This is a genomic window from Geobacter sp. OR-1, assembly GCF_000813145.1.
GTDB lineage: Bacteria > Desulfobacterota > Desulfuromonadia > Geobacterales > DSM-12255 > Geoanaerobacter.
The window spans coordinates 115,344-173,014 of the sequence record NZ_BAZF01000006.1 but is presented as its reverse complement, the minus strand read 5'-3'; the positions used below and the strand labels follow the sequence as shown (position 1 = coordinate 173,014).

Genomic DNA, 57,671 nt, shown 5'->3' with positions numbered 1-57,671 from the left:
GACGGTTATGAAACGGCAGAACTGATGAGGGCCAACCCGCGTACCAGGCAGGTGCCGATAATATTCGTAACCGCTGGAATGGATGACCTGAATGCGCAGTTCAAGGGTTATGAGTCCGGTGCGGTCGACTTCCTGGTAAAACCGATTGAACCGATGTTCCTGCGCAGCAAGGTGAAAATCTTTACTGAGCTCTACCTGCAGAAAATAGAGTTGGAAAATTACGGGCGTTTGCTCGAAGCGCGTGTGGAAGAACGGACTGCGTCGCTCAAACAGGCATATGACCAACTCCGCCAGTCCCAGAAGATGGAGGCGATCGGCACCCTCGCCGGAGGCATTGCCCATGATTTCAACAATATCCTGACCGTTATCAGCGGGTTCGGAAATCTGACCCTGCTCGATCTTCCGCCTGATTCGCCGCTTAGAGTTAATGTGCAGCATATTTTGCGGGCTTCGGAACGCGGCGAGGTGTTGTCGCGCAGCATGCTCTCCTTCAGCCGCAAGCAGAACATGATGCTCACAGGGCTTGATCTCAACAATATCGTGCATAATGTCGAAGAGATGCTGCGGCGCACCATCGGCGAGGAAATTGATCTGACAACCAGATGTAGCGATCAGGAACTGATGATTCTGGCCGACTGCGGCCAGATTGAACAGGTGCTCCTCAACCTTGCAACCAATGCCAGGGATGCCATGCCCAGGGGGGGGAGCCTGCTGATCGAAACCTGCGCACATGTTGCCGATGCCAATTTTGCCGGAATGTATGATGTTTCCCCATCCGACCGGTTTGCCTGCCTGCGTATTACCGACAGTGGCTGTGGCATGGATGCCGCGGTAAAAGACAAGATCTTCGAACCGTTTTTTACTACCAAGCCCAAAGAACGTGGGACCGGGCTCGGCATGTCGGTCGTTTACGGGATCATAAGGCAGCATAACTCCTATATCCAGGTTGACAGTGAACCTGGCAAGGGCACCAGCTTCAGTATCTATATGCCGTTACAACTCAACACGGTGGTAAGACCTGCCGTTGAGCGGGTCGACGAAGATCGGGTTCGGAGAGGTAAAGGCGAAACGATACTGGTTGCCGAAGATGACCCTGCTGTCCGGCAGATGGTGGAAACGATGCTCACCACGTTCGGCTACAATATTATCCTGGCAACTGACGGCCAGGAAGCGGTGGACCGGTTCAGGGAAAACTCTGACCGGATCAGGCTGGTCCTGATGGATGTGATAATGCCTCGCAAAACCGGGAAGGATGCCTATGACGAGATCCGGCAAACCGGCAGCGACGTGAAAATACTGTTCATAAGTGGTTATACCGAGGATTTCATAAAGGAGCGTACCGATATCGATGGCCGCGCCGATCTTATCATGAAGCCCGTAAATCCCAGCCGACTTCTTGTCAAGGTTCGGGAAATGATCGACTCTTCAAATCAAAGCGCATCTGAGGTAAGCGGGCAGATTGCCTATGCCTGGGAGATAACCGGCGAATCTGATTGTGACCCGCAGATATTCAACAGGCAGGAAGGCACTAAAGGGCGGACAAATCTGGACAGATTCAATGCCATGAACTCTTTGACCGATATCTCCGCGAGTTAGACCAGCCGTATTCTCTTCCAATCTTCTCCATTCCGGTAGTTCCGATAATTCCTCATGCTCCATGCTGCAATGAATTCAGGCTTGATATCCGGGGCGGTTACCTCGTATCCTTCCGGTTCAATTGATTGGTGCTGATCTATGGAGGAACGAGAATGAAGATGCCGTACGATGGGGATAATGCCAGGCAGGGAAAGGGCGGGAATCGGGAGGCGATCAGGCCTAAGATCTGGATTGATGCCGATGCGTGCCCGCGGGTAATCAAGGAGATAGTGTTCCGCGCTTCCGAACGGCTCAATCTGGGCGTTCTGCTCGTGGCGAACACGACCCTGGCCAAACACCATTCCGGCTTGATTGAATCCATTGTCGTGGCCGAAGGCTTTGATGCGGCCGATGATTATATCGCCGGGCATGCCTCCCCAAATGACCTGGTGATTACCGCGGACATACCTTTGGCCGCCAGGATCGTTGCTAATGGCGGTGTTGCCCTTGATCCCCGGGGGGACCTCTACACCGAGGAGAACGTCGGCGAACGGCTCTCCGTACGGGACCTGATGATGGAACTACGGCAGGGGGGATTGATTCAGGGTGGGCCATCCGCATTCAATCTTGCCGATCGACAACGGTTCGCGTCATCTCTGGACCGTCTGCTTACCCGGATGATCAGGGGAGATCGGCCGGTACCCTTTCTCTAATTGGGGTGGCCGAATTTTAGGCCTCAGAATGGTCAGACTAAAGAGCTGTTATTAAATAACCCTTAAGTAAGTCACTCAAGTAGTGTAATAAAAATGCATTCGTAAGTTGAATTGACAGTAATGATATATTCGTAATAATAGCTTATAACATATTGTTAATTCTATGTTGTCCTGATAAAAAAATGTTCTATCTGTAGCGGGCATATTATAAACTGTATGTTGCTTAATATGCATCAAATTGTCGGGTCAGGTGCAGTAAAGTGCATCATAAGATTCTGCCGCCGAAGGAACGATATCATGGATGTCGTGATTCCAGGTGTCCAGCGGCGAAGAATTTACGGGTCCCCTTATGAAGTTACAGCCTGCTATAGTTGCCGAGCTCGTACATATTCATGGTCCCATGAAAGGGAGTATCCTTGAGTGCTCCGACGAGCGCATATCTATCGGCCGTCATCCTTCCTGCACTATCCAGTTCCCTCCTGAATTGACATCCATTTCCCGAAAGCACGCCGAAATAATACGTGAAGGCAACCGGTTCAAGTTGGTGGATTACAGCACCAATGGCACATTCGTCAACGGCCGGAAGGTAACGGAGGCGTTCCTCAAGGATGGGGACGTTTTGGAGTTTTCCGCCGGCGGACCCAAAGTGAGTTTTCTTTCCCGGGAGACGGACCAGCCGGCTGTGCCAACATCAGGCCGGCAATCTCCGGCCGGTGTAGCTGTTATTCAGGTAGACCCTCAAGCGCCCGACGCCGAACCGGTTCCGGCCATACCCAATAGTGAGCCGTTTCCGGAGAAACGCCCGCTTGTAGATGCAGAACCCGCACCCCGGGTACCCTCGCCCATTGCTCCCGCGGTTGCCGCGGAAAAGGTTTCCGCCCCCTTGGTCATTCAATTCGGCCCATCGATCCGATCGTTCAGTGTATTGCCGATTGTCATCGGCAGCGGACCCGGTGCAGATTTCGTCATTCCGGACCATGCCCTGTTGCCGCAGCATGTCCAGATACGTTTTTTCCCAGGGTGAGTACTGGATCAGGGATCTTTCCGGTCAACAGCTGTTATGCATCAACGATAACCCGATCAGTCTTCAGTATTTACTACGGGTAAACGACCTGGTCAGGTTGTCCCCTCAGGGGCCGCTCCTTGCCTATATTGGGGAGGGTCGATTTGCCGAGGCCGCTGAAAATTCCGCAACCGAGGCCGGTCCCCCACCCAGCACCAACGAAAGAGAACGGCTGGCCCCGGAAATGTCAAATGATGATGCCGGAGGTTTCTGGTCGCGCTTACGCAGGAGATTCTGACTATGGCATCCACACAGAGTGTGGAAATTTCACAGCAGAAAACACTGCTCCCTTATCTGCAAAAGGAACAGGGGGTCAGGCTTTCTCTGGTATCCGCCAGCACGGAGCAGCCGGGAAATGCCTATCCTTTTGCCGTGGTCCAGGACTCGCACCCGTTTGCCCGGTTGCTGGATGCCAATTTTGTCACCGATGCCGGAAGCTTTGTCCGCAGGGTATTCATGCTCGTCGAAAGGGATGCCTATCGCTACACCGAGGATGAACTCCTCCAGCTTGCCAACCCCGACCTTGATCGATGCTGGCAGGAGACCTCGAACCTTATTTCCGGAAGCGGCATCTTTCTGGCCGGACAACAGGGAGAGGGGGGGAAACTGCAGGCATTTTCGTCGCTTTTCTACTGCCGGGCCCGTAAGAGATTCTTTCACCCCCCTTGCCCGGAGTGTGGCGAGCCTTTGCAGCTCTGCCGTGACGACGACCTGCTCAGAAAACGGGGACTCGGTTCGTGGAGCAGATCCCTGAGACGGTACCTGAACTGTCCGGCCTGCGTCCGGAACGAGGATGCCGTGTTCTATACCCATGAACTGGAGCCCAATGATCCGCCGATTCTCATGGACCGGTGGACCCTGATCAGGGAGTTCGGCCGGCTCCATGAAAACCGGAATCCTGATACGCACTTTCCCTGCGTCAACTGTTCGCAATGGGCCAGCTGTTACGGCCAGGGACAGGTTTCCCAGTCCCGCATCGTCCCCTTTTCCTTTTACCCCTTTCACATGCTCCTCTCTGAAGCCGCGTCTCTACATGCCATGGATTTTCTGGCGCTGCTCTCCGGAATATCTCCGGACGAGCTGACCGCAGAGCTCGAAGCGTGCGGCGAGGCCGGGAGAATATCATGTCTGGCGAATTGGGGTGGGGATGGCAAGAGTTCGGGGTTCCTCTATCCGGTCGAAGAAGAGGCCCATTTTCTGGAGGTTCTCTATCTGAAGCTTTCTCTGTTGCTGGATGCCTTTCGCCAGACGGTTCCGGATGATCCGGAGCAGACCCGGCTCTCTGCCTCCCCCCGTATTGTCGGCCTCTGGGTAGACCTCCCCGGTTCGATAGGCAATCTGCCATGGCTCTGGAGTTTCAGGACCAGGTATATCGATCTGCTGAAGCCTGAACCGGATCTCCCGTCAATCGGCGATCTGCAGGGCGGCGCCTCAAACTACTACCTGGGGCTCTTCTGGTTTCAGGCTCTGGTAAGAAACCGGGAGCGGAGCGGGCGCGAGATCGTCGCTCTCCTGAAAAAACTGGGAATGCCCATGGCCGATCGCAGTGCGGTCGCCGCTGACGAGTTGTTCCGGCTGTTTCCTCCGGAGAACATCTTCTGGAACCCCGGCGAGAGCCGGGTGCCGGCGAAATTCCACGGCCACTGGAAGAATCTCCTCCGGCTCGGCGCCGAGCTGATTGCCGGCGGGACCGCCGGCAGGGAAGATGCGACGGCGGCCGGATTCTGCCAGCGTGGTGAAGCGGTGCGTGAAGAGATTCGCCGGGATCTTGTCAGCCATGGGAGTGTCAAGGCCGGTGGCTTGCCCAGAGGTGAGTTGCGGCAGATAGTGCTGGCGATCCGTGGAAAATGGGCCGGTAACGATTCATCCCGGGAATCCGGGCTCACGGACGGGCAGATAAGCGGCGCTGCCGCTATACCTTCTGATGAACCGGAACTGACCGAGACCGTGCTGCTTTCACCCGCTGCTGCCCGGGCCGCTGTTTCTGCCCCACCAGCAGCGGACGACGAGGTTTCTCAAACCGTGATCCTTTCTCCTGACGCCTTGGCGGGGTCTCCGGTGAATAAGGCGGGCAAGAGCACGGACCCGGGCCAGAGCTGCCCTGAAGAAACCGGTCCGGACAGCGGCGATGATCTCGAAGCGACCGTCCTGCTGGTAAAGGAGGATGGGGCATTTCGCCAGAGAAGGGGCAGGCGCCTTAATGAATAACGATATGGACAGGCTATATGACGAGGTTCTGAGGGTTGCCGATGCCGGAACCGGAGATCTTGCGGCAGCAATCGAGGCGCTGCTGCTGCGGGAACTCGGAGCTATGGCTCCGGATGACAAGATCCGTCATCTTGATCTGCTGGTAAACCGATTGTCCGGCGATGTTTCTCCGGATTCGGGCGGAACCGCTGCAGAATCGGCGCAGATGTCGCGGCTGTTCTACATGCTCCTCGGGAAAGAGCTGTCGGCTGAGAGCCTTTCCAGCGGGGAGATGACGGAACAGTTCGTTGCTGCCATGAATATGATTTTCGATTCCCTGAACCGGATCGTGCGGGTCATGCAGACGACCCTTGTCGGTGAGAGCAACGAGCTTGAAACCATACGGCAGCTGATTGGGTCTCAGATGGAGCGGTATGATGGGACCATGTCCGTCCGGGATTACCTTGACCAGATCCAGCAGGCCTTTCTGCTTTCTCACAACTCGTTCCAGCAGGCGGCCAGAAATGTTGCCGCTGAAATCATCGCTGAACTGGACCCTGACCGGATCAGCTCGGCAGTCGGGTCGGGTCTCAAGTTCGGTCCGCTGCGCAAGGCAGAGCAGTTTGATATCTATGAGGAAAAACACCGGATACTGGCTGACTGGCTCCGGTCGGAGCAGTTCACCGAAAGGCTGCTCCGGGAGTTTGAAGGGATCTGTAGAAAATCATATCAGGGGTGAACTGCAGGACGGTATTTCAAAACCGGTTATTAGGGAGGCGTTATGCGCCAGATAATCAGAGTGATTCCATTGCTGGCGGTCCTGTTCATCTGCACCTCGTGCGGGATGATGCCCTGGTCGAAGAAAGGGTCGGATGGTGCGGCCGGGTACGAAAAAAACGCCCTCACCATCAACTTCCGGAGTGACCGGCAGTTGAACCTTTACCAGGGGAGATCCCATTCTCTGGTGGTCTGTGTCTATCAGTTGAAAGAACCGAACAGCTTCAACCAGCTTGCCGACGAAAAGGACGGCATTTACAAGCTGATGGAATGCGGTCGTTTTGACGGGAGCGTGGCCTATGTCAAACGGCAGATCGTACAGCCGGGAGAGGATACCGGCGGGTTTGTGGATATGGCCGAGGGGTCCAAGTATCTCGGCGTGGCTGCCGGGTATTTCGATCTGAACCGGAAAGGTTCGGTGCGGCTCTTTACCCTGGAAAAGAAATGGTTCGGTGACCCGGTCGTGGACCTGATTCTCGGCCCTCAAGAGATAACGGATATAAAGGTACACTAATGAACAGTGAAAAGCCGATCTTCTGGCATCAGGGGCTGTTTATTCAGCCCCAGCATTTCCAGCTCTCCGACCGCTATACCGCCTCTCTGCTGGGGCCGGTATACGAGTATCTCCTCCCTCATTTCTGGGGGGTCGGAGAGCTGTCAATCCAGCAGTCGGCGCTCGGGACCGGGACGTTCGGTGTCGGTTCCGGTGTCTTCGTCTTTCCCGACGGCAGCATGGCGAGTGTTCCCGGCAATGCGGTTGTCGAGTCGCGGCAGTTTGACAACGCCTGGGTCGAGGGTGGAAAGCCGTTCACTATTTTCCTCGGGATCAGAAAATGGAACGATGGCGCTGAAAACGTGACCGTGCTCAAAAAAGGGGAATCTCCCTCGACCGTGACCACCCGGTATTTCACCTCAGCGGATTTCGAGGAGGTCCCCGATCTGCACGAGGGCGGGGCCAAGGGTGAAGTAAACAGGCTGACCGCATTACTCAGGATATTCTGGCAGACCGAGATCGACAAGATCGGCGATTACCTGCTGATTCCGGTTGCCCAGCTGGAACGCTCCGGCGACGAGGTAACGCTTTCGCGGCGGTTTGTCCCGCCCTGTATGACCATATCCAGTTCGGAATCGTTGCTGGCAATTGTCAGGGAAACGCGGGACCTCATTGCCGCTCGCGGCCGGCAACTGGAGGAATACAAGAAGCAACGGGGGATCCAGACTGCCGAGTTCGGTTCAAGGGACATGGTCTACCTGCTGGCCCTGCGGTCCCTGAACCGGTATATCCCCCTCCTGTCGCACCTGATCGAGACCCGCCAGACCCACCCATGGTCCATTTACGGAGTTCTGCGGCAGCTGGCCGGAGAATTCTCCTCCTTTTCCGAGAACATCACGGTCATGGGGGAACAGGCCGGGACCGGCGAAAGGCTGCTCCCTTCCTACGACCATCAGGCGCTCGGCGACTGTTTCCAAGCGGCTTTTCTTCTCATTGCGAGGCTCCTCGACGAGATCACTGCCGGCCCAGAGTACGTGATCGAGCTTGAGTACGACGGCACCTATTTCTCATCCGAGTTGAAACCGGCTGTCTTTGAGGCCAGGAACCGGTTCTACCTCGTCATGAGGACGGACGAGGATCCCAAGCAGGTGGTCGATTATGTGGCCAACGTGGCGAAGCTCAGCTCCCGCGAGCGGCTGCCGATCCTGATTGCCCGCGCTCTGCCGGGAATAGCGCTGGAAAACCTGCCGGTCCCTCCCCAGGAACTCCCCCGCCGGGCCGGTACGCTCTACTTTGCCGTCGACACCCATAACGACCAGTGGGCCCTGGTCGAAAAGGGGCGGAATATGGCTCTTTACTGGGACAATGCGCCCGATGACCTGGAGATTGAGCTGATGGTGGTGGGAAGGTCGTAAGGTTCTAACAGGAGGTACAATGCGCCTCACAGACTGTTTTATCCAGCTGATCGTCTATATCTGCTGCTTTCGGAAGAATGCCGAACGCAGCCAGCCATCCTACGACCAGGTGCGCACCGACGTTATGCGGCTCCTTGCGGACAGCTCCGCGATCATGAAACAGGGCGGGTTCTCTCCCGATGATTACGACCTGGCCCGGTTCATGGTCTGCGCCTGGGTGGACGAGGTCATTCTCAGTTCCAACTGGAGCCAGAAAAACCTCTGGCAGCGGGAACAGCTCCAACGGGTCCACTATAACACGGTCGCGGCCGGTGAGGAGGCGTTCGACAAGCTCAACTCCCTGGGGTTCCATCAGACCCTGGTGCGGGAAGTGTACTACCTTTGCCTCGCTCTCGGTTTTAAGGGGCGGTTCATCCATCCTGGCGACGAATACCTGCTGGAGCAGCTCAAGGTCTCCAATCTAAAGCTCCTCATGGGGAGTGCCGCCGGCTCTCTTTCACTGGAACGGGTGGAACTGTTCCCGGACGGCTACCCGTCCGGAGCGGTGGAGCTTCCCGCCGCAAAACGGAAATTCAGCTTCTCGGTCCCGGTCGTCATCTCCCTTGCCGCCCCGGTGGCGCTTCTTGCTATCCTGTACGTCATTTACCGCTTCGCCCTCTCCGGCATAGCGGACAACTTCCTGAGAACGGTGGCTTGATATGAAGAAGCTGCTGAAGATAGTTCTATGCGTCACGGCCCTGATCCTGGTTCTCCTTCTGGTGGTCGGTCTTGTGCTGGTCCTTGACTGGCCATGGTGGGTGTCGTTTTTCATCCTCCTCTGCATTGCCGGACTCTGTTTCGGCGCGCTGTTCCTGAAAAAACTCCTGCTCCGGAGAAAGGAGCAGAAATTCGTCCAGCAGGTGATTGAGGAGGATGAGTCCCATATCAAAAAACTGCTCGGCAAGGAGCGCGACGAGTATGTCGATCTCCAGAACCGCTGGAAAGAGGCGGTGGAGACACTGCGGCGCTCGCATCTCAGGAAGCGGGGGAATCCGCTTTATGTCCTCCCCTGGTATCTGGTCATGGGCGAGAGCGGTTCCGGCAAGACGACCGCCATCAGCAGCGCCAAGCTTTCATCCCCGTTTGTGGAGGTAACCAGGACATCGGGAGTTTCCGGAACCAGGAACTGCGACTGGTGGTTTTTCGAACAGGCAATCATTATCGATACTGCCGGGCGGTTTGCGATCCCGGTCGATGAAGGGAAAGACAAGGAGGAGTGGCAGAAATTTCTTTCGCTGCTGGTCAAATACCGGAAACGCGAACCGATCCACGGGCTGATCGTGACCGTTTCCGCGGACAAGCTGGCAACCGGGACGCCAGAGGCACTCGAAGAGGACGGCCGCACCATCAGGCGCCGGATCGACGAACTGATGCGGGTATTGGGGATCAAGTTCCCGGTATACCTGCTCGTGACCAAGTGCGACCTGGTCCAGGGGATGACGACCTTCAGCGAGATGCTGCCGGAAAAGAGCCTCGATCAGCCGATGGGGGTCGTAAACCAGGATCTGAAGGAGGATATTGCCGGGTTCCCGGATCGCGTCGTGTCGCTCATCGGCGAGCGGCTCAGACAGATCCGGCTCCTGTTGCTGAACCAGTCCAAGGGCGATCCGAATGCCGGGCTCCTGATCTTTCCCGAGGAGTTCGAAAATCTGAGGAAGGGGTTGATCCCGTTTGTCCGTTACGCCTTCCAGGAGAATCCGTTCCAGGAAACCCCCATCCTCAGGGGGGTCTACTTCAGCAGCGGCCGTCAGGAAGGGACGCCGTACTCGCATTTCCTCGGCGCTCTCGGCCTGATCGGGGAGCGCGAGGTGCTTCCTGGAACCAGCAAAGGGCTGTTCCTGCACGATTTCTTCTCCCAGATACTCCCCGGCGACCGGGGGATATTCGCGCCGACCCGGCGGGCGATCGAGTGGCAGGCAATCACCCGGAATCTCGGGGTTGCAGCCTGGATTTTCCTCTGGATCGCCGCCTCAGGGGTAATGAGTTTCTCCTTTGTCAAGAACCTGGCTGCCATCCGTACCGCATCCCGTGAATTTGCCGTGCCGCCGCGGCTGACCGGGGAGATGAGATCGGACCTGGTTACCATGGACCGCTACCGGCAGATGATCCTGAGGGTGGAGGCGCGGAATGCCGGCTGGTGGGTCCCAAGGTTCGGACTCAAGGAGAGCCGCACGGTCGAAGAGGGGCTGAAGGAGAGGTACTGCCGCCTCTTCCGGGATCGATTCATCGTCAACCTGGACAAGAGGATGAACGATTCGCTGGCCGGTTTCTCGGCAGCCACCCCGGACGACAGCGTGGCGCCATACATCGTGCATCTGGCCCGGCGGATAAATCTTCTCAAGGTGAGGCTGGAAAAAGGGGTGGATGGAGCGATCCGCTCGAAGCCGCTGCCTTCATACGTTGCGCTCTCCGGTGAACAGGGGATGGATGCCGAGATGACGAAGAAGTTCGGGGAGCTTTACATTTGTTCGCTGCTCTGGAGGACGGATTCGGAGGAGATGACCAAGGAACTGGCCCTGTTGCAGAGCTGGTACAAGCATCTCCTGGCGCTCCGGCCGGGCAACTTCCAGTGGATTGCGGCCTGGGCAAGCCGTCAGGGCGGAGTGGCGCCGGTCACCCTGGGCTCTTTCTGGGGAGGGAGTATTCCGCTTCGCGACGAGATCGCGGTGGCGCCGGCATTTACCCGGAAAGGGAAGGAGATGGTCAACGGGATCTGGGACGAGATAACGTCCGCGCATCCCGAACCGCAAAACGTGCAGCGGAACCGGAGCACGTTCGAGGCGTGGTACCGGGTGAGCTCTCTTGCCGCCTGGCAGGGGCTTGCATCCCAGTTACCCAGAGGGTGGGAGCGGCTGAAGGGTGCCAAGGAATGGCAGGAGGCCGAGGCAAAGATCTCTACGGAGCAGGACCCTTATCTGGCGTTCATCGCCAGGGTAACTTCCGAGCTTGAACCTGGCGCGGGAAAGGATGAGACCCCTCTCTGGCTGCAGCAGGCATACCGGTTCCAGGTCATGAAATCAAAGGGCGCTGCCGGAGCCGTAGTCGCCAAGACCGCCGATGAGGGGAAAAAGGCCCTGGGCATGCTTGAACAGGCGCTCGGGAAAAAGAGCGAGAGCCAGTCCGCTCTGGAATCGGAATCGGCCCTGTTGAAGGCGATCCAGGACTACCAGACCGCGGTTAACGCTGTGGCACATGGGGCGCGGGGGAGAAACCAGGCGTTCCAGACGGCTCTGCAGCAGTTCGGCGAGGATTCGGCCAAGTCTCCCCTCACTGCTGCATTCGAGGCTGCCGGCCGGATACGGGCCATCTCCGGCGGCAGGGGGGATGATATCTTCGGCCGGCTCATCCAGGGGCGGTGCGAGTTCCTCTGGGCCTTTGTCAGGAGGGAGGCGGCCTGCTCCCTCCAGTCCCAGTGGGAGGAAAAGGTTCTGCAGGAGGCCCAGGGTGCGAACGACCCACAGGTGATGCAGTACCTGGTCGGCCAGGACGGGCCGGTATGGAAGTTTGTCAATGGCGTGGCCAGGCCTTTTCTCGGCTGGGGCGCCGGCAGGGGGTATTACCCGAAAACTGCGCTCGGCGGTGGGGTGGAGTTTGATCCGGCGCTCTACGCGTTCCTCAGCAAAGGGGCCAAGGCCAGGGCTGTAGCAGCTCCGCGGCAGAACTACCTCGTCACGATCAGAGGTCTGCCGACCGACGCCAATCCCGAGGCCAGGGTGAAGCCGCATATGACGCGGCTGGAAATGCATTGCGCCGGCGGGTCGCAGGTGCTGGAGAACATGAATTATCCGGTGCAGAAAGGGTTCAACTGGATGCCGGACTCCTGTCTGGAGGTCGTGTTCCAGGTCGAGGCCGGGGATGCGATCCTGAGCAAGAGGTATTCGGGGCCGCAGTCATTCCCTTCCTTTCTCCAGGATTTCCCCGGCGGCAGGCGCACGTTCTATCCGCAGGATTTCCCGGCGCAGAGGCAGGCCCTGGAACGGATGGGGATACGGTTCATCAAGGTCAACTACAATATGACCGGTCATCAGGGGGTAGTGGGTCAGGCGAATGCCCTGCCGGGGCAGATTCCGCGGAGGATTGCCCGGTGCTGGGACTGACGGCGCCAGTGCAGAAATGGGTCTGGAGCGCCAGCGGCAAGCACCCGGTGGCAAAGGATTTCCTCCGGATCGGTCCCGCAACCGCCATCGGTATCGGGCTTTCAGAATGGGTTGCCAAGGGGGTTGCCGGGCTGAGGATGGATTTGAAAACCGGACGATTGCCGAGGTTCTGGCGGTTCTGGGCACGGGGTGGTGGAAAGAACGAACTGGTGTGCGGCGTTTTGCGAGACAGCTGCGACAGCGTGGGGCGGGCCTTTCCGTTCCTGGTGCTCGGAACGGGCGGGCTGCCCGGTTGCGAGGAGCACTGGGATCTTCTGCCATACGGCTGCGAGATCAGCTGGAAAAGGATCGAGTATCTCTGTACGAGGAACTATGCCGATGTCGCTGGTATCGACCGTGAAGTCGCCAACCTGAGGCCCCCCCAAGGGGACTGGCGCCAGATCAAGGCCACCTGCGAGGCCGGAGCCAATGATTGCCCGGCACTGGGCGGTATGGAATTCAATGGCAAAGCAGGCAACGGCGATTGTCTGACTGTGAAACTCGACATGGCGGCGCCCGACACCCTGCTGCTGGTCGGGCTTCTGCTGAAACGGATCAGGGAGCGGCACCGGGTTGCGCCAAACATCGCCTTTATCGGGGGGACATCGGATGCGGCATATCTTTCGATCTACTGGCGGCCGTTGCTTGCCGGAGATTTTGCAACCCTGTGGGGGTGAGAGATGAAAAGGGAAATTGATCTTGATGCGATACTGACCCCGCTTCCGGGGGAAAACGCTTCCGGTGAGGATCTCCGCTACACGCAGCTTTACGAGGAGATCAAGGATGCCCGCAAATCGGAAGACAATATCCCGATGGGGGACTGGCAGCGCGAGACCAGGTCGGCAGATTGGGAACGGGTGGTCGCAACTGCGACCGATGCCCTGACCTCCAGGACCAAAGACCTCCAGGTTGCGGCCTGGCTCACCGAGGCGCTTGTGATTATCGAGGGGTTCGAGGGGCTCTCCGTCGGGCTGGCCTGTATGGAAGGGCTGCTCGGGAACTTCTGGGACACGGTCTACCCGGTGATCGAGGATGGGGACATCGAGTACCGACTGGCTCCATTTGAATTCCTGAACGACCGGTTGTCGATCTGTATCCGGCAGGTCCCGCTGGCCTCTTCGGGCTATTCGCTGCTGAAATGGCAGGAATCGCGGGAGGTCGGTTACGAGGCAGACACCAGAAACAAGTTCGGCGATATCGACGAGACGAAGAAGCAACGCCGGGACGAGCTGATCGCCGAAGGAAGGATTACGGCAGAGCAGTTCGATGCCGCAGCAAACCAGACACCCGAGCAGCTTCGGACAGAGCTTGGCGAACAGATCGGCCGCTGCCGGGAGGCCTTTGCCAGCCTGGACCGGAAAGTGGATGAGATGTTCGGCCGGGACGCACCGCGTATCTCCGAGATCGGCCAGGCCCTGGATGAATGTTCCCAGCTGGTGGCCCGGATCTACGGGGCAAAGAAGGGGACGGTCGCGGCCGGGAAAGAACCGCCCCAAGAGGAGGTGCAGCAGGATGCGGTCAAGAGTCCCGCACCCCAGAAGCATAAAGTTGAAAAGCCGGCGGCAGCTGTTCCAGCCGCCATGGCTCCGGTCCCTATTCCGGAAGGAGGTTTCCGTGAGGATGCTGATTGGGACGAGGCGGTCAGGATGCTTGATTCCGGAAGCATCCGGGAAGGGCTGGACCGGCTGCTCAAAGCCGTTTACAGCATGCCGTCCGAACGGGAGCGGAACCGTTACCGGCTTCTGATTGCGAAACTCTGCATCAGGGCCGAAAGGCACGATCTGGCGCGCCCCATCGTGGAGGGGCTGCAGGCAGTCATCGACGAACTGCACCTGGAGCGGTGGGAGTCGCCCATCTGGATAGCCGAGGTGCTGGAGACGCTTTACCAGTGCCTCACGAGTGGCGAACCGTCGGATGACGACCTCGGGAGGTCCCAGGAGCTGTTCCGGAGGCTTTGCGCCATTGATGTAACAAAGGCAATCATGTACGGCAGATAAAATTTCAGAAGGGTATTCAGGGGAAAGGGGGAGTTATGGCGAAGAAAGAGAGTCAGCAGCATAAATTGGACCGGGTGAGGGCGCCGAGGGTTCAGATCACCTACGATGTCGAGATCGGAGACGCCATCGAGATGAAGGAGATCCCCTTTGTTACGGGGGTTCTCGCCGATCTGTCCGGCAAACCCGAAGAACCGCTCCCCAAGGTCAAGGACAGGAAGTTCGTGGAGATAGACCGGGACAACTTCAACAATGTGCTGGATGCGATGAAGCCGCGGGTTGCGTTCAAGGTGGACAACAAGCTGACCCAGGACGATACCAAGCTGGCGGTCGAGCTAAGGTTCAGGTCGCTGGACGACTTTCACCCCGAGCAGATTGCCCAGCAGATCGAGCCGATCCGCAAGCTGGTGCAGGCACGGCAGCGACTTTCGGACCTGCTGGGGAAACTGGATGGCAATGACCGGCTGGAGGAGCTTCTCCAGGAGGTGATCGCCAGCACCGACACCCTGCAGAAGCTGGGTAAAGAGGCAGGGGTTTCAAGCGGCGATGAGCCGTCAAAATCATAAAGGAAAGGGGGTGAACGATTATGGGAGTACAGGAAAAGGAACAGGTTGGAACAACAGCGGCAGCCGGTGCAACTGAGGAAAAAGGGCTTCTGGACCAGATCATCCAGGAAGGTCGGATGGCAAGGGACGAGAGCCAGACCGGTTATGCGCGCGACATCATCGGCGAATTCGTCAGCCAGATCATGGAAGGGGCGATCGTTGTCTCCAAGGATACGGAGCTGATGATAAATTCGCGAATCGCCCAGATCGACCGGCTGATCTCGCTCCAGCTCAACGAGGTAATGCACCATTCCGATTTCCAGAAACTGGAGTCATCATGGCGCGGCCTCAACTTCCTGGTGGACCAGACCGAAACCGGCGAGCGGCAGAAGATCAGGGTGCTGAACATCAGCAAGAACGAGCTGCTCAAGGATATGGAAAAGGCGGCTGAATTCGACCAGTCGGGTCTGTTCAAGAAGATCTACGAGGAGGAGTTCGGCACCTTTGGCGGGGCGTCGTACGGGTGCCTCATCGGCGATTATGAGTTCAGCAGCCATCCGCAGGACATGGTGCTGTTGGAAAAGATGTCCCAGGTTGCGGCAGCTGCACATGCGCCGTTCATTTCCGCGGCAGCGCCGACCATATTCAATCTTGAAAGCTTTACCGAGCTGGGGAACCCGCGGGACATGGCAAAGATCTTCCAGAGCGTGGAATACGCCAAATGGAAATCGTTTCGCGACTCCGAGGACTCCCGGTACGTGGCGCTCTGTCTCCCCCATATCCTTATGAGGCTTCCCTATGGGCAGGCGACCCTCCCGGTGGAGAGCTTCGATTTCGAGGAAGAGGTGGACGGCAGCAGCCACAACCGATACCTGTGGGGGAATGCGGCCTATGCGCTCGGAGTGCGGGTTACCGACGCCTTTGCCAAGTACGGCTGGACCGCGGCGATACGCGGGGTCGAAGGGGGCGGCCTGGTGCAGGGGCTGCCGGTGCACACCTTCAAGACCGATGAGGGCGAGGTGGCGCTCAAATGCCCCACCGAGATCGCCATTACCGACCGGCGCGAGAAGGAACTGGCCGACCTCGGGTTCATCCCGCTGGTTCATTGCAAGAATACCGATTATGCAGCCTTCTTCAGCACCCAGACCTGCAATAAGCCGGCAGTGTACGATTCCGAGGCAGCCAATGCCAATGCGCGGCTCTCGGCACAGCTTCAGTATATCCTGGCAGTGTCCCGTTTCGCCCATTACCTGAAATCGATCATGCGGGACAAGATCGGCAGTTTCATGACCAGGAAGAACGTGGAGGATTACCTGAGCCGCTGGATAGCCAACTATGTGCTTCTGGACGACGACGCCGGTCAGGAGATGAAGGCCCGCTATCCGCTCCGCGAGGCGCAGGTGGAGGTGGTGGATATACCGGGCAAGCCGGGTGCTTACCGGGCGGTCGCTTTCCTGAGGCCTCATTTCCAGCTCGATGAATTGACGGTGTCGCTGCGGCTCGTGGCCAATCTACCGCAGCCGGCCAATAAGTAATCTAATCAGAACGGAAGGAGGAATACAGCCATGGCATTTGACGCATTTCTAAAGATCGATGGTATTGACGGGGAAAGCACCGACGACAAGCACAAGGACTGGATCGAGATCCTCTCCTTCAACCACGGCTTGACTCAGACGGCATCCGGTTCTGCCAGCACCGCCGGAGGGGCAAGTGCTGAGCGGGCGAGTTTCATGGACTTCAGCATCGTGAAGGCACTGGACAAGGGGTCTCCCAAGATCTTCGAGGCCTGCGCGACCGGAAAGCATATAAAGACGGTGACCGTGGAACTCTGCCGCGCCGGCGGCGACAAGGTCAAGTACATGGAATACAAGCTTTCCGAGTGCATCGTCAGCTCCTACCGGCCGGGCGGATCCGCCCAGGGTGGCGAGACCTTGCCGCTTGAGGAGGTATCATTCAATTACGGTAAGATCGAGCTCTCCTACACCGTGCAGAAGCGGGCCAATGGCAGTGGCGGCGGCAAGGTCGCGGCAGGATGGGATCTGACCAAGAACACAAAAGTATAACGGACAGATTGTATGGCGGAAAAGGTTACGGTACGAAGGTCGCTTCTGGACCGGCTCATCGAGCGTGAAACCGACGCTGCGGATGGGCCGGCCCAGAGCCCCTACGCAGCGGTCAACGAGATCAGGGGGGCGGTCATCAGGGACCTGGAGAACCTGCTGAACACCAGGCGGAACATCCTGGATCTCCCGGAATCTTTTACCCAGGTGCACGGGTCGCTCTTTACCTACGGCCTTAAGGATTTTATGTCGTACAACTCCGGGAGCGCCTCGGTACGTCTCCAGATCAGGCAGGAGATCGAACGCACCATCGCCCTGTTCGAGCCGCGGCTAAGAAATGTGACGATCCGCCTGGACGGCACGGACCGGAACGAACGGACGCTCAGATTCAGGATCAGTGCGCTGCTGGTAGCCGATCCGGTGACCGAGCCGATAGCCTTCGACACCTATCTGGACATCAACCGGGGTGAATTTCAGATTTCGGGGTAAGCAGGACCGGAACGTGGGGATACCTGGATGGACGATGATTTCCTCGGATATTACGAACGGGAACTGACCTTTGTCCGCGAAATGGGGAAAGAGTTTGCCCGGAGCTATCCCAAAATCGCGGGGCGGCTGCTTCTTGAGCCGGACAAGTGTGAAGATCCGCATACCGAGCGGCTGATAGAGGGGTTTGCCTTTCTCTCCGCCCGGATTCACAAAAAAATCGACGACGATTTTCCCGAGATCGCCCAGTCCCTGCTCAATATCCTGTATCCCCATTACACCCGGCCGATCCCCTCGCTGTCGGTGGTGCAGTTCGAGCCGGACATAAAGAATATCCCTCCTTCCGGTTACCGGATCGAGAAGGATACGCCACTCTTTTCGCGGCCGGTGAACGGCATCCCATGCCAGTTTGCCACAACTGCAGCTGTGACCCTCTGGCCCATATCGATCGATTCCGTGACCATGGGCGAACCGAAACGGCTGATCAGGGATGCCCAGCAGGCAATCGTCGTGCGGCTCAAGGCCCACAACAATCTTACCTTTTCCCAGATCGGCTGCCAGAGCCTCAGATTTTTCCTCAATGGCCAGAGACAGCATCTGTTCCATCTCTATGAACTGCTCGGCAACAATGTCTGCCACCTGGAGTGTTCATTTACCGGCAGTTCCGGTTTAACGGAGGTAATCACCCTGGACCGGAACGCCTTAAGGCCGGTCGGCTTCGATCAAGGTGAAGGGGCGTTTCCCTGGCCGGAGCGTTCTTCTCCCGGTCACCTCCTGCTTCTGGAATATTTTGTTTTTCCCGAGAAATTCATGTTTTTCGAGTTGTCGGGGCTGGACCGTCTGAGTGGTTCCGGCGCAGGAGATTCGGTCGAGATCAGCATATACCTGGACCGGCCCGTTGGCGGGTCGCTCCCTGTCGATGCGGGCACTTTCCGCCTGAACGCGGCGCCGGTCATAAACCTCTTCAAAAGGATTGCGGAACCGATCCGGGTCGAGCAGCGGAAGACCGAGTATCTGGTGATCCCGGATCTTAGGCGGATAGAGGCAACCGAGGTCTACTCGGTCGACCGGGTGGCAGCCGGTTCCCTGAGCAGCGGGGAAAAGGTTGCCGAATACCGGCCGTTCTACTCCCTACGCCATCACCTGGACGAGGAGGACGAGTACACGAAAGGCGCCTTCTGGCATATGAACCGCCGCACTTCGGGAAGAAAAGGGGACAACGGGACCGACCTCTTCCTATCGTTCAGCGACCTTCGTTATCAGCATGCCGAACTTGACGCCGAAGCGCTCACCGTCTATCTGACCTGCAGCAACCGGGACCTTCCCGAGCGGCTCCCGTTCGGCGACCGGGGCGGGGATTTCGATCTGGAGGTGGCGGCGCCGGTCGCAAAGATCTGCTGCCTGTTGAAACCGACGCCGGCCAGGAGGGCGCCGCTCGCCGGAGCTGTCCAGTGGCGGTTGATCTCCCATCTCTCCCTCAACTACCTTTCGATCGTTGCCGGTGGGGAGGATGCGCTCCGGGAGATACTCAAGCTGTACGATTTCGACGGTTCACCCGCAACCCGCCAGCAGATCAACGGAATTGTCGGTGTCGCCTCGCGCAATGTCACGCGACGGATCGGCCGCTCGTTCTGCCGGGGAATCGAGACCACCGTGACATTTGACGAGGACAAGTTCGTCGGTGCCGGAGTCTATCTGTTCGCATCGGTTCTGGAACGGTTTCTGGGAGAGTATGTGTCGGTCAACTCCTTTTCCGGGATGATTGCCGAGTCAGTGCAGAGGAAAGAGAGGATTGCCCAGTGGCCACCGCGAAACGGCAGCCGGATACTGCTCTGAAAAACCTGTTGTTTGAGCAGTTTCACGGGCTCTCCTTTTTCCGGGCCGTGCAGCTTATCGAACTGCTCGACCCTGACCGGAAGGTGGGGGCATCGCTCTCGCCGGCGCAGGAGCCGGTCCGGTTCGGCGTGAAACCGGAGCTGCGGTTTGCGCCGAGCGATATTTCGGCCATCAGCAAAGGTGGCGATGATCAGAAGATCGAAATGCAGGTGAGCTTCATGGGGCTTTTCGGCCCCAATGCCCCTCTGCCGCATTGGTATACGATTCTGGCGGCCAAGGAGAAGGGGGTAGCCGCGTTTCTGGATATCTTCCATCATCGTCTCATCTCGCTGTTCTACCTTGCGTGGCGCAAAAACAGTTTTGCCGCCCGTTACGGAGACGGGCAAGGTGGGAGCTGCTCGGCATATCTGCTCAGCCTGATCGGGCTCGGGACGCCCGGGCTTGCGGAACGGGTGGGGGTGCTCCCGGAATCTCTGGCCTATTTCAGCGGGCTGCTCTCGCGGTCACCCTGTTCCGCCAAGGCGATCGAATTCACGGCCGGTTACTTCCTCGACGCCGATGTCAGTGTCGAACAGCTGATCGAGAAAAAGATCGCCATCGAGCCGGAGGAGCTGACGAGGCTCGGCACGGCCAATTGCCGCATGGGGGTCGATGCGGTCTGCGGTCATGAGGCCTGGGAAGGGGAAAGCCGCTTCCGACTGAGACTGGGTCCGCTTGCATATCGGCAGTTTCAGCGCCTCCTCCCTTCCGGAGACCTGTTTACGCCGCTGGTCTCGCTGGTGCGCTATATGACCGGCGTGGAGCACGAATTCGAGGTGCGGCCTTACCTGATGCGCGATGAAGTCCCTGGATGCGTGATCGGAAAACCGGCGCCGGACTCGCCCCGGCTCGGCTGGTCCACCTGGATGAAGAGACCCGGAACAACTCTGGAGAATGACCCGCATGTCACTTTAGAGGTGGCCGGGTGATCGGTTACGGATAATCAGCTTAAAGGAGTTCCGCCATGATCAAATCGGATCTGAAACCGCTTATCGGCAAGCTTAACGCGACCTGCAGGGGGGCACTGGAAGGGGCTGCAGGGCTCTGCCTCGCTCATACCAATTACGAGGTGGAGCCGGAGCACTTTTTGGTCAAGCTCCTGGAGATGGAAAACACCGATTTCCAGAAGATCCTCAGGTATTTCGAGATCAACGAGGGGCGGCTGGTCGGCGATCTTACCCGCGCCATCGAGGGGTTCAAACGGGGCAACTCCCGCACCCCGGCCCTTTCACCCCGGATCCCCCGGATGCTCCAGGACTCATGGCTCAAGGCATCGATCGATTACCAGTCCCCGGCGGTTCGTTCCGGCCATATTCTGCTGGTCCTGCTTTCCGAACCGGAAACGGCGCGGATGCTCATCGGCTGTTCCGACTCTTTTAAGAAGATCTCCGTCGAGACCATGGAAAAAAGCCTGGCCGACCTGGTGACCGGCTCCCGCGAGGATGCGGAAACCGGCGGGGCGCCGCGAGCGGCCGCAGAGGCCGGTAAGGGCAGCCCGGCCGGGACCAAGGCGCTGGACCAGTACACCATCAACCTGACCGAGAAGGCCCGGAAGGGCGAGATCGATCCGGTGCTGGGGCGTGATTTCGAGATCCGGCAGATGGTCGATATCCTGATCCGCAGACGCCAGAACAACCCGATTCTAACCGGCGAGGCCGGTGTCGGCAAGACGGCGGTGGTGGAAGGGTTTGCCCTCAGGATCGTCACCGGCGACGTGCCGCCGCCGCTTAGGAACGTGGAGATCCGCACCCTGGACCTGGGCCTGCTCCAGGCCGGCGCCGGGATCAAGGGAGAGTTCGAGAACCGGCTCAAATCGGTCATTGAAGAGGTGAAGTCGTCGCCGGTGCCGATCATCCTCTTCATTGACGAGGCGCATACCCTGATCGGCGCCGGTGGGGGAGCCGGATCAGGCGATGCGGCTAACCTCCTGAAGCCCCCCCTGGCCCGCGGCGAACTCCGCACCGTGGCCGCAACCACCTGGGCCGAATACAAGAAGTATTTCGAGAAGGACGCGGCGCTTGCCCGGCGCTTCCAGGTGGTGAAGGTGGAAGAGCCGGACGAGGAAAAGGCGATGGTCATGATGCGCGCCGTTGCCCCGTTCCTGGAGAAACACCACAAGGTAATGATTACCGATGCTGCGCTACAGGACGCGGTCCGTCTTTCGCACCGCTACATCACGGCGCGCCAGCTGCCGGACAAGTCGGTGAGCGTGCTGGACACCGCCTGTGCCAGGGTCGCCATCGGGCTGACCACCAGCCCTCCGGCACTGGAAGATGTCACCCGCAGGATTGCCGATATCGACAGCGAACTGAAGATCTTGGAGCGCGAATCGCTCATGGGACAGGAGCGGGGGGAGCGGATAAAGGCGCTCGGCGCCGAGAAAACGGAGTGCCAGGGCAGTCTCGAACAGCTCGACAAGCGGTGGAAGCAGGAGATGGGGATCGCTACCGGGATCATCGGTCTGCAGGAGGAGATCCGCGAACTCCATGAGCTGAACCCGGCCGACCCTGCTCTGGCAGGAAAGCAGGATGAGCTGAAGAAGCTCAAGAAGGAACTCGCTACGCTCCAGGGGAAGGAGCCTCTGGTGCAGATCAGCGTCGATTCCCAGGCGGTATCAGAGGTGATATCCGGCTGGACCGGCATCCCGACCGGCCGGATGCTCGTGGATGAGATCGCTACGGTACTCAGGATGGACAAGCTCCTGGGCGAGCGGATCATCGGCCAGGACCATGCCCTGAAGGCCGTTGCCGAGATGGTCCAGACCGCTCACGCCGGCATCGAGGACCCGTCCAAGCCGACGGCGGTCTTCCTCTTTGCCGGGCCGAGCGGGACCGGTAAGACCGAGACCGCTCTGGCCCTGTCCGAGGTGATGTACGGCGGCGAGGACCATGTCATAACCATCAACATGTCCGAATACCAGGAGGCGCATACGGTTTCCGGGCTCAAAGGGTCGCCCCCAGGCTATGTGGGTTACGGCGAAGGGGGCGTCCTGACCGAGGCGGTGCGCAAGCGCCCCTACAGCGTGGTCCTTCTTGATGAGGTGGAAAAGGCCCATCCTGACGTGATGGAGCTGTTCTACCAGGTCTTTGACAAGGGGACCCTGGAGGACGGGGAAGGGCGGCGGATCGATTTCAGGAACACGGTCATAATCCTGACCAGCAACCTGGGGACCGATACCATCATGGGCGCCTGTTCGGACCCGAAAAAGCTCCCCGACTGGCAATCACTTGCGGAGAAGCTGCGCCCCGAGCTCTTGAAGCGCTTCAAACCGGCATTCCTCGGCAGGCTCAAGGTGGTGCCGTTCTACCCGATCAGCGATAGCACCATGCAGATGATTGTGAAGCTGAAGCTGAACAAGATCGCCGGCCGGTTGCAGGCGAACCGGAAGGTTGCCTTTGAGTACGACGCAGGGCTGATCGATACCATTGCATCGCGCTGTACCGAAGTGGCGAGCGGCGCGCGCAACGTGGATCACATCCTCACCAACACGCTGCTGCCGGAGCTGTCGCGGGAGCTGCTGGCTAGGATGGCAAAAGGAGAGCAGGTGAAGAAGGTCAAGGTGTCGCTCAAAAAGGATAAGTTCGTGTTCAAGGTCTGCTAACGGGAAATGGAGGAGGCCATGGCCAAGACTTGGGACAATGTCCAGTGTCGGTTTCAGACGCAGAATACGGTGAACAAAAGGGGAAATTCCGAGTATCGGGTTTGGTCGAACAGAATTCTCCGGTGTGCCCCGATCAATATGGACAGGGTCGGAGCCCAGGACCAGGTATACAATTTTATGCTCAAAGCCATCTGCTACCTTGTTCCGAATTCATCGTTGTATAACTTGATCATGGATACTCGAGATGATGATCGGATCAAGATCGATAGTGTGGTTCATGACTACATTTATATAAATGTGGACGGAACTGTTCTCCCTGCCAGTCGAAAACCGGCAGAGGGATTGATCACCTTTGATGCGGTAAACGAAAACGGCGACTTGAGCCATATTCATGTCGGCCATGCAGTCTACAACCTTAAGCTGCTCTGAAACGGGAAGGGGCGCGTCATGGCATACACCCAGGACGAAAAACTGATCTCCATCAAGACTCCGCTCGGCAAGGATACCCTTCTGCTCACCGAACTGAAGGGGCGGGAAGAGATCTCCCGGTTGTTCAGCTTCGATCTGGCGATGCTTTCGGAGAAGCACGACATCTCTTTCGAGGCGATCATCGGCCAGAACGTGACCGTGTCCCTGTCGCTTGCCGACGGCTCCACCCGGTATTTCAACGGGATCATCGCCAGTTTTTCCCAGGGGAGAGGGGGGGACGAAAAGGGTGGCGACCCCAGGTTCTCCTGTTACCGTGCCACCCTCGTGCCCTGGGTCTGGGTCCTGACCAAGACTACCGATATCCGCATCTTTCAGAGCAAGTCGGTCGCCGACATCATCGACAAGGTCTTCAAGGATCAAGGGGTGAAGGATTACCGCCTGAAGCTCCAGAAGAGCTATCCCAAGCGCGACTACTGCGTCCAGTACCGGGAAACCGATTTCAACTTCGTCTCGCGGCTCATGGAGGAGGAGGGGATCTTTTATTTCTTCGAGCATGAAGACGCTAAACACACCATGGTCATCAGTGACGACCCTTCGTCCAGCCGCCCCTGTCCGGGGCAGAAGTCGGCGACATACCAGCTGAGCGGCGAGGCGCTGCTGGACGAGGATGTGATAACGTCGCTGGAATTGAGCAGGCAGATCCGGGTCGGGAAATACTCGCTGACCGACTATAACTTCGAGATCCCCGGCACCGACCTGTCGGTGGTGGTGCCGAGCAAGACCAAGCTGGGTCCGGGCGAACGGGAGATCTACGATTTTCCCGGTCTCTACGGTACAAAGACGGACGGCGACCGGCTGGCCAAGATCCGGATGGAGGCGGAGGAGGCCCAGATTACGAAGATCGCCGGCGGGGGGAGCTGCCGGGCCTTTACCAGCGGCTACCGGTTCACACTGACCGATCACTACCGCCGCGACCTGAACAACAAGGATTATCTCCTGGTCAGTGTCATCCACGAAGCGGTCGAGGGGTATAACGATACAGGGCATTCGTACTGCAACAGTTTTGAATGCATACCCTATGACGTCCCGTTCCGGCCCCAATGCACAAGCCACAAGCCGTTCGTCAAAGGTGCCCAGACCGCCATCGTTGTTGGCCCGTCCGGCGAGGAGATCTACCCGGACAAGCATGGCCGGGTCAAGGTGCAGTTCCACTGGGACCGGGAAGGTAAAAAGGACGACAAGAGCTCCTGCTGGATCAGGGTCAGCCAGGCATGGGCCGGCTCCGGCTGGGGCGCCATCTGCATCCCGAGGATCGGCCAGGAGGTTGTGGTCGATTTCCTAGAAGGGGATCCCGACCGGCCGATCATCACTGGCCGGGTCTATCATGGCGCCAACACCCCGCCGTACCCGCTGCCGGACGACAAGACCAGAAGCGTCATCAAGTCCGAATCCTCAAAGGGAGGGGGCGGGTTCAACGAACTCCGGTTCGAGGACAAGAAGGGTAACGAGGAGATCTTTCTCCATGGCCAGAAAGACTGGACCATCGCCATCCTGAACGACAAGAACCAGACCATCGGCAACAACGAGACGCTGCAAGTCGTGAAGAACCAGACCGAGTCCATCGGTGCCAACAAGAACGAGACCGTCACCATCAACAAGACGGAAACCATCGGGGCCGCCAAGGAGTTGACCATCGGCGGGGGGTATCAGGTTAGTGTCGGCGCGGCGATGAACGAAACCGTGGGGGGCGCAAAGGCCGAGGAGATCGGCGCGGCCAAATTCGTGAATGTCGGCGCCGAGAGCAGCGAGAATGTGGCTAAGGACAAATCGGTCGATGCCGGTGACAATATCACCGAAAATGCCGGCAAGAACATGAGTCTGGTCTCAGGAGAGAATTTCAGCATCAACGGCGGGAAAAACGGAACCATCGAAATCGCCGACCAGTTGACCATTGTGTGCGGCGACTCTTCCATAACCATGAAAAAGAACGGGACCATCACCATAAAAGGCAAAGACATCATCATGACCGGTTCGGGCAAGATCAGCGCCAAGGCATCAAGCGATCTTATCCTGAAAGGGTCAAAGGTCAGCGCCAACTGATATGAGGATCTGCCATGCTTAAACAGCTCCATCGTGCAGAAGAGATAGTGACCGAGCAATGTACGATGTCTCCGTGCATCGGAACTTTGGCAGGGACGAACCGGCAGGGTGAGATCCTTGTCATGGTCGATGGCGAGGGGCCTTACCCGGCCAGGATGCTGTCAGGAATCAGCAGGGACGAACTGGCGCGACATGACCAGCGCGGCAGGGAACTGCTGCTCGTCTTCGAGAAAGGGGACCCGGAAAGGCCTATCATTGTCGGGCTGATGGCAGACCCGCTTGAGGGGCTCCTTTCCCTGGAGATTGCCGGGGAAAAGAGAGAGGAATCACGGGATCTCCTGATCGACGGCAGACAGATCACGATTGAGGCAGAAGACGAGGTCATCCTTAAGTGCGGAAAGGGGAGCATCCAGATCCGCAAGGACGGCAAGATCGTCATTAGTGGCGCTCATGTATTGTCCAAATCTTCAGGCGCAAACAGAATAAAGGGTGGGCATGTTGATATCAATTAAGCCGTTGGGAGTCTCCTATGGAGATCATAAATAATACTCCATTTGCCGCTGAACGGTTGGCATACTTCAACCAGAATGGGGAAGAATCTTTCCTGTTTCTCCTGAAGGCAACCTATGCCATCACCCCTAAGAATACTATACCCAGAATTGCCGAAGAGCAGAATGCTTTCAATGCCGCCGATGTTTATGCTGGTGAACCAGGTAAGTCAGGACTTCTACTAGCAGGGGATTTTTCTCTACCTAAACCTTCTACCGGAATTACTCTAACAGGACATGCCTTCGCTCCAAATCGCGATACCCCGTATGCCGAAGTGGTGATTAAGGTTGGAGAGGTTATACAGCGCGCTATTGTTTTTGGCGACCGCTATTGGTGTACATCGGGCGGCTCAACATGGATATCCAAACCGTTACCGTTTGAAAGTATTCCTTTGGTCTGGGAAAACGCCTTTGGCGGGGTGGATGGTTCTTCTGGGGATAGGGGAAATACTCAATTTTTTCCTGAAAATCCTGTCGGTACAGGATTCTTGGCAACTGAAACTAAGAGAATCATTGACGGACTGAAATTGCCCAATATTGAACACCCACAATACCTGATCAGGAATCCCAAAGATCTCGTTCCGACGATCGGTTTTTGTCCGGTTGCACCGCATTGGCAACCCCGCTTGTCTTACACTGGGACTTGTGACGCGAACTGGCTTGAAGAACGGGCTCCTCTGTTGCCAGATGACTTCGATGATCGCTTTTACCAGACTGCCCCACCCGGCTTGATAGCCCATAAGTATTTATCTGGTGGTGAGCATTGTCTTATTACTGGAACAACTCCTCAAGGGAAACTGGAATTCGACCTTCCAACAGTAACTCCCTGCTTCAAAGTACGGTTGCCCAAGTCACAGGTAAATCTTTTGGGCTGTCTGGATACCGTACATATTGATACCGATGGCATGAAGCTATATATGATCTGGCGGGCTACCAAGATGGTGCATGGTTATCTCGAAACAACCCGTGCTGTTGAAGTCAGTTTGACGGAGAACAGCTGATGGCCGATATCGTTCGATGGAGTGGCAGACTCGCCATAACCGGATGGGGGGCGGTAACCCCCGTAGGGCTTTCAGCGCCGGCTACAACGGCGGCGATGCGTGCCGGCATATCAAGGATAGCTGAATTGCCAGGATTATTTATGAAGGATAGGAATGGAGAGCCTCTGCCCATCACCGGTGGCGAGGTCCCACTTATTCCTGCTGGGCGGTTGGGTGTTGCTCGGCTGCTGCGTTTAGCAAAGACTGCTTTTCTGGAAACTGTAGCCGACGCCGGAATTGATAATACTAAGCAGTGTAATGTTTATCTTGGCATGCCAGCCCAAAATCCGGCCGACAGGGTGCTGCAATATGGATCCTCGATGACCGACGGTTTTCAGCGGGAATGTCTTGCTGGGATGAATGGTTTGCAGTTGCGGCTCTATGAAAAGGGGCGAGCGGCATTTTTATGCGCCTTGCGCGATGCTGCAGATGATATAGCGTCTGGAAGAGAAGAAATAGCCATTGTAGGAGGGGTAGACTCCTGGATCTGTCCGCGTTCGGTTCACTTCCTTGAGGAGGCAGGCAGACTTCGCGATAAGGGGAAAAGCTCCGGCATCCTGCCGGGAGAGGCAGCAGGGTTTATTGTGCTTGAACGGGAGGATGCCGCTCTGGACCGGGGGGGGTGCATCAGAGCGGTCCTTCTCGGCGCGTCGGGAGCACATGAAGGTATTCCCTTAGGTAAACCGAATACTGGCCAGGTTCTGAGCAAAGTTTTCAAAGGGGTGCTTGGCCATCTGCGTAACGACAAAACTGAACTGGCAATTTCCGATCTTAATGGTGAGCGGTATCGTGCCTATGAATGGATGTACGCCGTGAGCAGGGCGAAGTTCCATCTTGAAGGTGGACATAGACACTGGCATCCAGCAGAGTACATCGGTGACTCTGGCGCGGCCAGCGGTGCTATGGCGGTTGCCTGGGCAGCAACAGCCCTTTACAAGGGGTACTCAGGGACTGATAGGGTTCTGGTCTGGGGTGCGTCCGATGAAGGGGCACGGGAAGCAGCAGTTATTTCTGCTGCTTAGGTAGGGAGATCATGCCAAGTACAACGAACGTCAACATGATGACAACAGTTCATGCCAAGAGCAACGGCATCGGCTTTGCTGTTCCCGATTTCTGCAAGACACCGACGCCAGCCGGACCGGTCCCCATACCCTACCCCAATACCGCTCTTTCCAAGGACGCGACCGATGTATCCAGCACGGTCACGGTGGATGGCAATGGTATCATGGTCAAAGGATCATCATTTGCCATGAGTGTCGGCGATGAAGCCGGAACGGCGGGTGGCGTTGCATCAAACAAGTTCAAGGGGAAAGCGGAGTTCATGAATTATTCCTTTGACGTGAAGGTCGAAGGAAAAGCAGTGGCTCGACTAAAAGACCCTATGGGGCAGAACTGCGGATCAGCGTTGAATGTTCCTTCGCCGGCGGAAGGGCAGCAACCGATCATCTTGCTCGATATTTCTCAAATAGGTGCCACCAAGGATGATGCATGTAAGAAATTACAAGAAAATGAAGTGCCGCGGGAGGGTGTGGATAATCCTGCTGATAAAGCTGGAATGCTGCAAAAGGATTTTGATGCAATTAAGGAAACATGTAAAAATGAAAAGGCTATAATCTCTTTTCGAGATACCAACCCAGCCTGTAAGAAATGGCTCGAGCAAGGTGTCCCTTCCAAAGGGCATGATGTTCTCGAAAAGACATGGAAAGCTGACAATCTTCAGACAAAAGAGCTGAAAGATGAGTTTGCGGGGTTAGTATCAGATCAAATGGAAATGCCGGAAGGTAAAAAATTTGACAACCCTCGGTTGCACCCTAAGGGTAAGTTGACAGGTGATTATGATATGATGGACATGTTGGACGCTGGTGGAGGCCGAATTCAGGGTGAATCGCCAAGGGATTTTAGATTGCGTGAAAGGATGAATCGAGCAATTGGTGAACCTGACAGGATAATGCACGGTTGTCAATCAGAGTACGCCAATTACTTAAAAGGCCATCCAGATGAAAAACCGGTTAAATCCCTCTTTAAACCTGAAAAACCTTTAACGGTATTTGATGGTTCCAAAGGCAAGGTTTATCGATGTGAAACATATGAGGATGTCTTTAATTTTTATAAGTGTAAGGATGCCCATATCCCTCCAGAATGGGAAGTGTACGCAGGTAAAGGCGAGGTTGGTAAAGATAAAATTGGAGTTTTTGCATCGTCAAAGAAATATTGGTCAGGTGGAGTGATAATTCATGATTGATTTTGTTGAATTTAGAAAGGTACGAAAGATAATAGTTGATAGATACTGGGAAATAGTTCGTTTAACTTCTCATCCATATCGTGACGCTCTAAGTTCAAAACAAATTTCCGATTTATATAAAGAAGAAGACGATATTCTTGAAGAATATGCTGAAATTTTACCTTTTCTTCCTATAAGCCGCTGTCCCATATGTAATGGCGTCTTAGAATGTGTTGTTGATCTGTTTGGAATTGATGGGCCATGGTGGGCTAAAGGCAATATCGTTGATTTTCCCGCTCCTCAAAGTTGTGAACATTTTCGACTGCTATTAGGTGCGATCGATTTTGGTAGTGTCAAAGAAGTGCCAGAAGCTTCCAAACACAAAATTGTTTATCCTGGTCCTGGTGTTCCTTTCGTTATACCTCGAATAATTGAACTGGCTAACATGAAAGCGGTCATTTCATGTTTTGATTTAACAGGTGAATATTCATGCTATCCAATTGCCTACTTTTCAGAAAAACCATTCCATGGGGCTTTTCTTCATCAACCTTGGGCAAGAGAGGCATACCAAGTTTTGGATGAGCAGGGGAACTATAAAGGTTGGACTATATCGAATGATGCGTTGGATTTTGATTTACGGCCGTGGATAGAAAAAGGGATCCTATTTTGGATAGAGCCAGGAGATGCAATAATGGATTTGAAACAGCAGGGGAAATGTCCATTTGAGGACTTACCCGGCATTAGAAGTCCACAACTGATTGAACGTGGGGAAATCATAATATTGCCGTTACCTGACGGCTCACCGATTAACCCATTTGAGACAGCGTAATGTCTTCCCATATTCTGCTGGACATTGTTGGACAACATGCAGAAGAAGCCTCATTCCTCTGGCTGCTGAGGACTAATGCAACAGGCGACCCTCGTAGCACCTTGTCAAGACTTGGCCAGCACGATGAACGGGTAGAAGCCCATATCGACGGGCTTCGGATTGCCGGTGACGCTGGATGGGACGTCTGTAAACAAGCTCTGCAGGAAGGAGACGCGGGAGAAGCCTTTGCTGCGGCGGTTCTGGCGTTTGAGAGTAACGAAGAAGGCCGCATTCGAGTGGTCAGAGAAACATGTGATGCCAAGCCCGACTTATGCCAGGGAGTGATTTCCGCCTTGGGATGGCTTTCCTGGCAACAGGTCGAACCTTATGTTGACATGCTTCTTGGTGATGACTCCTTGCCATGGCGCTATGTCGGCTTGGCGGCGAGCGCAGCGCATCGTCGAGACCCCGGAAGGGTTCTTACCGATGCACTGAAAGATGCCGACTCGGCATTGCGGGCTAGAGCGCTTCGGACAGCAGGTGAATTGGGACATCCGGATTTTCTCCCACTTCTCAAACAACAGTTTGAGGATGATGACGAAGCCTGCCGCTTCTGGGCAGCATGGTCTGCATCCCTTCTGGGAGAACCGACTTCAGTCGAACTCCTCATTTCCTTTGCTCAAAATCGATGTTTCGGTGAACGGGCAGTTTCTTTAGCCGTACGGCTCATGGATCAGCAAACCGCTATTGATCGCCTTGAAGAACTCTCACAGAAGCTCGGCCTTGTCCGTCTCTCGGTTCAAGGACTTGGTGCGATTGGGGACCCTCGTATGGTGCCGTTTCTTATAGAACTCATGGCCATTCCTGATGTCGCCCGCGTGGCTGGGGAGAGCCTTAGCATGATTACCGGTGTCAATATCGCCGACGTTAAGCTGGAAACTCAGCCACCTGCATTCTCTAAGTCAGTTGACGAAGAAGACTTGGAGGAATCAGGGACGAACGACCCCGACGAGAATCTTTCCTGGCCGAACCCAGATCTAATAGCTGCTTGGTGGGAGGAAAACAACGGGCGATTCATATCCGGAACCCGTTACCTCTGCGGACAGCCGATTACGGAAAGCCACCTCCAGCATGTGCTTCGGTCTGGTTACCAACGTCAGCGCCATGCCGCCGCCCTGGAACTTGCCATGATGATCCCCGGCCAGCCTCTCTTCAACGTATGCGCCCCTGCCTGGCGGCAGAAGCAACTTCTCGGAATGAAATAGATGCCGATCATCCCCCTGATCAGCGCCCTTTTTCTGTTCATCTTCCTGGTGTTCCTCACCTTGTCGTTGCGTGACTTTCTTGCACAGGGAGCCACGATGACCATTCGCCGTCGAATCTGGCTCCGTATGGCCATGATATTCGCAGCCGTTGCAGCCGGACTGTATTTTCTGCACAGGTATATCACCTAAAGTTACCGACGAGGTAGATCATGAGCGAGCCGCTTCACCTGACGAATGACCCGCAAACCTTGGCCACTCTCCGTGGCGTCCTCCGCGCCGCCAACTTCACGCCGGAAGGGGTTCTGAACACCATCGGCGTGGCGGATTCCGCGGCGATCAAGGAGAGCGATGTCCTGCTGCTCCTGCACCGGACAAAGAACGGCACCCCGCTGGAGACGCTGATCCGGCTGTTCCTCATGGAAGTGTCCGTTGATCTGCATTCTCTCGAACATGCCATCGCTCCGATGACCATTGCCGAATGGCGCGAGATGGGGCTGATCGAGACTGAAGGTACGCAGGCCAGGGCAGCGATGAAGCTGCTGCCGTTCCAGGATATGGTCATTGCCTACGATCCTCCGGCCCGGCTCCTGACCGCCGAAGGGGAGGATTACGTGATGGGGGTTGCCGGGAGTTCGATAACCCTGGCTACCATGACCATCAGTCAACAGTCAAAAGCCACCCTGGACCTGGGGACCGGGTGCGGGATACAGGGGTTTATGGCGGCGCGGCACAGCGACCGGGTGGTTGCCGTGGACCGGAATCCCCGCGCTGTTGCCATTGCAAACTTCAATGCCAGGCTGAACGGTATCGCGAATCTGGAGTGCCGGGAAGGGGATCTGTTCCAGCCGGTGGACGGGATGACCTTTGACCTGATTATCTCTAACCCTCCGTTCGTGATCTCGCCGGAATCGCGCTACATCTACCGCGACAGCGGCATGGCCGGCGACGAGGTCTGCCGGCGGATCGTTCGCGAGGCCCCGCGGTTTCTGAATCCGGGGGGATTCTGCCAGATCCTTTGCAACTGGGCCGAATTTGCCAATCAGGACTGGCGCGAGCGCCTTGAAGGGTGGTTTGCCGGGAGCGGCTGCGACGTCTGGGTGATGCGCAACCAGTCGCGCGATGTGGCCACCTATGCGGCCACCTGGCTTCGCCATACCGAGAAGCTGGAGACCGAGAACCTTGATGAACGTTTTGCCGAGTGGCTGGAATATTACCGCGAAAGCGGCATCGAGCGGGTCGGAGGCGGAGTGATCACCATGCGGCGCAACGGTTCGGGTTCCGGCTGGTTCCGGGCCGATGACGGCATTGAGACCATGTACGGTCCGGGTGGTGAATGCATCCTGGCCGGATTCTCTGCTCAGGACTTTTTGGAGAAGGCTGATGATGCTGGCCTGCTTGATGCCTCATTTTCGCTGTCACCCGATGCCCGTCTGGTGCGGCAGATGATACCGTCAGGCAATGAGTGGATTGATGAGGTTACGGAACTCCACCTGGCAAGGGGTGTTTCCCACCGGGGGAATATCGATCCGTACATGGAGCGGCTGCTCATCGGGTGTGACGGCACTCGGCCGCTGAAGGTTCTTGCCGGTGAGATGTCAGAATCTCTGGGGGTCGGACCGGAGAAGCTGGAACCGGAACTATGCCGGATGGTGCGCCACCTCGTGGCGCGGGGGTATCTGCTGCTACCTTCTGGGTGAGAAACTGGGAAGTCTATTTTTTCTTCTTGGCCGGTTTCATTTTCTGCCGGCACAAAAGCGAATATTCATCCACTCGCTCGAATCCCTTCCGAACCTTGGAAAATGCGGTCAACGCCTTTTTGTAATCCTTCCTGTTGTAATGGGCAATGCCGCTGTTGTACCAGGATCGTTCCAGGTAAGCCTGGATATCGGGGTCATTCGGATACGCGGCTTTCATCTTCTGGAACTCTTTGATGGCGGTTGTATAGTCGCCGGCCTCGAACGCCGCCATGGCGACCTCCAGCGAGTACTCGTCCGGATAGCTGTCCTCGTCATCGTCAACTGGGGCACGCTTACCCTGCGCCTTGGCAGCGGCTTCCTTTCTCAGCCTGGCCTGAATCTTCGCCTCTGCCTTTGCCAGTTGCAGTTCCTGCAGCGCTGTTATTGCTTCCGGATAGTCGGGACGGAGCCGCAACGCGGCGAGCAGCTCTTTCTGGGCTTTTAGCGGATTTGAGACACGAAGAGAATCCCCGATGATGAAATGCGCCTCTGCTTCCTTCCCCTGTTTGATTACAAGCCGATTCAGCTCCTCACGAGCCCTGGAGTTGCCCGGATCAATCGTGAGGGCAATCTTCAGATCTTTCACTGACGTGCCGATGGCACCCCGTTCCTCCTCTTTCCTCGCGGTTTCGACGATCTGCCGTACCTCTTCCCGGTCTGCCGGCGGCAGTTGCGATATGGTACACCCTGCCGTAGCGCTGAGCAGCATCAGGATGCCTGCAATATGCCGTCTGACAGGTGAGTGAACAGTACGTATCATTGTTCTTCCCGCCGATAGGTGTCGAGCATTTTGGCAAAATCTTCGATTCTGTCGCTGTTGTACACCATGGATCGATTAATCGCATAGGGATGGGCAAAAGATGGATTCCCTCCCCTGATGACCGTAAATGCCGCTCGGTAGCCATGTTGCCGTAAGGAGTCTATTACGGAGCGGTTGAAAAGCCCGTAAGGGTACGCCAGATAATCTGTGGTAATGCCCAGTATGGATTTGATCTTTTGCCGCGAATCGGCAATCTCTTGCTGCAATTGTTCGTCACTGTACTTTGTCAGGTCTTTGTGTGAAGCAGCGTGGGATTCTATTTCGATAATTCCGGAATCCCTCATTTCCCGGAGATCGTCCCAGGTGAGGGTCGGAGGATTCTGCTTTGTCTGGATAGTATCGGTGTTAACAAAAAGAACTGCCGGGAACCCGTATTTCTTGAGGATTGGATAGGCAATGGTCTTGACCGATTTCAGGCCGTCGTCAATGGTTATGAGCAGCGATTTCTGAGGCGGCCTCCGGCGCGAATCTATGAATTCTGAAAATTGTTGCAGGGTGAGGGGGGTATAGCCGTTGCTCTTCAGATATGCCATCTGTCTGTTAAAAGTTTCCTCGGAAACGGTTATCTTGTCAGGGCTCTTTTTATGGTAGAACCGGTGATAGCAAAGGACCGGGATGGTGAGGTAGCCGTCAGCGTAAAGTCCCCCGGGATTTTCGGACTTGAGTGGGATGACAATCCGTTCTCCGGTGACAACCGGCATGTTCTGGTTGAAATCCGAGATGAGATAGGCGAGTTTCTCGTCCCCAAGGTAGGAACGGGCCAGGGAGTTGTAACTGTCTCCGGAAGCAGCGGTCAGGACCACATAATCATCGGAGCGGTACTCTTTTGCCGGCTTGGATACTTCGACCTTTGAGGGAGGAGGCGCGGGAGCAGTCGGAGGTGCTGGGGTAGCGCACCCCCCCACAATGAGGAGCATCAAGCAGACAAGGATAATGGGAACATATCCCGAAGATGTGGCGTTTTTGCCGGTCATGGCCATAACAGAGCCCCTGTAAAAGTAGGCATCAATTGCAGGCATAATGTGAAAGTATAGCAGATAACCATTAAATAGCTACAGCTCATGATTCTGCAATTCGCAGAGGATTACGGTAATGTTGTCGTTCCCGCCGGCAGCAAGCGCCGACTGTATAAGGGTTTGCGCCGACCGGTCGAGGGGGGCTCCGGATGCAAGGATGGCGGAGATTTCGCGATCGCCGATTGCATCCGAGAGGCCGTCGGAGCAGATCAGGAAGGTGTCCATGTCCCGGCCGGTTCCTTTGATGACATCAAGCTGGAGTGCCGGATCGGTTCCCACTGCCCTGAGGATGATGTTCCTGCGGGGATGATTCCTGGCCTCTTCGACAGAAATAACCCCGTTATCGAGTTGTGACTGGACCAGGGAATGGTCTTTTGTTATCTGCCGCAGCATCCCGTCGCGAAACAGGTAAACCCTGCTGTCACCGACGTGACCGATGATGTAGTGATCGTTGTGGAACGCCAGGAGTTCTCCCGTGCATCCCATACCATGGTCTTTGGGGTGTTTCGCGACATACTCCAATATCCGGGCGTTTGCCTCTCTGAATGCCTCATAGACCATGGCAACGAGGGTTTCCTCGGTAGGTTGGGGCGTTCTTGCGAATATCTCCGTTGCGGTCTCAATGAAACAGCTGCTGGCGATCTCTCCGGACGCAGCGCCTCCCATACCGTCGGCAAGGGCGAAAAGACCGATCTCCGGCCTGACCAGGAAAGCATCTTCGTTGTTTTGACGTGTGCCGACATCTGTGGCGCCGGCAGCCAGCAGTCTGGCCATATATGCCCGCTTATTTGACCGGTTTGAGTTTGACGATGAGCGGATATCCGGTCATCTTTTCCAGCTTGACGGTCTGCTCGCTGTCAAGATAACCGGGTGAGGCAAGCCTCACCTGGTATTCACCCAGGCCAAGTTTGAGTCGCAACGGAGATTTCCCTTTCATTTCGCCGTTCACATATATGCTTGCCCCCTTGGGAACCGTTTGCACCTTCAGGAATGCGAACTTGGGCAATGGCTTTAATGCAAAGACGGGGGCTGGCCGTTCTTCGGGTGGAGCCTTCGTCTTTACTGGAGGGGGAAGCTCGGCAGGCCGCGGGGAGACTTTGGGGGTCGGTTTTGCCGGCAACGGTTTGGGAAGAGCAGGCTCCGGGGGGGGTGCGGCAACCGGTTTCGGTGGTTCCGGCGCCGGTTTGACAATAGTAGCTGGGGGAGCGGCAGGGACAGGGACAGCCTGACGCTGCACGGACTCTGTGGCCGCCGGGCGCTCTGCCGGTTTCTCCTTGTCAACCGTAGATCTGCCCGGAAGCAGGTAAGCTATCCCGGCAACTGCTACCGCAATCGCCATGATCACGCCAGCCGGTTTTGCATAGCTCCTGGTGGCAGGCGGTTCCTTTATTACTGCCGGTTCAGCCGGCTGTGCGGCCACAAGCGATTGCCGCAGCGCCTCTGCCATCTCTCTGCCGGACTGGAATCTTTCATCAGGCTCCTTGCTCAGGGCCTTCATTATGATGTCAGACAGCTTGACCGGGATCAGCGGCGAGGTTTTGCAGGGTTCTTCCGGTGTATGCTGCATGATGTCGTTAAATATCGTTGCCAGGCTTTTCCCTTTGCCGAACGGTCTCTGGCCCGTGCTCATTTCGTAAAGGATGACCCCGAGGGAGAAGATGTCTGTCCTGCCGTCAACAGGCTGCCCCTGGATCTGTTCCGGCGACATGTAGGCCGGGGTTCCCATGATTTCCCCTGCCTGGGTCTGCACGGTTGCCGACGGGTCTTCTATGTGGGCGATGCCGAAGTCGGTGATCTTAATCCTGTTGTCCGCCTGCACGACAATATTGCTCGGTTTAATGTCCCGATGGATGACCCCCTTCTGGTGTGCATATTCTAGGGTCTCGGCGATTTGCATGGCAATATCCACGACATCCCTGGGCTCAAGGTGTTTGTCCTTGATCATGTCGGAAAGCGCGGTTCCCTCAAGGAACTCCATGGCGATGTAGACAGTGCCCTGGTCTTCTCCGACATCATGGATTGTCACGATATTGGGGTGGGAGAGGCGACCGATTACCTTCGCCTCTTTGAGGAATCTATTGACGAATGTTTCCGTGGTGATCCGGTCCGGGCGCAGGACCTTGAGGGCGACGATCCGGCCGATATTGGGATCCTGGGCCTCGTAGACCACTCCCATGGACCCTCTGCCTACCTCTTTTACTATTTGGTAGCGACCGTAGTTCACGCAATCACCATCCAGCGGTTTTGAGAAGCGATATTGGCTGCAGAAACAGAACAGCTGCAGAAATGATCCGGATGAAATAGTGCCGAGTATTACACATTGCGAATCTTATTGACATAAATTTATCAGCCATATCCTGATTGGCAAGTAAAAGCCGGCAATGATTTCAATTATCGACAACGGCGCCGATTCACCCTGTTTTCGCAAGGCTTCGCAGGTAACGGACCCTTTCGATCACCGGCGGGTGCGAATAGTAGAAGCGCGCGTAAAACGGGTGGGGATGGAGGTTGGACAGGTTTTCCGCCGACAGTTTGATCAGCGCCGTGGCCAGCGCCTCCGGGTTGTCGGTGATCTCGCAGGCATAGCGGTCGGCAGCGTATTCGTCCCGCCTGGAGAGCCATGCCGAGATGGGGGTAACCGGAAACAGCGCCAGCGAGGCGATAAAACCCACAATGATCAACCGGGCGGGAAAGGAAAGGTCGTCGTATCCGAGCAGTCCCGTTAAACCCTGCCATTGCAGCAGCCGAAAGGCTGCCCAGCTCCCGGCCAGCATGAAGACTTCGACCATGAGCAGCCGTCTCAGGACATGGCGCAGTTTCCAGTGGCCGATCTCGTGGGCCAGGACCGCCACAATCTCGGCATGTGTCATCTGTTGCAGCAGGGTATCGAAGAGAACGATCCGCTTGACCTTGCCGATACCGGTAAAATAGGCATTGGAGTGCTTGCTGCGCCGCGATGCGTCCATCTGCATGACCCGGCTCACCTTGAGCCCGGCCCTGGCCATCATCGTCTCGATCTCTCCCTGCAGCCCTTCGGCTGTGACCGGTTCGAACTTGTTGAAGAGCGGTTCGATGACATACGGGGAGATGAACATCATGAACAGGCTGAACAGGGCCAGGAACGCCCAGACCCAGAGCCACCAGTAGCCGGGACTCCATTGCACCAGCAGGAGGCTGACCGCAATGACCAGACTCAGCATGACGGCGCCGAGCGTCTGCGATTTCAACAGATCGCTCAGCCAGAGGCGCAGGGTCATGGTATTGAAACCATGGCGGGCCTCAATGACAAAGGTGCCGTATAGCGAAAATGGGAGTTCGAGGATGGTTTGCAGCCAGGTCAGCAGCAGGAAGAACAGTATCCCTTGGCTGATGAACGATCCGGTGAGCCCCTGGATCAGGCTGTCATAGGAATGGAGCAGACCGGCGAAGAGGAAAATGATGAGCAGGCCATTGTCGAACAGCGACTCCCACAGCCCCAGCCGGCTGCTGTCAAGGGTATAGGCCGTGCTCCTGGCCAGTGTTTCCGGGCTGATTGCCGATTCAAAACCGGACGGGACGGTATTGCCGTGCTGCCGCAAATGGCGCAGGTTGATCTGTCGCAGCCAATAGGTGAACAGCGTGATGGCGATATAGATCGAGAAAAGCAGGATGGTCATAAATCAGCGGTCTCGCGATAAAGGGATTTCGGTCTCGGAAGATTGACTGCTACACTATCTCATGTGCCGGCAGCCATTACAAGTGCAGACCGGCCGGAGGGGGTTGAATCCGGGGGAGTCCGGCAACTGCTTCGGCAGGGGTAGACATGTGAATCACTCTGTGTCATACATCAAAAGACCGCGTGGCGGACCAACCGGATCGCAAATTTACTCGTAAAAAACGAAGCGCCCTGAACAGGATCTCAAGATGCTGACTACCGTATTCCTGATGACAATTGTCTCCATACTGGTGCTGCCGGCCTGCCTTTGGCTGTATGCCCTCGTGGATGTGGCGATGAACGAGTTCGCCAACCTGGGGATAAAGATGGCATGGTTGCTGTTGCTGATCTTTTTTCCGCCGGTAGCCACGATAATCTACTTTCTGCTCGGAAGAGGTCAGAGGGTGACCAGCTACCAGGTCGGCAAGACAGTGATGATCATAATACTCCTTATTCCGGTACTGTTGATAATCGCCTTTTACCTGCTCTATTTCGGCAATTTCGGTTTCCATCCGGACATCCCGGAGACAATCAGAATATAGACCAGGGTGCAGGCGCAGTTGGAGCCGGTCAGGTTGCGCGTACCGCTACCGATCGGTATTCGCATTATTTTTCTTTACCCGGAACCCCGCCTTGGCCATGCCGCTCAGATCAAGCCCCTCCTGTTTCGGCACAGGCTGCACCCTGTTTTCGCCCCCCTGCCGGCGTTCTTCTCTGCGCTCTCCCCCGGTTTCAGCCTCTTTGATGGACAGAGCGATCCTTTTCCGCTGCAGGTCCGAGGAAAGCACCTTGACCTTTACCAGATCCCCGACCCGGACCGCATCGTTTGGGTCTTTGATGAAGCGGTTGGCCAGGTGACTCACATGCACCAGCCCGTCCTGGTGAACGCCGATGTCGACAAAGGCGCCGAAGGCGGTCACGTTGGTCACCACCCCCTGCAGTACCATCCCCTCCTTCAGGTCGCCGATTTCGCGGATGTCGTCGCGGAAGGTTGCGGTCTCGAACGCCTTGCGCGGGTCGCGCCCCGGTTTTTTCAGCTCGGCCACGATGTCTGCCAGGGTCGGCAACCCAACCTGATCGGTCACGTACCGCTTCAGGTCGATCTTGCCGGCCAGGGCAGGATCGCCGGTCAGCTGTTCCAGGGAAACCCCCAGGTCGGCGGCCATTGCCTCGACCACTGGGTACCGCTCCGGGTGCACGGCGCTGTTGTCCAGTGGATGGCTTCCCCCCCTGATCCGGAGAAAACCGGCGGCCTGCTCGAACCCCTTGGCGCCGAAACGGGGGACCTTGAGGAGCGCCTGACGGGTAGGGAACGGGCCGTTGGCATCGCGGTAAGCTGTGATCGACCTGGCCAGAGACTGCCCGATCCCCGAGACATAGGACAACAGCGCCCAGGAGGCGGTGTTAAGGTCTACGCCGACATGGTTGACGCACGACTCTACCACATCGTCCAGCGCCTTCTGGAGCATCGCCTGGTCCACGTCATGCTGGTACTGCCCGACGCCGATGCTCTTCGGATCAATCTTGACCAGCTCTGCCAGCGGGTCTTGCAGCCGCCTGGCGATGGAGATGGCGCCGCGCACGGTCAGATCCAGTTCCGGGAACTCCTGGCGGGCGATTTCCGAGGCCGAGTAGACACTCGCCCCGGCCTCGTTGACCATTACCACCGGGATATTCAGTCCGGACTCGGCCAGGGTCTCTTTGGCAAACAGCTCCATCTCCCGGCCGGCAGTGCCGTTGCCGATGGCGATCATATCGATGCCGTGGCCTGCCAGCAGTCGGAGCAGCTCTTTGCGGGCCTGGGGGATGCGCCCCTCGCCGGTATGCGGGTAAATGGTGACATGTTCCAGAAACCGGCCGGTACTGTCCACTGCTGCCAGCTTGGAGCCGGTGCGCAGTCCCGGATCGATCCCCAGCACCCGTTTCCCGCCGGCAGGGGGGGCCAGGAGCAGGTTGCGGAGGTTCTGGGCAAAGACCTTGATTGCCGCCTCGTCGGCCAGCAGCTTGGCCTGCAGCCGGAGCTCGCCGGCAATGGAAGTGGCGATCAGCCGTTTGTAGGCATCTTCGGCGACCGTCTCCAGGAACGGCCTGAAGATGCTTGCCCCTTTCACCAGCCGTGATTTGAGCCCGACCAGGATCTCCGCAACCGGCGCTTCGATCGAAAGAAACAGCACCTCCTCTTTTTCTCCGCGGCGCATGGCCAGCATCCGGTGCGACGGCACGCTCTTCAGCGGCTCCCGGTAGTCGTAATACATCTCGAATTTGGTGACCAGGTCCTTCTTGTCCGGGTTCAGCCGCGAGCAGAACAGTCCCTGCTCCCAGGTAAGGCGGCGTACCATGGCCCTGGCGTCGGCATCGTCGGAGAGCCTCTCGGCCAGGATATGGCCGGCCCCTTCCAGGGCTGCGGCCGCATCTGGCACCTCCCTGTCAGGGTCTACGAACGGCAACGCCGCTTCTTCAGGGGTGCCACTGGTCAATCCCTGGGCCGCGATCAGGTCGGCCAGCGGCTCCAGCCCCCGCTCGCGGGCAATGGTCGCCTTGGTGCGCCGTTTCGGCTTGTACGGGAGGTAGAGGTCTTCCAGTTCGGTCTTCAGCCGGGTCGTCACAATTCGCGCCCGCAGCTCCGGGGTCAGTTTCCCCTGTTCTTCGATGGTGGCGATGATCGAGTTCTTGCGCTCTTCCAGCTCGCTGAAATAGGCGAGCCGCTCATCGATGAGCCGGATCTGCACCTCGTCCAGTTCGCCGGTCTGCTCCTTACGATAACGGGCGATGAACGGGACCGTCCCCCCCTCCTGCAGCAGGGCCACGGTCTGCTGCACCTGAAAAGGCTTCAGACCGGTCTCGTCGATAATGAAAGCGATTATGGCTGCAAACTGCTCGGTGCTGATGCTCATTGCTGCTCCTGTCTGGTAATCATCGAATCGGCCTGACGGCGCGGGGCGAGCATACTACTACAGCGACGCGGAAATGGGAAGGGGGAACAAACCCGGTGCCTTGACTTCAGATTCTTATGGTGCTATACCAAATGGTACAATTACCCTTTCGTGAGATACAGGTGCAAAAATGGAAAAACTCACCCCCAGGCAGCAACAGGTCCTGGATTTTATTGCCAGCCGGATCGACGACAAGGGCCTCCCGCCGACTCTGCGCGAGATCGCCGGTCATATCGGCACGAGCGGCAATATCACTGTTCTCCACTATCTGAAGACGCTGGAGAAAAAAGGTTATCTCCGGCGGGAATCCGGGAGTTCCAGGGGGATCATCCTGATGCGGGAGCCGCGGCCGGAAATGATTGCACTCCCCATTGTCGGCATTGTCAGGGCAGGTATGCCGACGCTGGCGATCGAGGATATCGAGGGTTATTATCCGCTGGAGCGGCTGCAACTCCGGGGCGGAACCTTCTTTCTGCGCGTCAGGGGGGATTCCATGATCAACGATGCCATCATCGAAGGAGACCTGGTCCTGGTCCGGCCCCAGCAGACCGCCGAAAACGGCGATATTGTAGTGGCCATGATCGACGGTGAGGCCACCCTGAAGCGTTTCTATCGGGAACGGGACCATATCAGGCTGCAGCCGCGCAATCCGAACATGGAGGCGATAATCGTCCCTGCCGGAGAGGAGCTGGCGATCATCGGCAAGGCGGTCAAGGTCATCCGCGACATCGGCTAAGGCGGCTACCATATATGTTGCAGCGCATAAGCGAATATATCCGGGTTGCCGTTATCCACGGCCCCGGCAACAGGCTCCGGCCGGTCTGGTTCGACTGGAAGCGTGAGAAGCATACGGTCCGGGAGGTCACTTACCATTGGCAGCAGAGGGATGGCAACGATCTCCTGCTCCATTACGCCGTCACGGATGGCGCCACGCTTTACGAGCTGGTTTACAACGCCACCGAGCAGGTCTGGCTTCTGGAAAACGTAGAGGTCGATCTGTCATGACCCGTGCAGAGAGCTGCAGAATCATCATGCACGTGGATATGAATGCCTTTTTTGCTTCGGTGGAGCAACAGCGGAACCCGGAACTGCGCGGCAAGCCGATTGCCGTAATCGGCCGGGGCCGGACAGTAGTCACCACCGCATCCTACGAGGCCCGGGCCTTTGGCGTCAAGACCGGCATGAACAGTTGGCAGGCAAAGCGGGCGTGTCCGCAGCTGATCTTTGTCGTGGGTGACAACCGGAAATACACCTGGACCTCGACCCGGATCATAGAGATGATGCGCGATTATACTCCGCTGGTGGAGGTGTTCTCCATCGACGAGGCGTTTCTAGATGTCACCCATTCCCTTGAGATCTTCGGTTCTGCCGAACGGATTGCCGCTCTGCTCAAGGAGAGAATCAGGGAGCAGTTCGGCCTGACCTGTTCCATCGGCATCGCTCCCAACAAGATGCTGGCCAAGCTCGCTTCCGAGATGAAAAAGCCGGACGGCCTGACCGTCATTGAGCCAGGAGAGGTAAAGCGGGTTCTCGAGAGGCTTCCGGTCAAGGAGCTGTGCGGCATCGGCAGGAAGACCGAGCGCCAGCTTTTCCTGCTCGGCATCCGGACCTGCGGCGAGCTGGGACGGTTCCCGGTGGCAATACTCAGGAACAAGTTCGGGATCGTCGGAGATCACCTGAGCCGGATGGGGAGAGGCGAAGACGATTCCCCGGTGATCCCTGCCGAGGAGGCGGCTGAGGTCAAATCGGTCGGCCACAGCATGACGCTGGACACGGATATCAATGAGCGGCGCGAGATACTCACCTACCTTTTGCAGCTGTCCGAGATGGTGGGACGGCGGGCCAGGCGGTATGGTGTCCGTGGGAAAACCGTTACCCTGTCGATCCGCTACGCCGACTTTGACACCTGGGTGGGGAGGCAGGAGACGTTGTCCTGCTACATCAACCGGAGCGAGGATATCTACCGGGAGATCACAGCCATCCTGGAGAGCATAGTCCTGACCCAGCCGGTCAGGCTGCTTGGGGTCAGGCTGTCGAACCTGCGTTACGACAGCGACCAGCTCCCCCTGCTGACGGAACAGCGGAAAGAGCTGTTTCTGACGGACGCCATGGATGCGGTGAACGACCGGTACGGCAATTTTACCGTCACTTTCGGGAGTCTGCTGGACGCCGGGAAACTCCGGGACAAGGGGAGCAAGGTGATCAGCCCGGCCTGGCGGCCGGACGGGCTCAGGAATGTAGAGGTGAAGTAGCTGGGATCGATTGACGGTATCAGTTTGGGTTCGAAGCCTGTATGCGGGCATGGCCATGACCGACACAATATGTTACACTGCTGCTTCGTCAAAGGCGCTTGCCGCCGGAAAACCAATTTTACGGAGAAGAAAGTCATGATTTCCAGATTTATTACATTGATTGCAGCATTCGTAGTTTTGCTTACCGGCGTTGTTCATGCTGAGGAATTGAACCCGGTTGTCGGCAAGACCGGTGATTTTGTGTTGCGCGAGGCTGATTTCGACCGGTTGCTCAGCAATCTTTCCGTTGAGGCGCAAAAGGCGATCCAGGGGAGTGTGGAACAGAAAAACAATTTCATCAGACAGCTGCTCCTGACAAAAGCGACTGCTGCAAAAGCCAGAAAGGAAGGGTTCGACCGGAAGCCGGAGTTCAAGGAACTGGTCAGCAATCTCATCGATCAATTCCTGGCGCAGGAATACCTGAGCAAGGTGATCGTTGCCAATGTTGCGGTGACCGACGAAGAGATGAAAAAGTATTATTCTGAGCATGAAAAGGATTTCCTTGTTCCCGAAGCGGTAAAGGTTCGCCATATTTTCATCTCTTCCCCGAAGGATTCAGCCATAGAGCTGAAAGAAAAGGCCAAGGCCAAGGCGGAGAGCATCCTGCAGCTGATCAGGAAGGGAGAGGCGTTTGACAAGATTGCGAAGGAGCAGTCCGAAGATACCGATTCGGCTGCCAACGGTGGCGATCTGGGCTATCTGTCGGCAGGCAAGACCAATTCCCCGGAATTTGAAAAAGCGGTCTTGGGTCTGAAACCGGGGGAGGCTGCGCAGCTGGTTGAGACCTCTTTCGGGTATCATGTTGTCAAGATTGACGAGCGCAAAGAGCAGAGAACAGCCTCTTTTGACGAATCGAAAGGTTACATGCAAAATCTGCTCAGAGAACAGAACAAGCAGAAAGCGGCACAGGAGTTTCTCGACCGGATTAGCAGGGAAACAGGGTTGGAAATTGCCGGAGAGAAGAGCGCCGGAGCAAAGTGAACCGGTTTACATATCCGGCAGAGCATGAGAGTGATTTTTCGCTTCCGGGCTGTTGGATAAAAAAAGCCCCGATGCAGGAGGGGAGCACCGAGGCGAAAGGAAGGAAGAGTAATTTCTTCCTTGATTATGCTTATAGCGAATTGCGTGCCAATTTTAGTTTTACGTAATTTCAGCATGTTATCGATCTGAGTCGTGAGAGGTTGTTTAGAATGGGAACAGGTCTGTTCAATGTCAAGAAGGAGACAGGCCAGGCGCAAACTGATCCCTTTTGTCTATTGATTCCGTCCGGTTGAAATGGTATCACCGCTCAAAGGTTCAGATGCATCCGGTCATTTTTGCATTATCATATTAGTAAAGTAAGCGGGATATATCCCCAAGGGGTTGTCAATGGCTCAAAGAGCAATGCTCTGCTCTCGTTGCCGAAAGATTATCGGCAGCACAGAAGTTACCTGTTCATGGTGCGGAGCGGCCCGTCCCTCGTCTTTGCTGGCTTCGGCGGCCTGGACCCGTGGGGCGCTGGACGGCGATTGGCTTGTCAGAGCCATAATTACCGTGAATATAGGGATGTATATATTTTCCCTGATGATCAGTTCTCACCGGGGGGACGGCCTCAACCCTTTGAGTTTCATGTCTCCGGGTCAAACCGCCCTCCTTGTGCTCGGCGGTACCGGCACTCTGCCGATTGAACAGTTTGGGCGTTACTGGACCCTGGTTTCTGCCAATTACCTCCATGGCGGCATACTGCACCTTGTTTTCAACCTCATGGCGTTGCGCCAGATTGCACCCTGGGTGAGCCAGGAGTATGGCGCCAGCAGAATGTTCGTCATCTACACCATTGGCGGGATCATCGGATTCTGGTTGTCATGGTTTGCAGGGGTTTATTTTACCATTGGCGCTTCCGCCGCTGTCTGCAGTCTGATCGGGGCGCTGCTTTACTTCGGCAAGAGCCGGGGCGGCGCTTACGGCGCGATGGTATACCGGGAAGTCAGCGGATGGGTAGTTGGTCTTGTTTTGTTCGGTTTGATGATGCCCGGAATAAACAACTGGGGTCATGGCGGCGGGTTGCTGGGAGGAATACTGCTCGGGATGCTGCTCGGTTATCAGGAGCAGGGGAGCGAAAATGCATTCCATCGGCTCCTGTCACTGTTATGCGCCGTGCTGACTGTCGGGGTGCTTGCCTGGGCAGTCTATGGAGCGGTACTGTTAACGCTGACAAGATAATTGAGTTGAGCCTGTCCAAGAATCACTGACCTTCATGGTCGAGTGAAACTTCGAATGATTTTCCACCCTGGGAAAACCTTACCTTGTTGGGGAAAATCTGTTCCACTTTAACACCCGCCACATTCCCCCCTTCCGATACCGCGGAACCGTTGACCACTGCAATTCTGGCAGCGCTGTCCTTCTGCCAGGCAATCCCGCTGATTTTTATTTTTGAACCCGGATCGGCCTCCTCCGGCTGCGGAGTTGGCGGCTGCGCCGTAGGCGCTGTCTCGATGGAAGGAGGCATAGCTGCTGGGGATTTTGCCTCCGTAGGCGAAGAAGGCAACGTCGGGATCGATGCCCGTCTGGTCTGGCTTGGCGTAGGTTTTGCGGCAGGTGCCGCTAGGTTGGCATCTGATGCGGTTACAGGTATGCGGGAGTCGAAAACGTCAGTGGGCTGTACCGGCTGGTCGCCGGCAGCCGCAGGTTGGCTTGTCCGGGCCGGTTGCGGTACTGGTTGGAGTGCGGTCTTCCTGCTTGCCGAGAAGCCGCCCATGATTGCGAACGTCACAAGGATCGAGATCATTGCCACTACGACGACAAGGGCAGGGACGACCCAACGGTTAGTGTGCCTGTTTCCGGGGATACTGGACATTTTAACTGCAGTCGAAATATCCGGCTCCCTTGTCCGGCGGATGTCCTTGTCGCGCTCAAGTTTCTGAAGAGCCTTGAGAATTGAGCTCATACCTTGGATCTCCCCCTGCTGTTCAGGCATGGTTCCCTTGTTTCCCCGCTGGCCCGATATAAATGCAACAGAGTTCTGGCTCCCGGCATCCTGTCTTCTGAGATGAACTGATTCAGCCGGAATTTCCTGATCGCGTCCCTGGTCGCAGCATCAAAGGTTCCGGTCGGAGTTCCCGAATAACTGCCCGCTTTAGCGAGCATCGCCTGTAATCGACGTACTTCCGGCGAACTGCTGTTGGATGGAAAAGAATCGGGGAGATTATGGTTGTTGCGCCAGGGTAAATATGCGCTGCCGGTCCAGTTGGCTGTCAACTCCTGCTCAGTTATTGCCATGGATGTTTTCGACCCCGGAGAGAATAAGAAAAATTGTTCTGATTCGATACGGGTCAGGGCGAGATATCGGGTCCCGTTGATACCGGGTAGTTTTAGTTCCAGTAGGCAAGGGGCATTCGCCGCGGCAATATCACGGATATTTGCTCCGGTAAGATGCAGCAATCTCATGCCGCGCCTGGCGGCAACGAGCCCCAGGCCGCGCTGCACGATCTTCCCCTGGTATTCCACAACCGGTTTCAGGTTCCAAAGCCTTGCCAGTTCATTGAAGCTTTGCATGGCACAGTCAATCTCACCAGTTTGCGCCAGGTCGTGCCGCAACTTTTCCAGTATCGGTTTCGAGGCCGTTGTTGCCGCCGCTGTTGCCACAGGCTTTACTTCGGAATTGTTCGACTTTGCGGGTGTTGTCCGTTTGCCGGCCATAAAGCCTGCCGCGACCAGCAGTAGAGCAATAGCCGCGGCGAAAGCCAGTCGCCAGATCAATGGTGATAATGCCCTCTTGGGTTTTTCGCGCCGGAGTTCCTTGATGGCATGATCAATCATTTGAGCCGATATTTGCCGGGATTCTTCGGTAAAGCCGATCAGCAGGGCTCGGTCGCAGAGCACATTCACGAGGCGCGGCAGTCCTTTGGAATACTTGAAGATCTTTTTTAAAGCACCGGGGGCAAAGGTTGCCGCTTTCCACCCTCCGGCAATTTCAAGCCGGTGGTCGATATAGGACACCATGTCGGAAAAGTCGAGCGGAGGGAGATGGAATCTGACCTTGATCCGCTGGTTCAATTGGCGGAGTCCCTCGCTTTCCAGCAAGTTGCTGAGTTCCGGCTGCCCGGCGAGGACTATCTGAATGAGCTTGTCCGTATCGGTTTCCAGGTTAGAAATCATCCTGATCTGCTCAAGAACAGCGGGGTCGAGGTTTTGTGCCTCATCGATAACCAGAATCGCGGTTCGGGAGGAGGCGTTTTCGTTGAGCAGGAACTGGTTGAGGTCGTGCATCAATTCGTCGATAGTACCGGTGGAAAGGATACCGAATTCCCGGTTGATGGTCCGGAGCAGTTCATCGGCAGAAAGCCTTGGATTGAATATCAGCGCCGTATGATGGGTTGCGTCGTCCAACTGGCCGAGAAGGGCACGGAGAATGGTCGTCTTGCCGGACCCGACTTCTCCGGTCAGTTCGATGAAGCCGGCATGGCTCTCGATGCCGTAGAGCAGGTGCGCGAATGCCTCCCGGTGGTGTTTGCTCAGGAAAATGAAACGAGGGTTAGGCGTTATGGCAAACGGCTGTTCCCTGAATCCGAAGAATTCGCAGTACATCGGGATGGTAATCCCTTCCTTCTGTTTAGGTATTTAACTGGTTACACTATTTCACAATGTCTCTGTTTTATCAAGTGCAGGGGGAATTGTTCCGAAAGGGGACAGGTTAACAGGGGAAAGTAAAGGCCGGGGGACAGCCGCCGGCCTATTCACTTATAACTAACTAGGAAAGAGAGGGCTCACATCTATAGCGGGAAGCTATTTTGCTGCGCCGGGTACCCTGCTGCTCATGATATCGAGCCCTTTGAGGAGTTCAACGGCCCGAGCCAGCTGATGGTCATTCTTGACCTCTTCATCGATCTTTGTTACGACCGGCTTGTCCGGAGCGGGTTTTGCCGCGGGTTTGCCCGGTTTCTCCACAGGTTTCAAACGCCCTTCCAGATCATTTTCCTTCAGTTCCTGATCCGCTTGGTTCTTCTTAGGCTCCTGCGGCAATAAACGATTGACTATGATGTCGGGAGTTATCCCTTTGGCCTGAATCGACCGGCCGTTTGGCGTGTAATACCTGGCAGTGGTAAGTTTGAGTCCGGCATTGTCCCGTAAAGGCAAGACCGACTGAACCGATCCTTTGCCGAAGGTTTGGGTGCCGAGAATAATGGCCCTTTTATGATCCTGCATCGCTCCGGCCAAAATCTCCGAAGCGCTGGCGCTGCCCCCGTTGACCAGAATTATGATCGGGTAATGCGGCTCCTTATCGCCGATTTTTGTCGACAGCTTCATCTTGGCGGTTGGTTCCCGGCCCTCGGTATAGACCACCAGACCGTTGCCGAACCCTTCACCGATAAAGTTGTTTGCTACCTCCACCGCCTGGTTCAGGAGCCCTCCCGGATTATTGCGAAGGTCGATTATCAGACCTTTTATTGCCCCATTGTTCTGATCTTTCAGTGTCTTCAACGATTTGGCAAACTCTGCCCCGGTGGTTTCCTGAAAATGCCCGATCCTGATATATCCTATGCCGGCATCGACGGTACGTGATCTCAGGCTCTTGGTCTGGATAATATCCCTTACGATTGGAAACGTCATTGGGCCGCCGTTACCTTCTCGCATGATCGTGAGGGTAACTTTGGTGCCCTTTTCCCCGCGCATCATGCCGACGGCGTCATTGATCGTCATCCCTTTGGTGAATTTGTCGTTAATTTTCCAGATATGGTCGTTTGCCTTCAGTCCGGCCCTGTACCCGGGCGTGTCTTCGATCGGGGCAATAATCGTAAGTTTGTTGTCCTTCATGGATATTTCTATCCCGATGCCGCCAAAAGATCCGGACATCTGGACTTTCATCTCTTTGAAGGAGTCGGCCGGCATGTAGGAGCTATGGGGGTCCAGAGAAGAGAGCATGCCGTTGATAGCGCTTTGCAGCAGTTTCTTTGAATCAACTTCTTCAACATACTCTTTTTTTACAATTGAAAGGACTTCGCGGAACAGCTTGATATTTTCCAGTTCAGTTGACCTGTGTGACTCTTTTAACAGGTACTTTCCGATGAATATGGAGCAAATAATAACAATCACCACAATCGCAACAATGATCAGCAGCAGCTTGTTCTTCTTCATGAAAATGCCCGACCTCCAAAAATAATTTTTACATTTCAAGCCGAAAAGGTCATTTTGTCAAGCTTTCGATTCAGAATTATTTCATCAGTTAATGCCTCGAATATGGCGTCGAACAGGCATTGTCGCATCCTGGCGGCACTTTTCACTTGCCTTGCAGCTTGATATGTTTTAATCTTTTTGCATTTAATGGAATATACCAAATGGAGGGCTCTCAAACCATGTACACCGAACCCGGCAAGACCAAATTCCAGATTGATCTCCGCAGGCATCTGCGCGAGCAGGATATCTGCGAAAATCTGATCCATGTTATTTGCGAAATTGCCGAAGCAAGCAAATACGTCATTAATGCGGTTCGCACCGGTGATCTTGGCGTTGCGGGTACTTCAAACCTCTATGGGGAAGAGCAGCTCGCCCTCGATGTCCTCTCGGACCGGATCATAAAGAAGCGCCTTATTCATACCGGGGTAGTCTGCAATATCGCGTCAGAGGAGATGGACGAGATCTACCAGGCGCAGGCAGCTGCCGATGGTCTTTATTCCGTTGCATATGATCCCTTGGACGGATCATCACTGGTAGATGTTAACCTGGCTGTCGGTACCATCGTATCGATATACAAAGGGTGTGATCTGCTTCAGCCAGGGAGAAATCAGGTTGCGGCAATGTATGTTCTTTACGGCCCCAGGGTTTCCCTGGTTTATTCCGTGGGCAAGGGGATCTATGAATTTACCCTGAACCAGCTGATGGAATTTACCCTGACCCGCGAGAATGTAGTCATGAAACCTTCCGGCGATATTTACTCACCCGGAGGTCTGCGCAATAAATATTTACCAGAGAACGAAAAATTCATAAGATATCTTGAGGATAAGGGGAGCAAGCTCAGGTATTCCGGCGGATTTGTCCCGGACATAAACCAGGTTCTGATGAAGGGGAAAGGGATATTTATGTATCCCGCGCTTCAGGGATCACCTAATGGCAAGCTCCGTCTGCTTTTCGAACTCAATCCGATGGCATATCTGATTGAACAGGCTGGCGGTGCTGCAAGCAACGGCACCATCGATATCCTTGACATTCAGCCCGAAAGCCTGGACCATAGAGCTCCGGTATATATCGGTTGCCGTGAAGATGTTGAAAAGGCCAAAGAGTTTTTAAAGGGTAAGGCCAGTTAGACAAAAACAAATGGAGATATGCATGGATCAGCAGGAAAAGCCGCAAAGACTTTGTAGTGAAATTCAGCTGTTCGATATCTGCGACCTTGATGTTTGCAGCCACAGAACCGGTCGTTACTGTACCAAAGGCGACATCCTGAACAAGTTTGAAGCGATTCACGAAGGAGACGACCGGACACCGGAACAGTTTTTCGCAGAAGAACTGGACGATGTGGAAGGTGCCGGAGATCTCGGTTTTGACGAGTCCTTTGGGGTTGATGAATATGGCGAGGAAGACGATGACCAGTGGTAAGCAGTTTTTGTGAGCCATCCCGGAGGGCTGCCTGATTTTTCAGGCAGCCCTTTTTTGTCTTAAAGTTGAACAGTTCCAAACCGATATACGCAACAAATGTAATTTATGAATTTTGGAGGGGACAGATGAAACATGGAATACTTATTCTTGACGACGATGTCTCGATTTTGCAGATGCTTAAGACCAATCTATTGAACGAAGATCTGCAGATTCATCTGGAAACGGACAGCGAGTCGGCAATCAAATGTGTGCTTACCGAGCATCCCAGCGTGGCAATCATCGATATCAATCTCCCCAATAAATCCGGGTTTGAGGTCTTGCAGCAGATCAAGAAGATTGATCCGGGATTATCAGTAATCATGGCAACTGCACATAATACGACGCAAAATGCCATCGAAGCCATGAAGTTCGGCGCATACGACTATGTTACCAAGCCGTTCGATTTCAGAAAGCTGAAGTCAACGGTTCAGAAGGCGTTGGAGTGCAATCTGCTGAACAAAAAGGTCCGTTTTACCAAGGAAAGGGAACCGGTTAACAAGGAGACGCTGGACGAGGATATCATGATCGGTTCGGCGCCGGAAATGATCGAGATATGGAAGCTCGTCGGTAAGGTTGCGGATTCGGACGCCACGGTCCTGATTCAAGGGGAAAGTGGAACCGGCAAGGAGCTTCTGGCCCGGGCAGTTTATAACAACTCCAAACGGAAGAATCGCCCGTTCCTTGCCGTAAACTGCGCTGCTTTGCCGGAAACACTCCTGGAAAGCGAGCTTTTTGGCCACGAAAAAGGGGCCTTCACCGATGCCCATACCCGCCGCATCGGCAAATTCGAACAATGCAACGGCGGGACTATCTTTCTCGATGAAATCGGCGAAATGAGCGTAGCCAACCAGGGGAAGCTGCTCCGGGTCCTGGAAAACCAGGAGTTTGAGCGGGTAGGAGGAAATGAGACGATCAAGGTCGATGTGCGGGTAGTTGCAGCTACCAACAAATCCCTGCTGCAACTGGTGAAGGAGAAGGCATTCCGGCTCGATCTCTTCTACCGGCTGCGGGTCGTGTCCTTTTATCTCCCCGCGTTGCGGGACAGGATGGAAGATGTGCCGTTGTTGATCGACCTTTTCATCCGTCGGTTTTCTTTTAAGTATGGCAAAAAAATCAAGGGGATTGCTCCGGAAGCCCAGGAGATGCTGTTGAGCCACCCATGGGAAGGCAATATTCGTGAACTGAAGAATGTTATCAATTCCGCGACAGTGCTGTGCAAGGGGGATGTGTTGCTGCCGCAGGATTTTGAAGCCCTTCTCGGAGCAAAGGCCGGTATGAAGGAAATTGACCTGGACATGATCGGCGAAGATTATTACGCGGTGTTCTGGAGCATGCTGGAGCCGGTATTCGAAGGGCTGTGCGTTAAGAACAAGGGCGCGATCTATGAAAACATCAATATGGGACTTGAGAAAGCCCTCATTCAAATGGCGATGCAAAAGACCAGCAACAACCAGGTGGTAGCTGCAAAACTGCTGGGGATCAGCCGCAATACGCTTCGGGACCGGATCGATAAATACAAGATAGGTGGTCCGGACCTGTAACCGGGAGGTACAGCACCGGTGTAAGCCGTGCAGTTGTGGCGCACCTCCGTGCGAATCCATTACTCTGCAGAATAAAAACTCAACATCTTATCTGATTTTTGCTGACAGCGGCTATTCCGGCCGCTGTTTTTTTAGTTCAAATTGCGGCCGGCAACAAGGTGTGATATAAGAGCCTCGGCAGTTTTTTTCAGGAAGGAGTCTTATTATGCGAGTTGTTGCTATATGTTTACTGGTCCTCTTGTTGAATTCCCTGGCAATTGCGGCAGATAAAAAAGGCGCTGTCCCCCCAAAGGGGAAAGAAAAGGTAGCGGAGGCTCCGAAACCTTTGCCGACTGCAGTCATGACCCAAGGCGATTTTGCCCGAGAGCTGGTAAAGGTCTTCGGCTGGGAAGATGGGGTTACAAAAGAAGCAAAGGACAGGGATTATCTCCAGATACTTGACGGCAGGAGGACATTCAAGTTTGAAGCCGAAAAGGTTTACAATGCCAGAACCGACGACGTCGTCCCGCGCAAGAATGACTATTTCGGCCCTTTCAGCGGCGAAACCTGGCTAGGAGGGATTTCTGTTCCGGCCAAGGTGCATATAAAGGTTTTTATCCCTATTGCCGGCAATTATACCCTGAGTGCTGCGGCAAGGGGGAACGGACAGGTCTGGACAATAGGGGAGAAAAAATACCAGGCGAATTCCGGAGATACACTTGCCTTGACCAAAATAGCCGATATCTCTCTGCAGCCGGGAGAGTTGGAGCTGGAAATGCTTATGCCTCCCGAAGGGGGGCTGGATTACATTGTTTTTAGCGCTCCCGATTTTGCCCCGATTGAACCGATGGACGGATGGCGATTCAGCGAAACTCTCACCAATGCTGCTATAGCTTATGTGGCATCTTCACTGTTAGGTCTGGAGGGGGCTCTGCCGGCAGACGAGAAGATAAAGCCGCTATCGATCGTGATCTCGGAAATGCCGGGTCTCCCAAAGACACTGACCTTGTCCGACATCAGGTATTATGGCAAATTCAGCGGGAAATACTGGGCTAGTACCGGGAGCAAGAGTGCTGATCTCGATATCCCATTCTCCCTGACCCAGAGCGGAATTTACGATCTCAAGCTGAGGTGCATGGGAAAACCTGTTACCGGCACCATAGATGGGAACCCGGTTAATATTAACTCGCGGTCGTCAATGGACTGGGTGGAGCTTGGTCTTCATCGGCTGTCGGAAGGCAAGCATAACCTGAGAGTAAGGATACCTGCCTTTGGAGGAATAGATGCATTTGAAGTTGCAGCGAAAAAGTCCTCGCCTGAGGCTTACATGAGTCTGGTCGGGATGCCCGGTGATCCAAAAGCAGTTGTTACATATGCCGAAATGGAGAAACTCCTCGGAATTTTGAAGAAAAAATTCTCCACGCGCAAGTAGTATCCGAACCACAGTATGGAGAGGCCTCTACTCCTGATTCTTGCGGCACTGATGACAGGCATCGGTGCCGCAACCTATACGGGGTTGTTGCTTCCCAACTGGCTCTCTCTTCCTGCCGCACTGCTCCTGACATTCGGGCTTGTTGCCAAACGCAAGCCCTATCTGGTTATCGGCATGGCATTGCTTGCCCTTCTCTGGGGGGGCAGGACTACCATTCCGTATATCAGCCCGAAACTCCCGTCCGACCATATTTCCCGCAAAATAGCGCCAAATCCGGTAACCGTTGTCGGTATCCTCTGCAACAGGCCGCAAGCCAAGGGCCGGACCACCCGACTTTTCATTGATACCGAGTCTGTCAATGGCGTGCCATCAACAGGCCGGATCTTGATAACTACCACAGAAGGGTTTGTGCCAGTCATGACCGGCGATCGGGTAAGCCTTGTTACCAGGCTTCGCGAGGCCAGGAATTTAGGCATTCCGGGTGAGTATGACTTTCGCCGTTTGCTGGCATTTCAAGGGATTTTTGTCACCGGGCATCTGTCCGATCCTGCCGGCATGATTCTGCTTAAGCAGAGAGTCAAGTATCCCTGCCAGCGCTGGATTGATGAAATTGCCGTTCGGCTGTGTCGTTACATTGACCGTTCGACAAATTCAGCGGAATCCGGGGTGTTGAAGGCATTGCTGGTGGGCGAACGCGGCTCCGTAGGCCCTGAGCTGGAAGAGCTGTATGCCCGGGCCGGAGTTAACCATATCCTCTCGATTTCCGGGTTTCATGTGGGGATCCTGGGGTTCGTAATATATCAACTGCTTACTTTTATTGCCGGCCGGAGCGAGAGGCTGCTCCATTACAACATACGCTGGCTGCTTTTGCTGGCAACATTACCGTTCATCACCTTTTATCTGCTCCTTTCCGGTGCAGCGCCGGCAACAGTCAGATCCGCGCTCATGATTGCGGCCTGTTTCCTGGCCCTGCTTTTGGAGCGTGAGACCGATGCGCTCAATACCCTTGCCCTGGCAGCATTTGCCATCCTTGTTATTTCCTCTGGCGCCCTTTTCGATGTCTCATTTCAGCTGTCGTTTTTGGCCTTATGGGGGATTCTGGTGGTCTCTCCGCTGTTATTGAGCTGTTATCGCGGGGAGCGCAACGGTCTTGGCTACCGGCTCGTTCAGTTTGGAGCGGTTTCGGCCGCGGCAATATCTGCAACGCTGCTGCCGGTGGCATATAATTTCCACCGCGTTTCGGTGCTCGGGATGTTGAGCAACTTTGTGGTCGTGCCTCTCCTTGGCTATGGGGCGGTCGTTGCGGGATTCTCGGCACTGCTCTTCTCTGCGTTTGCCCCACTGGTAGCCAACCCATTGATTGTTCTGGCTGCCTTGCTGGTTTCGTGGTCAAACCTTGCCATGCGCTGGATCGATCTTATTCCGCAAATCCCCAGGTTTACGCCGTCCATATATGCAGTGGTTGGTTCCATAATGTTCCTGTTGGTTTTGACCGTATCTGCGTCAGGGAAAAGGCGGCTTATCCTCTCCCTGTTGATAGTCATACTATCCTGTTCCATGGCATTCAGTGAAAAAATGAGAGACCGGGGCAGGCTGAAGCTGCTGTTCTTCAGTGTCGGGCATGGCGACAGCACATTCATCAGTTTTCCGGATGGGTCCAATATGCTGATCGACGGTGGCGGGGCTCTGCGGGAAAACGGTTTTGATGTCGGCGAACGGCTCATAGCGCCGGCACTCTGGAGCCTCGGCATCGACCGGATCGACCGGATGGTCCTTACCCATCCGCATCCCGATCATGTCAAAGGGCTGCTGTTCATAGCCGATAACTTCAAGGTGGGGGAGTTCTGGGAGACCGGCTACCAGTATGATTACCCGTCGTACCGGCGGCTCAAGGACCTTCTCCGGTCCCGCCAGGTGGCCACAAGAATCATCAATAACCGGATTCCGCCGTTCATTGCCGGTGGCGTTGTCATCGAGCCTCTGGCCCCTCCTGAATCGACCGGTCTCGGTTTTGCGAACGACTTGGAGGCAAACGAGGAGTCGATGGTCTTCCGTGTTTCGATTGGCCGCTTTAGCGCACTATTTACCGGTGATGCCGGTTTTGCTTCCGAAGTGCAACTTCTAGCCAAGGCTCGAACCCTTCAATCAACAGTATTGAAAGTCGCACACCACGGTAGCCGCTATTCGAGTTCCACCCCGTTTCTAAAGGCGGTCGCCCCGCAACTGGCGATCATATCGGTGGGGTATCAAAACAATTTTCATCTGCCTGCCGATGATACTGTTGTCGATTTGGAAAAAGTCGGTGCACGCATCCATCGAACCGACCGCAAAGGGAGTCTTGAGCTGTCTGTCGACCCTGCAACCGGCAGAATGGAAACAAAGGAATATCCCCCATCATCGATTGACACTGAATAAATATGTCCGATAATGTAAATGGATGCGGGTCTTCGCGGCATTCCACAGCGAAATGAGGTTTTGATGGAACGAATTCTGGTAGTTGAAGATGATCTGTTTTTTCGCGAGATATATTCCGATCTCCTGAAAGTTGAGGGGTATGAAGTCGATACCGCCTCATCTGCCGACGATGCCTTCGACCTGCTCAACCTGAGGGAATATCACGTTGCCATTATCGATCTGGTCCTGCATGAAGCCAGCGGACTGGATATTCTGGAAAAGATCAAGCAGCTCGATCCGGCGATTGAAGTAATCATTGTGACCGGCCATGCGAATATGGAAACCGCCATATATGCGCTCAAGCATGGTGCGCGTGATTATCTGGTCAAGCCGATCAATCATGATGAATTCAAGCATGCCGTGTCCCTCTGCATCAAGCAGAGACGGCTCTTGGATGAAAACCTCGAATTAAGGGAACTGGTCAACCTGTATCAGGTAAGTCAGGCGATTGCCAACTGCCTGGAACTGGACCGGCTCTATACCCTGGCGGTTGATTCTCTGGCCAAGGAGGTCGGAACAAGCCGCTGCATCGGCTATTTTTCCGAGGAGTCGCTCTTTGCCATCCGGGAATTGCGAGGGTTTAACGAGGAGTCCGGTGCTCGGATCGGCGAAGCAATGTTCGCCCGGTTCAAACCTGCAGACGAGAAACTGGGGAATCAAATCCTTGTTTCCGATTGTTTTATTGCTGAGCCGGATATTGCCGGGGATATTCCCGATCTGCGTGATCTGCTCATCCTGCTGATAAGGATCAATTCCGTTGTCCAGGGAGTTGTTTTGCTGTTCAATGATGAAGG

General features: G+C 55.7%; 50 protein-coding genes (2 of these 50 cut by a window edge). 41 read left to right on the top strand and 9 right to left on the bottom strand.

Features of this window, described 5'->3' with window-relative positions; all coding sequences use genetic code 11:
- The 29 genes from OR1_RS08315 to OR1_RS08175 all read left to right on the top strand — a co-directional run.
- Positions 1 to 1,596: the 3' portion of a response regulator gene (locus tag OR1_RS08315; protein WP_052440334.1), read on the top strand. Its footprint begins 192 nt before the window's first position; the window shows 1,596 of its 1,788 coding nt (coding positions 193-1,788); the start codon falls outside the window, past its left edge; its stop codon occupies positions 1,594 to 1,596.
- 158 nt (positions 1,597 to 1,754) lie between these two features.
- Positions 1,755 to 2,288 carry a YaiI/YqxD family protein gene (locus OR1_RS08310; protein WP_082002875.1) on the top strand — a complete coding sequence of 178 codons (534 nt, stop codon included), beginning with the start codon at positions 1,755 to 1,757 and terminating at the stop codon, positions 2,286 to 2,288.
- A gap of 349 nt (positions 2,289 to 2,637) precedes the next feature.
- A complete protein-coding gene (locus tag OR1_RS08305; RefSeq protein ID WP_152609844.1) occupies positions 2,638 to 3,312 on the top strand; it encodes an FHA domain-containing protein in 675 nt (224 codons plus the stop codon).
- Positions 3,284 to 3,589, top strand: a complete 306-nt coding sequence (locus OR1_RS08300) for a hypothetical protein (RefSeq protein WP_041971228.1) — start codon at positions 3,284 to 3,286, stop codon at positions 3,587 to 3,589. Before OR1_RS08305 ends, OR1_RS08300 begins: the two co-directional genes overlap by 29 nt.
- 2 nt (positions 3,590 to 3,591) lie before the next feature.
- Positions 3,592 to 5,559, top strand: coding sequence for a hypothetical protein (locus OR1_RS08295; RefSeq protein WP_041971227.1), 1,968 nt, complete (start codon positions 3,592 to 3,594; stop codon positions 5,557 to 5,559).
- Positions 5,552 to 6,277: a hypothetical protein gene (locus tag OR1_RS22265; protein ID WP_041971225.1), complete on the top strand. Its 726-nt coding sequence runs from the start codon at positions 5,552 to 5,554 to the stop codon at positions 6,275 to 6,277. Before OR1_RS08295 ends, OR1_RS22265 begins: the two co-directional genes overlap by 8 nt.
- Positions 6,278 to 6,319: 42 nt before the next feature.
- Positions 6,320 to 6,829 (top strand): type VI secretion system lipoprotein TssJ, encoded by a 510-nt coding sequence (tssJ, locus tag OR1_RS08285; RefSeq protein ID WP_041971224.1) that lies wholly within the window; start codon positions 6,320 to 6,322, stop codon positions 6,827 to 6,829.
- Positions 6,829 to 8,223, top strand: a complete 1,395-nt coding sequence (gene tssK / locus OR1_RS08280) for a type VI secretion system baseplate subunit TssK (protein ID WP_041971223.1) — start codon at positions 6,829 to 6,831, stop codon at positions 8,221 to 8,223. Before tssJ ends, tssK begins: the two co-directional genes overlap by 1 nt.
- Positions 8,224 to 8,242: 19 nt before the next feature.
- Complete coding sequence (locus OR1_RS08275) at positions 8,243 to 8,920, top strand: DotU family type IV/VI secretion system protein (RefSeq protein ID WP_041971221.1); 678 nt, start codon at positions 8,243 to 8,245, stop codon at positions 8,918 to 8,920.
- A 1-nt stretch (position 8,921) separates the two neighbouring features.
- Positions 8,922 to 12,359 (top strand): type VI secretion protein IcmF/TssM N-terminal domain-containing protein, encoded by a 3,438-nt coding sequence (locus OR1_RS08270; RefSeq protein ID WP_041971220.1) that lies wholly within the window; start codon positions 8,922 to 8,924, stop codon positions 12,357 to 12,359.
- Complete coding sequence (locus tag OR1_RS08265; RefSeq protein ID WP_041971219.1) at positions 12,347 to 13,075, top strand: TagF domain-containing protein; 729 nt, start codon at positions 12,347 to 12,349, stop codon at positions 13,073 to 13,075. The genes OR1_RS08270 and OR1_RS08265 overlap by 13 nt, the downstream gene beginning before the upstream one ends.
- 3 nt (positions 13,076 to 13,078) lie before the next feature.
- On the top strand, positions 13,079 to 14,395 hold the full coding sequence (gene tssA / locus OR1_RS08260) for a type VI secretion system protein TssA (RefSeq protein WP_041971218.1): 1,317 nt from the start codon (positions 13,079 to 13,081) through the stop codon (positions 14,393 to 14,395).
- A 35-nt stretch (positions 14,396 to 14,430) separates the two neighbouring features.
- The gene (gene tssB, locus OR1_RS08255) at positions 14,431 to 14,958 is read left to right on the top strand and encodes a type VI secretion system contractile sheath small subunit (protein ID WP_041971217.1); all 528 of its coding nucleotides are present in this window, start codon (positions 14,431 to 14,433) and stop codon (positions 14,956 to 14,958) included.
- A gap of 20 nt (positions 14,959 to 14,978) precedes the next feature.
- Positions 14,979 to 16,472, top strand: a complete 1,494-nt coding sequence (gene tssC, locus OR1_RS08250; protein ID WP_041971216.1) for a type VI secretion system contractile sheath large subunit — start codon at positions 14,979 to 14,981, stop codon at positions 16,470 to 16,472.
- A gap of 30 nt (positions 16,473 to 16,502) precedes the next feature.
- Positions 16,503 to 17,000, top strand: coding sequence for a type VI secretion system tube protein Hcp (locus OR1_RS08245; RefSeq protein ID WP_041971214.1), 498 nt, complete (start codon positions 16,503 to 16,505; stop codon positions 16,998 to 17,000).
- 12 nt (positions 17,001 to 17,012) lie between these two features.
- On the top strand, positions 17,013 to 17,486 hold the full coding sequence (tssE, locus tag OR1_RS08240; RefSeq protein ID WP_041971213.1) for a type VI secretion system baseplate subunit TssE: 474 nt from the start codon (positions 17,013 to 17,015) through the stop codon (positions 17,484 to 17,486).
- A gap of 27 nt (positions 17,487 to 17,513) precedes the next feature.
- Positions 17,514 to 19,319, top strand: coding sequence for a type VI secretion system baseplate subunit TssF (gene tssF, locus OR1_RS08235; RefSeq protein ID WP_041971212.1), 1,806 nt, complete (start codon positions 17,514 to 17,516; stop codon positions 19,317 to 19,319).
- A complete protein-coding gene (gene tssG, locus OR1_RS08230; protein WP_041971210.1) occupies positions 19,283 to 20,287 on the top strand; it encodes a type VI secretion system baseplate subunit TssG in 1,005 nt (334 codons plus the stop codon). The genes tssF and tssG overlap by 37 nt, the downstream gene beginning before the upstream one ends.
- A 35-nt stretch (positions 20,288 to 20,322) precedes the next feature.
- Positions 20,323 to 22,959, top strand: a complete 2,637-nt coding sequence (gene tssH, locus OR1_RS08225) for a type VI secretion system ATPase TssH (RefSeq protein ID WP_041971209.1) — start codon at positions 20,323 to 20,325, stop codon at positions 22,957 to 22,959.
- 18 nt (positions 22,960 to 22,977) lie between these two features.
- Positions 22,978 to 23,388 (top strand): hypothetical protein, encoded by a 411-nt coding sequence (locus OR1_RS08220; RefSeq protein ID WP_041971207.1) that lies wholly within the window; start codon positions 22,978 to 22,980, stop codon positions 23,386 to 23,388.
- Positions 23,389 to 23,406: 18 nt separating this feature from the next.
- On the top strand, positions 23,407 to 25,488 hold the full coding sequence (locus tag OR1_RS08215; RefSeq protein WP_041971205.1) for a type VI secretion system Vgr family protein: 2,082 nt from the start codon (positions 23,407 to 23,409) through the stop codon (positions 25,486 to 25,488).
- A 14-nt stretch (positions 25,489 to 25,502) separates the two neighbouring features.
- On the top strand, positions 25,503 to 26,000 hold the full coding sequence (locus OR1_RS08210) for a DUF6484 domain-containing protein (RefSeq protein WP_052440333.1): 498 nt from the start codon (positions 25,503 to 25,505) through the stop codon (positions 25,998 to 26,000).
- 17 nt (positions 26,001 to 26,017) lie between these two features.
- Complete coding sequence (locus OR1_RS08205; RefSeq protein WP_041971204.1) at positions 26,018 to 27,037, top strand: DUF2169 domain-containing protein; 1,020 nt, start codon at positions 26,018 to 26,020, stop codon at positions 27,035 to 27,037.
- Positions 27,037 to 28,098, top strand: coding sequence for a beta-ketoacyl synthase N-terminal-like domain-containing protein (locus tag OR1_RS08200; RefSeq protein ID WP_041971203.1), 1,062 nt, complete (start codon positions 27,037 to 27,039; stop codon positions 28,096 to 28,098). Before OR1_RS08205 ends, OR1_RS08200 begins: the two co-directional genes overlap by 1 nt.
- Positions 28,099 to 28,109: 11 nt before the next feature.
- The gene (locus OR1_RS21525) at positions 28,110 to 29,318 is read left to right on the top strand and encodes a DUF4150 domain-containing protein (RefSeq protein ID WP_082002870.1); all 1,209 of its coding nucleotides are present in this window, start codon (positions 28,110 to 28,112) and stop codon (positions 29,316 to 29,318) included.
- Entirely contained in the window at positions 29,311 to 30,126 is an 816-nt protein-coding gene (locus tag OR1_RS08190; protein ID WP_041971202.1) for a hypothetical protein, read from the top strand. Before OR1_RS21525 ends, OR1_RS08190 begins: the two co-directional genes overlap by 8 nt.
- Positions 30,126 to 31,370, top strand: coding sequence for a TIGR02270 family protein (locus OR1_RS08185; protein ID WP_041971200.1), 1,245 nt, complete (start codon positions 30,126 to 30,128; stop codon positions 31,368 to 31,370). Before OR1_RS08190 ends, OR1_RS08185 begins: the two co-directional genes overlap by 1 nt.
- The gene (locus OR1_RS08180; protein WP_041971199.1) at positions 31,371 to 31,559 is read left to right on the top strand and encodes a hypothetical protein; all 189 of its coding nucleotides are present in this window, start codon (positions 31,371 to 31,373) and stop codon (positions 31,557 to 31,559) included.
- 20 nt (positions 31,560 to 31,579) lie between these two features.
- A complete protein-coding gene (locus tag OR1_RS08175; RefSeq protein WP_041971198.1) occupies positions 31,580 to 33,067 on the top strand; it encodes a methyltransferase in 1,488 nt (495 codons plus the stop codon).
- A 13-nt stretch (positions 33,068 to 33,080) separates the two neighbouring features.
- On the opposite strand, the gene OR1_RS08170 is transcribed toward OR1_RS08175, so the two are convergent.
- The 5 genes from OR1_RS08170 to OR1_RS08150 all read right to left on the bottom strand — a co-directional run bounded on the left by OR1_RS08170 (position 33,081) and on the right by OR1_RS08150 (position 38,598).
- Positions 33,081 to 33,866: a lipopolysaccharide assembly protein LapB gene (locus OR1_RS08170; protein WP_041971197.1), complete on the bottom strand. Its 786-nt coding sequence runs from the start codon at positions 33,864 to 33,866 to the stop codon at positions 33,081 to 33,083.
- A complete protein-coding gene (locus OR1_RS08165) occupies positions 33,863 to 34,906 on the bottom strand; it encodes a polysaccharide deacetylase family protein (protein WP_052440332.1) in 1,044 nt (347 codons plus the stop codon). The genes OR1_RS08170 and OR1_RS08165 overlap by 4 nt, the downstream gene beginning before the upstream one ends.
- A gap of 72 nt (positions 34,907 to 34,978) precedes the next feature.
- Positions 34,979 to 35,716, bottom strand: coding sequence for a Stp1/IreP family PP2C-type Ser/Thr phosphatase (locus tag OR1_RS08160; protein ID WP_041971195.1), 738 nt, complete (start codon positions 35,714 to 35,716; stop codon positions 34,979 to 34,981).
- A gap of 10 nt (positions 35,717 to 35,726) precedes the next feature.
- Positions 35,727 to 37,166 (bottom strand): serine/threonine-protein kinase, encoded by a 1,440-nt coding sequence (locus OR1_RS20705; protein ID WP_152609843.1) that lies wholly within the window; start codon positions 37,164 to 37,166, stop codon positions 35,727 to 35,729.
- 187 nt (positions 37,167 to 37,353) lie between these two features.
- Positions 37,354 to 38,598: a M48 family metallopeptidase gene (locus OR1_RS08150; protein ID WP_041971193.1), complete on the bottom strand. Its 1,245-nt coding sequence runs from the start codon at positions 38,596 to 38,598 to the stop codon at positions 37,354 to 37,356.
- Positions 38,599 to 38,845: 247 nt separating this feature from the next.
- Between OR1_RS08150 and OR1_RS08145 the strand changes: the two genes are divergently transcribed.
- Positions 38,846 to 39,178, top strand: a complete 333-nt coding sequence (locus OR1_RS08145) for a PLDc N-terminal domain-containing protein (protein WP_041971192.1) — start codon at positions 38,846 to 38,848, stop codon at positions 39,176 to 39,178.
- 45 nt (positions 39,179 to 39,223) lie between these two features.
- On the opposite strand, the gene OR1_RS08140 is transcribed toward OR1_RS08145, so the two are convergent.
- The gene (locus OR1_RS08140) at positions 39,224 to 41,530 is read right to left on the bottom strand and encodes a Tex family protein (RefSeq protein ID WP_041971190.1); all 2,307 of its coding nucleotides are present in this window, start codon (positions 41,528 to 41,530) and stop codon (positions 39,224 to 39,226) included.
- 169 nt (positions 41,531 to 41,699) lie between these two features.
- Here OR1_RS08140 and lexA point away from each other — a divergent pair, with 169 nt between their 5' ends.
- The 5 genes from lexA (at position 41,700) to OR1_RS08115 (ending at position 46,062) form a co-directional block, all read left to right on the top strand.
- Positions 41,700 to 42,305 (top strand): transcriptional repressor LexA, encoded by a 606-nt coding sequence (lexA, locus tag OR1_RS08135; protein ID WP_041971189.1) that lies wholly within the window; start codon positions 41,700 to 41,702, stop codon positions 42,303 to 42,305.
- Between the two features lie 14 nt (positions 42,306 to 42,319).
- Complete coding sequence (locus OR1_RS08130) at positions 42,320 to 42,574, top strand: hypothetical protein (protein WP_041971188.1); 255 nt, start codon at positions 42,320 to 42,322, stop codon at positions 42,572 to 42,574.
- Positions 42,571 to 43,821 (top strand): DNA polymerase IV, encoded by a 1,251-nt coding sequence (gene dinB / locus OR1_RS08125; RefSeq protein ID WP_041971187.1) that lies wholly within the window; start codon positions 42,571 to 42,573, stop codon positions 43,819 to 43,821. The genes OR1_RS08130 and dinB overlap by 4 nt, the downstream gene beginning before the upstream one ends.
- Before the next feature lie 135 nt (positions 43,822 to 43,956).
- Complete coding sequence (locus OR1_RS08120; RefSeq protein ID WP_041971186.1) at positions 43,957 to 44,841, top strand: peptidylprolyl isomerase; 885 nt, start codon at positions 43,957 to 43,959, stop codon at positions 44,839 to 44,841.
- A gap of 387 nt (positions 44,842 to 45,228) precedes the next feature.
- Positions 45,229 to 46,062: a rhomboid family intramembrane serine protease gene (locus tag OR1_RS08115; RefSeq protein WP_041971185.1), complete on the top strand. Its 834-nt coding sequence runs from the start codon at positions 45,229 to 45,231 to the stop codon at positions 46,060 to 46,062.
- 22 nt (positions 46,063 to 46,084) lie between these two features.
- Here OR1_RS08115 and OR1_RS21520 read toward each other — a convergent pair whose 3' ends face one another.
- The 3 genes from OR1_RS21520 to OR1_RS08095 all read right to left on the bottom strand — a co-directional run bounded on the left by OR1_RS21520 (position 46,085) and on the right by OR1_RS08095 (position 49,974).
- On the bottom strand, positions 46,085 to 46,786 hold the full coding sequence (locus tag OR1_RS21520; protein ID WP_160295229.1) for a general secretion pathway protein GspB: 702 nt from the start codon (positions 46,784 to 46,786) through the stop codon (positions 46,085 to 46,087).
- The gene (locus OR1_RS22000) at positions 46,783 to 48,426 is read right to left on the bottom strand and encodes an ExeA family protein (RefSeq protein ID WP_041971182.1); all 1,644 of its coding nucleotides are present in this window, start codon (positions 48,424 to 48,426) and stop codon (positions 46,783 to 46,785) included. The genes OR1_RS21520 and OR1_RS22000 overlap by 4 nt, the downstream gene beginning before the upstream one ends.
- A 198-nt stretch (positions 48,427 to 48,624) precedes the next feature.
- Positions 48,625 to 49,974: a S41 family peptidase gene (locus OR1_RS08095; RefSeq protein WP_041971181.1), complete on the bottom strand. Its 1,350-nt coding sequence runs from the start codon at positions 49,972 to 49,974 to the stop codon at positions 48,625 to 48,627.
- Positions 49,975 to 50,192: 218 nt separating this feature from the next.
- Between OR1_RS08095 and OR1_RS08090 the strand changes: the two genes are divergently transcribed.
- The 6 genes from OR1_RS08090 to OR1_RS08065 all read left to right on the top strand — a co-directional run.
- Entirely contained in the window at positions 50,193 to 51,140 is a 948-nt protein-coding gene (locus tag OR1_RS08090) for a class 1 fructose-bisphosphatase (RefSeq protein ID WP_041971180.1), read from the top strand.
- A gap of 22 nt (positions 51,141 to 51,162) precedes the next feature.
- Entirely contained in the window at positions 51,163 to 51,432 is a 270-nt protein-coding gene (locus OR1_RS08085) for a hypothetical protein (RefSeq protein ID WP_041971179.1), read from the top strand.
- Positions 51,433 to 51,557: 125 nt separating this feature from the next.
- Positions 51,558 to 53,012: a sigma-54 dependent transcriptional regulator gene (locus tag OR1_RS08080; RefSeq protein WP_041971178.1), complete on the top strand. Its 1,455-nt coding sequence runs from the start codon at positions 51,558 to 51,560 to the stop codon at positions 53,010 to 53,012.
- 205 nt (positions 53,013 to 53,217) lie between these two features.
- Positions 53,218 to 54,423: a hypothetical protein gene (locus OR1_RS08075; RefSeq protein ID WP_041971177.1), complete on the top strand. Its 1,206-nt coding sequence runs from the start codon at positions 53,218 to 53,220 to the stop codon at positions 54,421 to 54,423.
- A gap of 15 nt (positions 54,424 to 54,438) precedes the next feature.
- Positions 54,439 to 56,838, top strand: a complete 2,400-nt coding sequence (locus OR1_RS08070; RefSeq protein WP_041971176.1) for a DNA internalization-related competence protein ComEC/Rec2 — start codon at positions 54,439 to 54,441, stop codon at positions 56,836 to 56,838.
- Positions 56,839 to 56,901: 63 nt separating this feature from the next.
- Positions 56,902 to 57,671, top strand: the 5' portion of a protein-coding gene (locus tag OR1_RS08065) for a diguanylate cyclase (RefSeq protein WP_041971175.1). Its footprint extends 613 nt past the window's final position; only the first 770 of its 1,383 coding nucleotides appear in the window; it begins with the start codon at positions 56,902 to 56,904; its stop codon lies beyond the right edge, outside the window.

What these genes read in the sequence shown, in the direction of transcription:
- OR1_RS08310 (WP_082002875.1), top strand. Translation starts at nt 1,755, where the DNA reads ATGCCGTACGATGGGGATAATGCCAGGCAGGGAAAGGGCGGGAATCGG.
- OR1_RS08305 (WP_152609844.1), top strand. Translation starts at nt 2,638, where the DNA reads ATGAAGTTACAGCCTGCTATAGTTGCCGAGCTCGTACATATTCATGGT.
- OR1_RS08300 (WP_041971228.1), top strand. Translation starts at nt 3,284, where the DNA reads ATGTCCAGATACGTTTTTTCCCAGGGTGAGTACTGGATCAGGGATCTT.
- OR1_RS08295 (WP_041971227.1), top strand. Translation starts at nt 3,592, where the DNA reads ATGGCATCCACACAGAGTGTGGAAATTTCACAGCAGAAAACACTGCTC.
- OR1_RS22265 (WP_041971225.1), top strand. Translation starts at nt 5,552, where the DNA reads ATGAATAACGATATGGACAGGCTATATGACGAGGTTCTGAGGGTTGCC.
- tssJ (WP_041971224.1), top strand. Translation starts at nt 6,320, where the DNA reads ATGCGCCAGATAATCAGAGTGATTCCATTGCTGGCGGTCCTGTTCATC.
- tssK (WP_041971223.1), top strand. Translation starts at nt 6,829, where the DNA reads ATGAACAGTGAAAAGCCGATCTTCTGGCATCAGGGGCTGTTTATTCAG.
- OR1_RS08275 (WP_041971221.1), top strand. Translation starts at nt 8,243, where the DNA reads ATGCGCCTCACAGACTGTTTTATCCAGCTGATCGTCTATATCTGCTGC.
- OR1_RS08270 (WP_041971220.1), top strand. Translation starts at nt 8,922, where the DNA reads ATGAAGAAGCTGCTGAAGATAGTTCTATGCGTCACGGCCCTGATCCTG.
- tssA (WP_041971218.1), top strand. Translation starts at nt 13,079, where the DNA reads ATGAAAAGGGAAATTGATCTTGATGCGATACTGACCCCGCTTCCGGGG.
- tssB (WP_041971217.1), top strand. Translation starts at nt 14,431, where the DNA reads ATGGCGAAGAAAGAGAGTCAGCAGCATAAATTGGACCGGGTGAGGGCG.
- tssC (WP_041971216.1), top strand. Translation starts at nt 14,979, where the DNA reads ATGGGAGTACAGGAAAAGGAACAGGTTGGAACAACAGCGGCAGCCGGT.
- OR1_RS08245 (WP_041971214.1), top strand. Translation starts at nt 16,503, where the DNA reads ATGGCATTTGACGCATTTCTAAAGATCGATGGTATTGACGGGGAAAGC.
- tssE (WP_041971213.1), top strand. Translation starts at nt 17,013, where the DNA reads ATGGCGGAAAAGGTTACGGTACGAAGGTCGCTTCTGGACCGGCTCATC.
- tssF (WP_041971212.1), top strand. Translation starts at nt 17,514, where the DNA reads ATGGACGATGATTTCCTCGGATATTACGAACGGGAACTGACCTTTGTC.
- tssH (WP_041971209.1), top strand. Translation starts at nt 20,323, where the DNA reads ATGATCAAATCGGATCTGAAACCGCTTATCGGCAAGCTTAACGCGACC.
- OR1_RS08220 (WP_041971207.1), top strand. Translation starts at nt 22,978, where the DNA reads ATGGCCAAGACTTGGGACAATGTCCAGTGTCGGTTTCAGACGCAGAAT.
- OR1_RS08215 (WP_041971205.1), top strand. Translation starts at nt 23,407, where the DNA reads ATGGCATACACCCAGGACGAAAAACTGATCTCCATCAAGACTCCGCTC.
- OR1_RS08210 (WP_052440333.1), top strand. Translation starts at nt 25,503, where the DNA reads ATGCTTAAACAGCTCCATCGTGCAGAAGAGATAGTGACCGAGCAATGT.
- OR1_RS08205 (WP_041971204.1), top strand. Translation starts at nt 26,018, where the DNA reads ATGGAGATCATAAATAATACTCCATTTGCCGCTGAACGGTTGGCATAC.
- OR1_RS08200 (WP_041971203.1), top strand. Translation starts at nt 27,037, where the DNA reads ATGGCCGATATCGTTCGATGGAGTGGCAGACTCGCCATAACCGGATGG.
- OR1_RS21525 (WP_082002870.1), top strand. Translation starts at nt 28,110, where the DNA reads ATGCCAAGTACAACGAACGTCAACATGATGACAACAGTTCATGCCAAG.
- OR1_RS08190 (WP_041971202.1), top strand. Translation starts at nt 29,311, where the DNA reads ATGATTGATTTTGTTGAATTTAGAAAGGTACGAAAGATAATAGTTGAT.
- OR1_RS08185 (WP_041971200.1), top strand. Translation starts at nt 30,126, where the DNA reads ATGTCTTCCCATATTCTGCTGGACATTGTTGGACAACATGCAGAAGAA.
- OR1_RS08180 (WP_041971199.1), top strand. Translation starts at nt 31,371, where the DNA reads ATGCCGATCATCCCCCTGATCAGCGCCCTTTTTCTGTTCATCTTCCTG.
- OR1_RS08175 (WP_041971198.1), top strand. Translation starts at nt 31,580, where the DNA reads ATGAGCGAGCCGCTTCACCTGACGAATGACCCGCAAACCTTGGCCACT.
- OR1_RS08170 (WP_041971197.1), bottom strand. Translation starts at nt 33,866, where the DNA reads ATGATACGTACTGTTCACTCACCTGTCAGACGGCATATTGCAGGCATC.
- OR1_RS08165 (WP_052440332.1), bottom strand. Translation starts at nt 34,906, where the DNA reads ATGGCCATGACCGGCAAAAACGCCACATCTTCGGGATATGTTCCCATT.
- OR1_RS08160 (WP_041971195.1), bottom strand. Translation starts at nt 35,716, where the DNA reads ATGGCCAGACTGCTGGCTGCCGGCGCCACAGATGTCGGCACACGTCAA.
- OR1_RS08150 (WP_041971193.1), bottom strand. Translation starts at nt 38,598, where the DNA reads ATGACCATCCTGCTTTTCTCGATCTATATCGCCATCACGCTGTTCACC.
- OR1_RS08145 (WP_041971192.1), top strand. Translation starts at nt 38,846, where the DNA reads ATGCTGACTACCGTATTCCTGATGACAATTGTCTCCATACTGGTGCTG.
- OR1_RS08140 (WP_041971190.1), bottom strand. Translation starts at nt 41,530, where the DNA reads ATGAGCATCAGCACCGAGCAGTTTGCAGCCATAATCGCTTTCATTATC.
- lexA (WP_041971189.1), top strand. Translation starts at nt 41,700, where the DNA reads ATGGAAAAACTCACCCCCAGGCAGCAACAGGTCCTGGATTTTATTGCC.
- OR1_RS08130 (WP_041971188.1), top strand. Translation starts at nt 42,320, where the DNA reads ATGTTGCAGCGCATAAGCGAATATATCCGGGTTGCCGTTATCCACGGC.
- dinB (WP_041971187.1), top strand. Translation starts at nt 42,571, where the DNA reads ATGACCCGTGCAGAGAGCTGCAGAATCATCATGCACGTGGATATGAAT.
- OR1_RS08120 (WP_041971186.1), top strand. Translation starts at nt 43,957, where the DNA reads ATGATTTCCAGATTTATTACATTGATTGCAGCATTCGTAGTTTTGCTT.
- OR1_RS08115 (WP_041971185.1), top strand. Translation starts at nt 45,229, where the DNA reads ATGGCTCAAAGAGCAATGCTCTGCTCTCGTTGCCGAAAGATTATCGGC.
- OR1_RS21520 (WP_160295229.1), bottom strand. Translation starts at nt 46,786, where the DNA reads ATGAGCTCAATTCTCAAGGCTCTTCAGAAACTTGAGCGCGACAAGGAC.
- OR1_RS22000 (WP_041971182.1), bottom strand. Translation starts at nt 48,426, where the DNA reads ATGTACTGCGAATTCTTCGGATTCAGGGAACAGCCGTTTGCCATAACG.
- OR1_RS08095 (WP_041971181.1), bottom strand. Translation starts at nt 49,974, where the DNA reads ATGAAGAAGAACAAGCTGCTGCTGATCATTGTTGCGATTGTGGTGATT.
- OR1_RS08090 (WP_041971180.1), top strand. Translation starts at nt 50,193, where the DNA reads ATGTACACCGAACCCGGCAAGACCAAATTCCAGATTGATCTCCGCAGG.
- OR1_RS08085 (WP_041971179.1), top strand. Translation starts at nt 51,163, where the DNA reads ATGGATCAGCAGGAAAAGCCGCAAAGACTTTGTAGTGAAATTCAGCTG.
- OR1_RS08080 (WP_041971178.1), top strand. Translation starts at nt 51,558, where the DNA reads ATGAAACATGGAATACTTATTCTTGACGACGATGTCTCGATTTTGCAG.
- OR1_RS08075 (WP_041971177.1), top strand. Translation starts at nt 53,218, where the DNA reads ATGCGAGTTGTTGCTATATGTTTACTGGTCCTCTTGTTGAATTCCCTG.
- OR1_RS08070 (WP_041971176.1), top strand. Translation starts at nt 54,439, where the DNA reads ATGGAGAGGCCTCTACTCCTGATTCTTGCGGCACTGATGACAGGCATC.